The organism is Sphingomonas sp. BLCC-B65 (assembly GCF_028550675.1).
Lineage (GTDB): Bacteria > Actinomycetota > Actinomycetes > Actinomycetales > Microbacteriaceae > Microbacterium.
This window is the reverse complement of the sequence record NZ_JAQQGL010000001.1, coordinates 169,863-226,521: the sequence shown is the minus strand read 5'-3', so window position 1 is coordinate 226,521 and position 56,659 is coordinate 169,863. Positions and strand designations below refer to the sequence as shown.

Annotated in this window: 55 protein-coding genes (2 of these 55 only partly in view); 15 read left to right on the top strand and 40 right to left on the bottom strand. The window is 68.1% G+C overall.

The genetic code is table 11. The features are described from left to right. The 7 genes from gap to PP359_RS01090 all read right to left on the bottom strand — a co-directional run. Nucleotides 1-12, bottom strand: the beginning of a protein-coding gene (gene gap, locus PP359_RS01120) for a type I glyceraldehyde-3-phosphate dehydrogenase (protein WP_036321523.1). 999 nt of this gene lie to the left of the window's left edge; the window shows 12 of its 1,011 coding nt (coding positions 1-12); the start codon lies at nt 10-12; the stop codon falls past the left edge of the window. Between the two features lie 138 nt (nt 13-150). Beyond that, complete coding sequence (locus PP359_RS01115; protein WP_499249731.1) at nt 151-780, bottom strand: superoxide dismutase; 630 nt, start codon at nt 778-780, stop codon at nt 151-153. Nucleotides 781-910: 130 nt separating this feature from the next. Continuing rightward, nucleotides 911-1,888 carry a DNA-binding protein WhiA gene (gene whiA, locus PP359_RS01110; protein ID WP_036287924.1) on the bottom strand — a complete coding sequence of 326 codons (978 nt, stop codon included), beginning with the start codon at nt 1,886-1,888 and terminating at the stop codon, nt 911-913. A gap of 40 nt (nt 1,889-1,928) precedes the next feature. Beyond that, nucleotides 1,929-2,804 carry an RNase adapter RapZ gene (rapZ, locus tag PP359_RS01105; RefSeq protein WP_036321514.1) on the bottom strand — a complete coding sequence of 292 codons (876 nt, stop codon included), beginning with the start codon at nt 2,802-2,804 and terminating at the stop codon, nt 1,929-1,931. 44 nt (nt 2,805-2,848) lie between these two features. Beyond that, the gene (uvrC, locus tag PP359_RS01100; protein WP_499249730.1) at nt 2,849-4,768 is read right to left on the bottom strand and encodes an excinuclease ABC subunit UvrC; all 1,920 of its coding nucleotides are present in this window, start codon (nt 4,766-4,768) and stop codon (nt 2,849-2,851) included. A gap of 2 nt (nt 4,769-4,770) precedes the next feature. Then, complete coding sequence (gene uvrA, locus PP359_RS01095; RefSeq protein WP_112931634.1) at nt 4,771-7,683, bottom strand: excinuclease ABC subunit UvrA; 2,913 nt, start codon at nt 7,681-7,683, stop codon at nt 4,771-4,773. Nucleotides 7,684-7,744: 61 nt separating this feature from the next. After that, nucleotides 7,745-8,182, bottom strand: coding sequence for a MarR family winged helix-turn-helix transcriptional regulator (locus tag PP359_RS01090; RefSeq protein ID WP_036287931.1), 438 nt, complete (start codon nt 8,180-8,182; stop codon nt 7,745-7,747). A gap of 38 nt (nt 8,183-8,220) precedes the next feature. Here PP359_RS01090 and PP359_RS01085 point away from each other — a divergent pair, with 38 nt between their 5' ends. After that, nucleotides 8,221-8,457, top strand: a complete 237-nt coding sequence (locus PP359_RS01085) for a hypothetical protein (RefSeq protein ID WP_378794846.1) — start codon at nt 8,221-8,223, stop codon at nt 8,455-8,457. Between the two features lie 30 nt (nt 8,458-8,487). On the opposite strand, the gene PP359_RS01080 is transcribed toward PP359_RS01085, so the two are convergent. Both PP359_RS01080 and uvrB read right to left on the bottom strand, forming a co-directional pair. Further along, nucleotides 8,488-10,062 (bottom strand): UDP-N-acetylmuramoyl-L-alanyl-D-glutamate--2,6-diaminopimelate ligase, encoded by a 1,575-nt coding sequence (locus tag PP359_RS01080; RefSeq protein WP_499249729.1) that lies wholly within the window; start codon nt 10,060-10,062, stop codon nt 8,488-8,490. Between the two features lie 120 nt (nt 10,063-10,182). After that, complete coding sequence (gene uvrB, locus PP359_RS01075; protein ID WP_036287941.1) at nt 10,183-12,252, bottom strand: excinuclease ABC subunit UvrB; 2,070 nt, start codon at nt 12,250-12,252, stop codon at nt 10,183-10,185. A 113-nt stretch (nt 12,253-12,365) separates the two neighbouring features. On the opposite strand from uvrB, the gene PP359_RS01070 reads away from it, so the two are divergent. After that, nucleotides 12,366-12,974 carry a DUF4126 domain-containing protein gene (locus tag PP359_RS01070; RefSeq protein ID WP_499249728.1) on the top strand — a complete coding sequence of 203 codons (609 nt, stop codon included), beginning with the start codon at nt 12,366-12,368 and terminating at the stop codon, nt 12,972-12,974. Between the two features lie 9 nt (nt 12,975-12,983). Here the strand turns inward: PP359_RS01070 and coaE are convergent, their stop codons facing one another. The 6 genes from coaE to PP359_RS01040 form a co-directional block, all read right to left on the bottom strand. After that, complete coding sequence (gene coaE, locus PP359_RS01065; RefSeq protein WP_061681625.1) at nt 12,984-13,586, bottom strand: dephospho-CoA kinase; 603 nt, start codon at nt 13,584-13,586, stop codon at nt 12,984-12,986. A 2-nt stretch (nt 13,587-13,588) separates the two neighbouring features. Beyond that, nucleotides 13,589-14,788 carry a nucleotidyl cyclase domain-containing protein gene (locus PP359_RS01060; RefSeq protein WP_112931637.1) on the bottom strand — a complete coding sequence of 400 codons (1,200 nt, stop codon included), beginning with the start codon at nt 14,786-14,788 and terminating at the stop codon, nt 13,589-13,591. After that, nucleotides 14,785-16,479, bottom strand: coding sequence for a sensor histidine kinase (locus tag PP359_RS01055; RefSeq protein ID WP_499249727.1), 1,695 nt, complete (start codon nt 16,477-16,479; stop codon nt 14,785-14,787). The genes PP359_RS01060 and PP359_RS01055 overlap by 4 nt, the downstream gene beginning before the upstream one ends. Before the next feature lie 104 nt (nt 16,480-16,583). Further along, nucleotides 16,584-18,035, bottom strand: coding sequence for a 30S ribosomal protein S1 (gene rpsA, locus PP359_RS01050; RefSeq protein ID WP_036287953.1), 1,452 nt, complete (start codon nt 18,033-18,035; stop codon nt 16,584-16,586). A gap of 216 nt (nt 18,036-18,251) precedes the next feature. Further along, the gene (locus tag PP359_RS01045) at nt 18,252-19,262 is read right to left on the bottom strand and encodes a cation diffusion facilitator family transporter (RefSeq protein WP_499249726.1); all 1,011 of its coding nucleotides are present in this window, start codon (nt 19,260-19,262) and stop codon (nt 18,252-18,254) included. Between the two features lie 9 nt (nt 19,263-19,271). Further along, nucleotides 19,272-19,703 carry a YchJ family protein gene (locus PP359_RS01040; RefSeq protein ID WP_112931639.1) on the bottom strand — a complete coding sequence of 144 codons (432 nt, stop codon included), beginning with the start codon at nt 19,701-19,703 and terminating at the stop codon, nt 19,272-19,274. A 114-nt stretch (nt 19,704-19,817) separates the two neighbouring features. Here PP359_RS01040 and PP359_RS01035 point away from each other — a divergent pair, with 114 nt between their 5' ends. From PP359_RS01035 to PP359_RS01025, 3 genes are read left to right on the top strand one after another with little or no spacing between them, the layout of a single operon-like run. Continuing rightward, the gene (locus PP359_RS01035) at nt 19,818-20,348 is read left to right on the top strand and encodes a hypothetical protein (protein WP_499249725.1); all 531 of its coding nucleotides are present in this window, start codon (nt 19,818-19,820) and stop codon (nt 20,346-20,348) included. Nucleotides 20,349-20,383: 35 nt separating this feature from the next. Continuing rightward, the gene (locus tag PP359_RS01030) at nt 20,384-21,094 is read left to right on the top strand and encodes a hypothetical protein (RefSeq protein WP_499249724.1); all 711 of its coding nucleotides are present in this window, start codon (nt 20,384-20,386) and stop codon (nt 21,092-21,094) included. Nucleotides 21,095-21,130: 36 nt separating this feature from the next. Further along, nucleotides 21,131-22,045: a 5'-3' exonuclease gene (locus tag PP359_RS01025; RefSeq protein ID WP_112931642.1), complete on the top strand. Its 915-nt coding sequence runs from the start codon at nt 21,131-21,133 to the stop codon at nt 22,043-22,045. Between the two features lie 3 nt (nt 22,046-22,048). Here PP359_RS01025 and PP359_RS01020 read toward each other — a convergent pair whose 3' ends face one another. From PP359_RS01020 to trpD, 3 genes are all read right to left on the bottom strand, one after another. Continuing rightward, nucleotides 22,049-23,035 carry a PHP domain-containing protein gene (locus PP359_RS01020; RefSeq protein ID WP_499249723.1) on the bottom strand — a complete coding sequence of 329 codons (987 nt, stop codon included), beginning with the start codon at nt 23,033-23,035 and terminating at the stop codon, nt 22,049-22,051. A gap of 75 nt (nt 23,036-23,110) precedes the next feature. Further along, the gene (locus PP359_RS01015; RefSeq protein WP_135949299.1) at nt 23,111-23,602 is read right to left on the bottom strand and encodes an aromatic ring-opening dioxygenase LigA; all 492 of its coding nucleotides are present in this window, start codon (nt 23,600-23,602) and stop codon (nt 23,111-23,113) included. A 93-nt stretch (nt 23,603-23,695) separates the two neighbouring features. Then, nucleotides 23,696-24,757 (bottom strand): anthranilate phosphoribosyltransferase, encoded by a 1,062-nt coding sequence (trpD, locus tag PP359_RS01010; RefSeq protein ID WP_112931645.1) that lies wholly within the window; start codon nt 24,755-24,757, stop codon nt 23,696-23,698. 130 nt (nt 24,758-24,887) lie between these two features. Here trpD and ctaE point away from each other — a divergent pair, with 130 nt between their 5' ends. From ctaE to PP359_RS00985, 5 genes are all read left to right on the top strand, one after another. Beyond that, nucleotides 24,888-25,523: an aa3-type cytochrome oxidase subunit III gene (gene ctaE, locus PP359_RS01005; protein WP_499249722.1), complete on the top strand. Its 636-nt coding sequence runs from the start codon at nt 24,888-24,890 to the stop codon at nt 25,521-25,523. Nucleotides 25,524-25,544: 21 nt separating this feature from the next. Then, nucleotides 25,545-26,348 (top strand): cytochrome bc1 complex diheme cytochrome c subunit, encoded by an 804-nt coding sequence (qcrC, locus tag PP359_RS01000; protein ID WP_005049203.1) that lies wholly within the window; start codon nt 25,545-25,547, stop codon nt 26,346-26,348. Nucleotides 26,349-26,394: 46 nt separating this feature from the next. Next, nucleotides 26,395-27,474 carry a cytochrome bc1 complex Rieske iron-sulfur subunit gene (gene qcrA / locus PP359_RS00995; protein ID WP_036287972.1) on the top strand — a complete coding sequence of 360 codons (1,080 nt, stop codon included), beginning with the start codon at nt 26,395-26,397 and terminating at the stop codon, nt 27,472-27,474. Then, nucleotides 27,471-29,297, top strand: coding sequence for a cytochrome bc1 complex cytochrome b subunit (gene qcrB / locus PP359_RS00990; protein WP_295820325.1), 1,827 nt, complete (start codon nt 27,471-27,473; stop codon nt 29,295-29,297). The genes qcrA and qcrB overlap by 4 nt, the downstream gene beginning before the upstream one ends. An 85-nt stretch (nt 29,298-29,382) precedes the next feature. Further along, entirely contained in the window at nt 29,383-29,790 is a 408-nt protein-coding gene (locus PP359_RS00985) for a rhodanese-like domain-containing protein (RefSeq protein ID WP_005049195.1), read from the top strand. Nucleotides 29,791-29,825: 35 nt separating this feature from the next. Here PP359_RS00985 and PP359_RS00980 read toward each other — a convergent pair whose 3' ends face one another. From PP359_RS00980 to PP359_RS00955, 6 genes are all read right to left on the bottom strand, one after another. Further along, on the bottom strand, nt 29,826-30,620 hold the full coding sequence (locus tag PP359_RS00980) for a PP2C family protein-serine/threonine phosphatase (protein ID WP_295778765.1): 795 nt from the start codon (nt 30,618-30,620) through the stop codon (nt 29,826-29,828). A gap of 20 nt (nt 30,621-30,640) precedes the next feature. Continuing rightward, nucleotides 30,641-31,075, bottom strand: coding sequence for a cytochrome c oxidase subunit 4 (locus PP359_RS00975; RefSeq protein WP_005049192.1), 435 nt, complete (start codon nt 31,073-31,075; stop codon nt 30,641-30,643). Next, nucleotides 31,076-32,764 carry an aa3-type cytochrome oxidase subunit I gene (gene ctaD / locus PP359_RS00970; protein ID WP_499249721.1) on the bottom strand — a complete coding sequence of 563 codons (1,689 nt, stop codon included), beginning with the start codon at nt 32,762-32,764 and terminating at the stop codon, nt 31,076-31,078. Between the two features lie 74 nt (nt 32,765-32,838). Continuing rightward, nucleotides 32,839-33,744, bottom strand: coding sequence for an aa3-type cytochrome oxidase subunit II (ctaC, locus tag PP359_RS00965; RefSeq protein ID WP_039416190.1), 906 nt, complete (start codon nt 33,742-33,744; stop codon nt 32,839-32,841). 133 nt (nt 33,745-33,877) lie between these two features. Next, the gene (gene erpA / locus PP359_RS00960) at nt 33,878-34,249 is read right to left on the bottom strand and encodes an iron-sulfur cluster insertion protein ErpA (protein ID WP_036287992.1); all 372 of its coding nucleotides are present in this window, start codon (nt 34,247-34,249) and stop codon (nt 33,878-33,880) included. A gap of 123 nt (nt 34,250-34,372) precedes the next feature. Next, nucleotides 34,373-35,761 (bottom strand): dipeptidase, encoded by a 1,389-nt coding sequence (locus PP359_RS00955; protein ID WP_112931647.1) that lies wholly within the window; start codon nt 35,759-35,761, stop codon nt 34,373-34,375. A gap of 77 nt (nt 35,762-35,838) precedes the next feature. On the opposite strand from PP359_RS00955, the gene PP359_RS00950 reads away from it, so the two are divergent. Both PP359_RS00950 and PP359_RS00945 read left to right on the top strand, forming a co-directional pair. Then, complete coding sequence (locus PP359_RS00950; protein WP_112931648.1) at nt 35,839-36,399, top strand: DUF3043 domain-containing protein; 561 nt, start codon at nt 35,839-35,841, stop codon at nt 36,397-36,399. A gap of 13 nt (nt 36,400-36,412) precedes the next feature. Next, nucleotides 36,413-37,498, top strand: coding sequence for a hypothetical protein (locus PP359_RS00945; protein ID WP_112931649.1), 1,086 nt, complete (start codon nt 36,413-36,415; stop codon nt 37,496-37,498). Here the strand turns inward: PP359_RS00945 and PP359_RS00940 are convergent. Genes PP359_RS00940 through dnaE form a run of 5 tightly spaced genes read right to left on the bottom strand, consistent with a single transcriptional unit; the run spans nt 37,461 to nt 45,012 of the window. After that, nucleotides 37,461-38,495, bottom strand: a complete 1,035-nt coding sequence (locus tag PP359_RS00940) for a quinone-dependent dihydroorotate dehydrogenase (RefSeq protein ID WP_112931650.1) — start codon at nt 38,493-38,495, stop codon at nt 37,461-37,463. The genes PP359_RS00945 and PP359_RS00940 overlap by 38 nt on opposite strands. Nucleotides 38,496-38,547: 52 nt before the next feature. Beyond that, the gene (gene nrdR / locus PP359_RS00935; protein WP_036288013.1) at nt 38,548-39,012 is read right to left on the bottom strand and encodes a transcriptional regulator NrdR; all 465 of its coding nucleotides are present in this window, start codon (nt 39,010-39,012) and stop codon (nt 38,548-38,550) included. 3 nt (nt 39,013-39,015) lie between these two features. Beyond that, nucleotides 39,016-40,332 (bottom strand): histidinol dehydrogenase, encoded by a 1,317-nt coding sequence (hisD, locus tag PP359_RS00930; RefSeq protein ID WP_499249720.1) that lies wholly within the window; start codon nt 40,330-40,332, stop codon nt 39,016-39,018. Nucleotides 40,333-40,341: 9 nt separating this feature from the next. Then, on the bottom strand, nt 40,342-41,436 hold the full coding sequence (locus PP359_RS00925) for a hypothetical protein (protein ID WP_499249719.1): 1,095 nt from the start codon (nt 41,434-41,436) through the stop codon (nt 40,342-40,344). A 57-nt stretch (nt 41,437-41,493) separates the two neighbouring features. Beyond that, nucleotides 41,494-45,012, bottom strand: a complete 3,519-nt coding sequence (dnaE, locus tag PP359_RS00920) for a DNA polymerase III subunit alpha (RefSeq protein WP_112931652.1) — start codon at nt 45,010-45,012, stop codon at nt 41,494-41,496. Nucleotides 45,013-45,117: 105 nt separating this feature from the next. On the opposite strand from dnaE, the gene PP359_RS00915 reads away from it, so the two are divergent. Beyond that, nucleotides 45,118-45,591 carry an NUDIX hydrolase gene (locus tag PP359_RS00915; protein ID WP_499249718.1) on the top strand — a complete coding sequence of 158 codons (474 nt, stop codon included), beginning with the start codon at nt 45,118-45,120 and terminating at the stop codon, nt 45,589-45,591. 4 nt (nt 45,592-45,595) lie between these two features. Here PP359_RS00915 and PP359_RS00910 read toward each other — a convergent pair whose 3' ends face one another. From PP359_RS00910 to murC, 10 genes are all read right to left on the bottom strand, one after another. Next, on the bottom strand, nt 45,596-47,293 hold the full coding sequence (locus PP359_RS00910; protein ID WP_295820340.1) for a long-chain-fatty-acid--CoA ligase: 1,698 nt from the start codon (nt 47,291-47,293) through the stop codon (nt 45,596-45,598). 49 nt (nt 47,294-47,342) lie between these two features. Continuing rightward, nucleotides 47,343-48,260: an RluA family pseudouridine synthase gene (locus PP359_RS00905; RefSeq protein ID WP_499249717.1), complete on the bottom strand. Its 918-nt coding sequence runs from the start codon at nt 48,258-48,260 to the stop codon at nt 47,343-47,345. After that, the gene (locus tag PP359_RS00900; protein ID WP_039416136.1) at nt 48,260-48,889 is read right to left on the bottom strand and encodes a signal peptidase II; all 630 of its coding nucleotides are present in this window, start codon (nt 48,887-48,889) and stop codon (nt 48,260-48,262) included. The genes PP359_RS00905 and PP359_RS00900 overlap by 1 nt, the downstream gene beginning before the upstream one ends. Before the next feature lie 5 nt (nt 48,890-48,894). After that, the gene (locus PP359_RS00895; RefSeq protein WP_036318276.1) at nt 48,895-49,497 is read right to left on the bottom strand and encodes a DivIVA domain-containing protein; all 603 of its coding nucleotides are present in this window, start codon (nt 49,495-49,497) and stop codon (nt 48,895-48,897) included. 108 nt (nt 49,498-49,605) lie between these two features. Further along, entirely contained in the window at nt 49,606-49,908 is a 303-nt protein-coding gene (locus tag PP359_RS00890) for a YggT family protein (RefSeq protein ID WP_112931656.1), read from the bottom strand. Between the two features lie 2 nt (nt 49,909-49,910). Continuing rightward, on the bottom strand, nt 49,911-50,378 hold the full coding sequence (locus PP359_RS00885) for a cell division protein SepF (RefSeq protein WP_036318274.1): 468 nt from the start codon (nt 50,376-50,378) through the stop codon (nt 49,911-49,913). Between the two features lie 32 nt (nt 50,379-50,410). Then, complete coding sequence (locus tag PP359_RS00880; RefSeq protein WP_112931657.1) at nt 50,411-51,100, bottom strand: YggS family pyridoxal phosphate-dependent enzyme; 690 nt, start codon at nt 51,098-51,100, stop codon at nt 50,411-50,413. Then, on the bottom strand, nt 51,097-52,242 hold the full coding sequence (gene ftsZ, locus PP359_RS00875) for a cell division protein FtsZ (protein ID WP_036288033.1): 1,146 nt from the start codon (nt 52,240-52,242) through the stop codon (nt 51,097-51,099). The genes PP359_RS00880 and ftsZ overlap by 4 nt, the downstream gene beginning before the upstream one ends. A 162-nt stretch (nt 52,243-52,404) precedes the next feature. Continuing rightward, complete coding sequence (locus tag PP359_RS00870) at nt 52,405-53,409, bottom strand: FtsQ-type POTRA domain-containing protein (protein WP_499249716.1); 1,005 nt, start codon at nt 53,407-53,409, stop codon at nt 52,405-52,407. 3 nt (nt 53,410-53,412) lie between these two features. After that, the gene (murC, locus tag PP359_RS00865) at nt 53,413-54,819 is read right to left on the bottom strand and encodes a UDP-N-acetylmuramate--L-alanine ligase (RefSeq protein ID WP_499249715.1); all 1,407 of its coding nucleotides are present in this window, start codon (nt 54,817-54,819) and stop codon (nt 53,413-53,415) included. 128 nt (nt 54,820-54,947) lie between these two features. Here murC and PP359_RS00860 point away from each other — a divergent pair, with 128 nt between their 5' ends. Both PP359_RS00860 and PP359_RS00855 read left to right on the top strand, forming a co-directional pair. Beyond that, nucleotides 54,948-55,850 carry a hypothetical protein gene (locus tag PP359_RS00860; RefSeq protein ID WP_499249714.1) on the top strand — a complete coding sequence of 301 codons (903 nt, stop codon included), beginning with the start codon at nt 54,948-54,950 and terminating at the stop codon, nt 55,848-55,850. Continuing rightward, nucleotides 55,847-56,215, top strand: a complete 369-nt coding sequence (locus PP359_RS00855) for a GntR family transcriptional regulator (RefSeq protein WP_039416142.1) — start codon at nt 55,847-55,849, stop codon at nt 56,213-56,215. Before PP359_RS00860 ends, PP359_RS00855 begins: the two co-directional genes overlap by 4 nt. An 89-nt stretch (nt 56,216-56,304) precedes the next feature. Here the strand turns inward: PP359_RS00855 and PP359_RS00850 are convergent, their stop codons facing one another. Beyond that, nucleotides 56,305-56,659, bottom strand: partial view of a UDP-N-acetylglucosamine--N-acetylmuramyl-(pentapeptide) pyrophosphoryl-undecaprenol N-acetylglucosamine transferase gene (locus PP359_RS00850; protein WP_112931661.1) — the 3' end only. It continues 743 nt past the right edge of the window; only the last 355 of its 1,098 coding nucleotides appear in the window; its start codon lies beyond the right edge, outside the window; the stop codon is at nt 56,305-56,307.

Genomic DNA, 56,659 nt, shown 5'->3' with positions numbered 1-56,659 from the left:
CTTGACAGACACGTTGTCTCCCGGTTCATGTCGCGACGGCGACGGCGTTTCACCGCGCCACTCGCGAACTTGGTGTGTGAAGGAAAAAGGATGCCGGGTCACCGCCCGTCGCCGGGAGGGACCCGGCATCCTCACCTGGTCTTGAGACTACTACTTGAGCAGTCCGGCCGTCTTCTCGCGCGCCGTCGAAAAGCGCTCGGCGACGTTGCCCCAGTTGGCGATGTTCCAGACCGCCTTCACGTAGTCCGCCTTGACGTTGAGGTAGTCGAGGTAGAACGCGTGCTCCCACATGTCGAGCTGGAAGATCGGAACGGTGCCCTGAGCGGTGTTCGCCTGCTGGTCGAACAGCTGCTGGATGATGAGCTGCTCGCCGATCGGGTCCCAGCTCAGCACGGCCCAGCCCGAGCCCTGGATGCCGGTCGCGGCAGCCGTGAAGTGCGCCTGGAACTTGTCGAAGCCGCCGAAGAACTCGTCGATGGCCGCCTTCAGCTCGCCCTCGGGCTGTCCGCCGCCGCCGTCGGTGGCCGGCGCGAGGTTGGTCCAGAAGATCGAGTGGTTGACGTGCCCGCCGAGGTTGAAGGCGAGGTCCTTCTCGAGCTTGTTGACATTGGCGAGGTTGCCGCTCTCGCGGGCCTCGGCGAGCTGCTCGAGCGCGGTGTTCGCGCCGGTCACGTAAGCCTGGTGGTGCTTGTCGTGATGAAGCTCCATGATCTTGCCGCTGATGTGCGGCTCAAGAGCTGCGAAGTCGTAGGGGAGGTCGGGCAGCGTGTAGATCGCCATGTTCTCTTCTTCCTGTCGTCGGCGCCGCAACTGCGCTGCGGCGATGGGACATTGCCATCCTATTGAGGTGCAACGCGAGGGCGAGGGGGTTGTTCCCTCTGAGAACGAGATGTAACGGCCTCCGACGACCTCAGTCCTCGAGACCCTCCGGTACCGCCGCGTCGGTGCCGGGGATGCCGTCGGCGACGGCCTTCTTGTCGGCCATGGCGAGCAGCCGTCGGATGCGGCCGGCGACGGCATCCTTGGTCAACGGCGGATCGGCGTGGTGGCCGAGCTCGTCGAGGCTGGCGTCGCGGTGCGAGAGGCGCAGTTCGCCGGCTTCGCGCAGGTGATCGGGAACCTCCTCGCCGAGGATCTCCAGGGCGCGTTCGACGCGCGCGCATGCCGCGACGGCCGCCTGGGCCGAGCGACGCAGGTTGGCGTCGTCGAAGTTGACGAGGCGGTTGACGCCGGCGCGCACCTCACGACGCTGCCGCATCTCCTCCCAGGCCTGAGCCGTGCGCACCGCACCCATCTCGGCGAGGGCGACGCGGATGGCCTCGCCATCGCGAACGACGACCCGGGGCACCCCGCGCACCTCGCGGGCCTTGGCGGCGATGCCGATCCGATGGCCGGCGCCCACGAGCGCCATGGCCGCCTCGCCGGACGGGCAGGAGATCTCCAGCGCCGCCGACCGACCGGGGTCGGACAGCGTACCGCTCGCAAGGAACGCACCGCGCCAGACCGCGGCGAGATCGTGGCGGGCGCCGGTGGTGAGCTTGTTGGGGAGCCCACGCACCGGACGGCGACGCGCATCGAGCAGACCGGTCTGACGCGCGAGCGTCTCGCCGCCTTCGATGACGCGGACGGCGAAGTGGCCGCCGGCGCGTCCGCCGGACGCCTGGACGCGGTGCAGCTCCGGGCGCACCCCGTAGATCTCCATGATGTCGCGGGCGACACGACGCGCAAGCGGGTCGGTCTCCAGTTCGGCCTCGACGGCGACGCGCCCGGCGATCGAGTGCAATCCACCGGAGAAGCGGAGGATGGCGGTGAGTTCGGCCACCCGCGCCGTGGGACGAGGGTCGCGCACCGCGGCCAGCTCTGACTTCACGTCAACGGTTGGCGACACAGCGATCCTTCGTTCGGGGGGTGCGGGACAAAGGGATAGCCTACTCGCGACCGAGGTCGCGATGCTTCACACGAACGGCGACACCGGGGATCTCTGCCAGCCGGTCGGCGAGTTCCCGCGCGGTGACCACCGAACGGTGCTTGCCCCCGGTGCAGCCGACCGCCAGCACGGAATGACGCTTGTTCTCACGCTGATAGCCCGCCAGCACGGGGTGCAGAGCCTGGGCGTACGCGTCGATGAACTCGCGCGCGCCCTCTTGAGCCAGGACGAAGTCGCGCACGGGTTCTTCTTCACCCGTGTGTCCCTTCAACTCGGGGATCCAATACGGGTTCGGCAGAAAACGCATGTCGGCGACGAGATCGACGTCGGTCGGCAGACCGTATTTGAAGCCGAAGCTCATCACCGTGAGGGTGTGGCGCGCCTCTCCCGCGTCGCTGAAGAGGTCGACGACGCGCGAGGCGAGCTGATGGATGTTCATCTCACTCGTGTCGATGATGACGTCGGCGCTCTCGCGGATCACCCGGAGGCGATCGCGCTCGCGCAGGATGCCATCGAGGATCGTGCCCTCGCCCTGCAACGGATGCGGCCGCCGCACAGACTCGAACCGTCGCACGAGCACATCGTCTCCGGCGTCGAGGAACAGCACGCGCAGCTGGCGTCCCGCCCGCAGCGCATTGGTGACCGCCGGCAGCGCCTGAAAGAGATCGCGGCCGCGGACATCGACGACTGCGGCGAGCTTGGGAAGCGCTCCCCCGGCCATCTCGGTGAGTTCGAGGAGATGCCCGAGCATCTGCGGCGGCAGATTGTCGACGACGTACCACCCCAGGTCCTCGAGGGCGTTGGCCGCCGTGGTGCGCCCCGCTCCCGACATCCCCGTGACGATGAGCACCTCGCCGGCGCGCTGCTCGTCGGTCACGTGCTCTCCCTGGGTGTTCGGAAGCCGGTGCGGATGACCACAGCCTAGCGATGTGCGAGGCGCTGCTCGATCGCGGCCGCCAGTTTGGGGCCGATTCCGGGCAGCGCCGTCATCTCGTCCGCGGACGCATTGCTGAGCGCGGCGACGGAGCCGAAGTGTCGTAGCAGGGCCTTGATCCGTGCATCACCGAGACCCGGGACCTCACCCAGCACGGTGGAGATGTCGCGCTTGCGGCGCTTTCGTTGATGGGTGATCGCGAAGCGGTGCGCTTCGTCGCGCAGGCGCTGGATCAGGTAGAGCGCCTCGGAGGTGCGGGGAAGGATCACCGGGAAGTCCTCCCCCGGCAGCCAGATCTCCTCCAAGCGCTTGGCGATGCCGCACAGTGCGATCTCGGCGTGCCCGGCATCCTCGAGGGCGCGTGCGGCAGCCGCGACCTGTGGCGCACCGCCGTCGACGACCAGCAGCTGCGGACGGTATGCGAACCGCGGTCGTTTGCGCTCGGTGACCACCGGCGACTCGCCATCGGCGGGATCGACCGCCGCCACCGCCGTTTCCGCAGCGGCGGCAGCGGCCTCGTCGCGGTCGACGTGGGCCAGGCGACGCGTCAGCACCTGATAGAGCGAGTCGGTGTCGTCGGTCGTCTCCGCGATGCTGAAGGAGCGGTACTGATCCTTGCGCGGCAGCCCGTCTTCGAAGACCACCATGGAGGCCACGACGTTGGTTCCCGACAGATGCGACACGTCGTAGCATTCGATCCGCAGCGGCGCCTCGTCCATGCCGAGGGCGAGTTGCAGGTCGGTGAGAGCTTTCGTGCGCGACGTGTAGTCGGACGTGCGGCGCGTCTTGTGCAGCAAGAGCGCCTGCTGCGCGTTGACGGTGGCGGTGCGCATCAGGTCGGCCTTGCGCCCGCGTTGGGCGACCTGCAGGCTCACGCGCTTGCCGCGCCGCTCCTGCAGCCACTGCTCCAGCTCCGCGGCATCATCCGGCAGGCGCGGCACCAGGACCTGGCGAGGGATGTCGGAGGACTCAGCGTCACCGTACGTGCGCTGGAGCACCTGATCCACCAAGTCGGCGGAGGAGATGTCGAGCTCCTTGTCGATGGTCGTCGCACGGACACCGCGTACGCGACCGCCCCGGACGACGAAATGCTGCACCGCCGCCGAGAGTTCGTCCTCCGCGATGCCGAACAGATCGGCATCCGTGTCCTCGGCCAGCACCAGAGAACTGCGACTGAGCACCGCATCGATCGCCTGCAGCCTGTCGCGGTAGACCGCGGCCGATTCGTAGTCCATCGCCGCCGCCGCCTCGCGCATGCGCGCGGTGAGGTCACGCGCGAAGCGGTGGTCTCCGCCCGCCATGAAAGCGACGAAGTCGTCGACGATGGCGCGGTGCTCCTCGATCGTGACCTTCATCGAACACGGTCCGCCGCATCGACCGATCTGTCCCGGAAAGCACGGCCGTCCGGTCGCCATGGCCTTCTTGTACGACGCGTCGGAGCAGGTGCGGATGGGGAAGACCTTGATCATCAGGTCGATCGTGTCGTGCACCGCCCACACCTTCGGGTACGGGCCGAAATAGCGCGCTCCGGGAATGCGCCGATTGCGGGTCACGATGACGCGCGGCGCCTCGTCGGCCAAGGTGATCGCCATGTAGGGGTAGGACTTGTCGTCCTTATAGCGCACGTTGAACGGCGGCGAGAACTCTTGGATCCACATGTACTCCAGCTGCAGCGACTCGACATCGCTGCCGACCACCGTCCACTCCACGGATGCCGCCGTGAGCACCATCCGGCGGGTGCGCTCGTGCAGGGTGTGCAGCGGCGCGAAGTAGTTGGACAACCGGGCGCGCAGATTCTTGGCCTTGCCGACGTAGAGGACGCGGCCGTCCGCGTCGCGGAAGCGGTAGACCCCGGGCTGCGTGGGGATCTCCCCCGGCTTCGGCTTGTAAGGAAGCGCGTCGGCCATCGTCAGCCGGCCTTCCGCACCGGCCCCCGCGCCGTCGCTGTCGCGTCAGACGGCCCTGCCGCGAGGATCTCGGCCAGGAAGGCGCCGGTGTGGCTCTCTTCGACGCGCGCCACCTGCTCGGGCGTCCCCGTCGCGACGATGCGGCCGCCGCCCGAACCACCCTCGGGCCCCAGGTCGATGATCCAGTCGGCCGACTTGATCACGTCGAGATTGTGCTCGATGACAACGACCGTGTTCCCCTTGTCGACGAGGCCGCCCAGCACTTTCAGCAGCAGAGACACGTCTTCGAAGTGCAGCCCGGTCGTGGGCTCGTCGAGCACGTAGATGCTGCGCCCATTCGAGCGGCGCTGCAGCTCGGTCGCGAGCTTGACGCGCTGAGCCTCGCCGCCGGAGAGCGTCGTCGCCGACTGTCCGAGTCGGACATACCCGAGCCCGACGTCGACGAGGGTCTTCAGGAAGCGGTGGATCGCTTGGATCGGCTCGAAGAAGTCGGCCGCCTCGGAGATCGGCATCTCCAGCACCTCGGCGATGTTCTTGCCCTTGTAGTGCACGGCGAGCGTGTCACGGTTGTAGCGCTTGCCGTGACAGACCTCGCAGTCGACGTAGACGTCGGGCAGGAAGTTCATCTCGATCTTGATCGTGCCGTCGCCCGAGCAGGCCTCGCAACGGCCGCCCTTGACGTTGAAGCTGAACCGACCCGGCTGATAGCCGCGCACCTTCGCCTCGGGCGTCTCGCTGAACAGGGTGCGGATGCGATCGAACACGCCCGTGTAGGTCGCGGGGTTGGATCGCGGCGTCCGCCCGATCGGGGCCTGATCGACGTGCACGACCTTGTCGAGGTTGTCGAGTCCGGTGATCCGGGTGTGCTTGCCCGCCACGCGGCGCGCTCCGTTGAGCTTGGTCGCGAGGACTTCGTAGAGGATGCCGTTGACCAGAGTCGACTTGCCCGAGCCGCTGACGCCCGTCACGGCGGTGAGCACCCCGAGGGGGAATTCGGCGGTGACGTTCTGCAGGTTGTTCTCGCGGGCGCCGACGACGGTCAGCATGCGCTTCTTGTCGATCTTGCGCCGCTTCTTGGGTGCCTCGATCGACCGCCGCCCGCTGAGGTAGGCGCCCGTCAACGAGCGCTCTTCCTCGAGCAGCGACGACAGCGGACCCGAATGCACGACCTCGCCTCCGTCGACACCCGCGCGGGGCCCGATGTCGACGATCCAGTCCGACGCCTGCACGGTCTCCTCGTCGTGCTCGACGACGATGAGGGTGTTGCCCAGATCCTTCAGCCGGACGAGGGTCTCGATCAGCCGGCGGTTGTCTCGTTGGTGCAGCCCGATGGAGGGTTCGTCGAGCACGTACAGCACGCCCGTCAGCCCGGAGCCGATCTGCGTCGCGAGCCGGATGCGCTGGGCCTCCCCGCCGGAGAGCGAGCCCGCGGAGCGTCCGAGGCTCAGATAGTTGAGTCCGACCTGCACGAGGAAGTCCAAGCGCGCGCGGATCTCCCTGAGGACGGCAGCGGCGATCTTGGCTTCGCGGTCGGTCAGCTCGAGCTGCGCGAAGTACTGCTGCGCATCGGCCAGACTCATGCGCGACGCATCGGCGATCGAATGGTCGTGCACCAGGACGGCCAGCACCTCTGGCTTCAGACGGTCGCCGTGACACACGGGACACGGGACCTCACGAAGGTATTCCGCCCATCGCTGGCGCTGCGCGTCGGTCTCGGCCTGGGTGTACTGACGCTCGATGTAGGGCACCACTCCCTCGAACCCGGACGAGTAGCGCATCTCCCGGCCGTAGCGGTTGCGCCACTTCACCGTGACCTTGTAGTTCTCGCCGCGAAGGATCGCATCCTGGACGTCGGTGGACAGGTCTCGCCACGGTGTGTCGAGCGAGAAGTCGAGGTCATCGGCCAGGCCCACCAGGAGGCGCTCGTAATACTGGTACAGCCCCTTGCCCTGTGTCGTCCATGGGATGATGACGCCGTCGTTGATCGACAGCTCTTCATCGCCCAGCATCAGCTCGACATCGACCGACATCCGCGTGCCCAGACCGGAACAGGTGGGGCACGCGCCGAAGGGAGCGTTGAACGAGAAGGTACGCGGCTCGATTTCGGTCAGCTGCAGCGGATGCCCGTTCGGACAGGCGAGCTTCTCGCTGAAACTCACCCACGCGTCGTCGCCTTCTTCGTCGACGAAGTTGATCTGCACGATGCCGTCGGCGAGGCCGAGCGCGGTCTCGACCGAATCGGTGACGCGGCCGAGGATGTCGCCACTTGCCACGAGCCGGTCGACCACGACCGCGATGTCATGCTTGTAGCTCTTCTTGAGCGTCGGGGGCTCCGCGAGCTGAATCAGGTCGCCGTCCACGACCGCGCGGGCGTATCCCTTGGCCGACAGCTCCTTGAAGAGGTCGACGAACTCGCCCTTCTTCTGCGTCACGACCGGGGCCACGATCTGATAGCGCGTGCGCTCGGGCAGTTCCATGAGCTGATCGGCGATCTGCTGCACGGTCTGCCGCTGGATCTGGGCGCCGCACTCGGGACAGTGCGGAACACCGATACGCGCCCACAGCAGACGCATGTAGTCGTGGATCTCGGTGATCGTGCCGACCGTCGAACGCGGGTTGCGGTTCGTCGACTTCTGATCGATCGAGACGGCGGGACTCAATCCCTCGATGAAGTCGACGTCCGGGCGGTCGACCTGACCGAGGAACTGCCGCGCGTACGCGCTCAGCGACTCCACGTAACGACGCTGACCTTCGGCGAAGATCGTGTCGAAAGCGAGGCTGGACTTGCCCGAACCGGAGAGGCCGGTGAAGACGACGAGGGAGTCGCGCGGGATGTCAAGATCCACGTTCTTGAGGTTGTGGACGCGGGCTCCGCGCACGCTGAGTTTCGACGAGGCAACAGGGACGATGGGCACCGGACAAGTCTAGGTGTGGCCTCCGACACCGGATCCGAGGTGCGCTCTGGGCGTAGCCTCCTCAGTCCGGCCGACGGCCGGCGAAGGGGGCGAGACCGTCGCGCAGTGCCGCAAGTTGGTCGGCATCCATCCCGACTCTCGCCATGATCTGCGCCGGCACGTCGAGAGCCCGGGCCCGCAGAGACGTGCCGTCGGCGGTGAGCGCGATATCCAGCACCCGCTCGTCGTCAGTGCGGCGCGTGCGACTGACCCGCCCCTGCGCCTCGAGGCGCTTGACGAGCGGCGACAGGGTGGCCGGTTCCATCGCAAGCTCCTCCGCGAGCTCACCCAGCGAGCGCGGCGAGTGCTCCCAGAGGGCGAGCATCACGAGGTACTGCGGGTGCGTCAGGCCGAGGGGATCGAGGACAGGACGATAGATGGAGACGACGTTGCGTGCGGCCGTCACGAGAGCGAAGCACAGCTGGTTCTCGAGCTTCAGCAGATCGTCGCGCGCATCCATGCCTCTACTGTACTCATTTCGTTAGTACACTAATGTTCATGACACGAAACGATGCCGAGCGGCCGCCGCTGCGTCAACGGGTGCGCGACGCCGGCGGGTGGTACACGTACCTCAACACGCGGCTCATCCGCCTGGCCGGTCCCGCGTCGGTCGGGCCGTACGAGAGCGAGCCCGAGCCGGCGCGCGCCGAACGGGCCTGCCCGCTCTGCGGCCACGCGATGTCCCAGCACACGTTCGACCGCAGCGGCCCGAAGCCGCTCATGCACTGCCCCTGATCAGGACCGCCCGTCAGGCGCGGTCGAACGTCATGATCGCGTGCGCTGCCGCAGCGCCCACTCCACCTCGTCGGGGTCGCTGTGCGGAACGATCACGCCGTCTCGCATGATCTGGTGACGCTCGTCGCCCTTACCCACGATGGCGATGAGGTCACCCTCCCGGGCGAGTTCGACGGCCTTGTGGATCGCCTCGGCTCGGCCGCCCACGTCGAAGACCTCTGCGCGCGAGCCGCGCGTACCAGCGACGACGGCTCGCCTGATGGTCGCGGGGTCCTCGTCGGCGGGATTGTCGTCGGTGACGATCACGATGTCCGAGGCCATCGCGGAGAAGCGGCCCATGAGCGGGCGCTTGTGCGCATCGCGATTGCCGTTGGATCCGATCACCGTGATGATGCGCCCCGGCGTCAGAGGCCGCATCGCGCGCAGCAGCGCGTTGATCGCCTCGGGCTTGTGGCCGGCGTCAATGACGACCTGGAACTCGGCATCCACGGGGACGAACTGGACCCGCCCCTCGACGCCCGCGAAGTTCGCAATCCCCTCCACGGATGCCGAGAGCGGATGACCCACGATGTCGAGGGCCGCGACCGCGGCCAAGATGTTGCTGACGTTGAACTCTCCCACCAGGGGTGTGGTGAAACGCTCCGTCTGGCCATCGGGTCCGATCACCGTGAACGAGGAGCCGTCCAGCCGCAGGTCGATGTCGACGGCGCGCCAGTGCGCGTCGCGACCCGTCACCGAGAACGACTGCGTGTTCAGGTCGGCATCGGCATGCAGGCGCCGCCCGGCCCGGTCGTCGACGTTCACCAGCGCGACACAGGACATCGTCGGCGTCAGCAGCTCGCGCTTGGCCAGCAGATAGGCCTCCTGCGTGCCGTGGAAGTCGCGATGGTCGTGGCCGAGGTTGAGGAAGATGCCGACGTCGAAGCGGAGGCCTTCCACGCGACCCATCGTGATGGCATGGCTCGACACCTCGGAAGAGACAACCTCGACACCGCGCTCGCGCATGAGCGCCAGCAGCGCGTGCATCTGGGGGGCTTCCGGAGTGGTGAGAGTGGACGGAACGGCGACACCGTCGATGCGCGTTCCCATCGAGCCGATCACCCCGGTGTGCCGGGACTGACGCGCTGCATCGACGAGATAGGTCGTCGAGGTCTTGCCCTGCGTGCCCGTGATGCCGATCGTCTTCAGCGCACGCGCAGGCTGGTCGTAGAACCAGGCGGCGAGCCCACCCAACACCCGACGGGGGTGCCCATCGACGACGATCCGTGGGAGTGCGGAGAGTCCTGTCGTGGCGTCGATGATGTCGGCGCCGGCGGCGTCGGTGAGCACCGCGACCGCCCCGGCCTCCACGGCGTCGGCAAGATAGCGCGCGCCGTGAGTCCGGGCCCCCGGCTGGGCGAAGAACAGATCACCCGGCTGCGTCGAGGCCGCGCTGAGAGCGATACCCGTGACGAACGCGTCACCGGCGACGAGAGACGCACCGACCTGATCGGCGATGTCGGCGAGTGAGCGAGCAACGACGTTCTGCGGACGGTTCGCGGCGGGCTGCGCAACCCCCATTCCGGCCTCCGAAGGAACCGACGGGGAGGACTGCTCGATGCTCACTCGGCGACGATAGCAAAACAGTGCGAACCCGGCTGTCAGCATCGCCGTGCGAAGCCCGAGTCCACCCTGCCGGCGACACCGCCTGCACGTCGTTCAGGTGGTGCGGCGCGCTGGACCTGCTTACGCGTGGCCGGCATTCACCATGGCCCGCAGCTCCTTCTTGAGATCCTGCACCTCGTCGCGGAGCCGCGCGGCCAGCTCGAACTTCAGCTCACCGGCCGCGGCGAGCATCTGCTGCGAGAGATCCTCGATGGTCGCCTCGAGCTGCATGGCACCCTCTGCCGCGATGCCCTCCCGCCGCAGGCGCGGCGTCGGCGAGCCTGCGCGACCCGAGCCGCCGCCACGAGCCAGAAGCGCCTTGGTATCGGACGCCTCGCGTGCCAGCACGTCGGTGATGTCGGCGATCTTCTTGCGCAGGGGCTGCGGATCGATGCCGTGCGCCGTGTTGTACGCGATCTGCTTCTCCCGGCGACGCTCGGTCTCCTCGATCGCCGATCGCATCGAGTCGGTCATGTTGTCGGCGTACATGTGGACTTCACCGGAGACGTTTCGCGCCGCTCGACCGATCGTCTGAATCAGTGACGTCCCGCTGCGCAGGAACCCTTCCTTGTCGGCGTCGAGAATGGCGACGAGCGAGACCTCGGGCAGGTCGAGCCCCTCACGCAGCAGGTTGATTCCAACCAGCACGTCGTAGACACCCTGTCGAAGCTCGGTGAGCAGCTCGACGCGACGCAGCGTGTCGACGTCGGAGTGCAGGTATCGCACGCGCACACCGTGCTCGCCGAGGAAGTCCGTCAGCTCTTCGGCCATCTTCTTGGTCAGGGTGGTGACGAGCACGCGCTCGTCTCGCTCGACCCGCACCCGGATCTCCTCCAGCAGGTCGTCGATCTGCCCCTTGGAAGGCTTGATCACGATCTGCGGATCGACCAGACCCGTCGGTCGGATGATCTGCTCGACGACGCCGTCGGCGATACCCATCTCGTAGCGGCCCGGCGTCGCGGACAGATACACCGTCTGACCGATGCGGTTCTTGAACTCGTCGAAACGCAGCGGGCGGTTGTCGAGCGCGCTCGGAAGCCGGAAGCCGTGGTCGACCAGCGTGCGCTTGCGCGACGCGTCGCCTTCGTACATGGCGCCGATCTGCGGCACCGTGACGTGCGACTCGTCGATGACGAGCAGGAAGTCGTCGGGGAAGAAGTCGAGCAGCGTGTGCGGCGGCTCGCCGGGCTCGCGACCGTCCATGTGTCGGGAGTAGTTCTCGATGCCGGAGCAGAAACCGAGCTGCTGCAGCATCTCGAGATCGAACGTCGTGCGCATCCGCAGGCGCTGTGCCTCCAGCAGCTTGCCCTGGCCCTCCAGCTCCGCCAGCCTCTCGGCCAGCTCGGTCTCGATCGTGCCAATGGCGCGATGAACGGTGTCGGTGCCCGCGACGTAGTGCGACGCCGGGAAGATCGGCACACTGTCGAGCTTCTGGACGACGTCTCCGGTGAGGGGATGGAGCATGTAGAGCGCTTCGATCTCGTCGCCGAACAGCTCGATGCGGACGGCGTACTCCTCGTAGACGGGAATGATCTCGATCGTGTCGCCGCGCACACGGAAGTTGCCGCGCGAGAAGTCGACGTCGTTGCGGTTGTACTGCATCGCGATGAACTTGCGGATGAGGGCATCGCGGTCGTACCGCTCGCCCACCTGCAGGGCGACCATCGCGCGGAGGTACTCTTCGGGCGCACCGAGACCGTAGATGCACGACACCGTGCTGACCACGACCACATCGCGACGGCTCAGCAGCGAGTTCGTCGTCGAGTGACGCAAGCGTTCGACCTCGGCGTTGACGGACGAGTCCTTCTCGATGAAGGTGTCCGTCTGCGGCACATAAGCCTCGGGCTGGTAGTAGTCGTAGTAGCTGACGAAGTACTCGACGGCGTTGTGCGGCATCAGCTCACGGAACTCGTTGGCCAGCTGCGCCGCGAGGGTCTTGTTGTGGGCCAGCACCAGCGTGGGACGCTGTACCTGTTCGATCAGCCACGCCGTCGTCGCCGACTTGCCGGTACCGGTCGCGCCGAGCAGGACGACGTCGGTCTCACCCGCGTTGATTCGAGCCGCGAGCTCGGAGATCGCCTGCGGCTGATCACCGCTGGGCGCATACTCGCTGACGACCTCGAACGGCCGGACGGATCGCGTGGTCTGCATGCCTCCAGCGTAGGCTCGGCCTCCGACATCGGCCGCGTCGTTCGCCCTCGGCGTCCTCGTTCGCCCAGGCCCTCCCGAGGCGCTCGGCCCGCTCGGCCCCGTACTGTGGAACCATGCTGGAGTTCCTCGTCGGGTCCGGCCTCGCCGCGGCCGCGGGGCTGAACGCGTGGATGCCGCTGTTCGCACTGGGGCTGTTGGACCGTTTCGTGCCGGTGATCGATCTGCCCGCCTCCTGGTCGTGGCTTTCCAGCGACGTCGCCCTCTGGATCACCGGTGTGCTGCTGGTCGTGGAGATCGTGGCCGACAAGATCCCCGCGGTCGATTCCGTGAACGACGTCCTGCAGACCGTGGTGCGCCCGGCATCCGGGGGCATCGCCTTCGGCGCCGGTGCGAGCGCGCAGACGGTGCGCGTCGACGACCCGAGCCTCTTCGCGGGCGCCGCATGGGTGCCGATCGTCGTCGGCGTCGTGATCGCCCTCGCGCTGCATGCCCTCAAAGCGTCGGTGCGCCCTCTCGCCAATGTCGCCACCGCGGGCGTCGCCGCCCCCGTCCTGTCGGCGGCGGAGGATGTATCGGCGGGAGCACTCATCGTGGCCGCGATCTTCGCGCCCGTTCTGGCCGGAGCGCTCGTGGTCGCCCTCATCGTGTCGGCCGTGCTTCTGCTGCGTCGTCGACGCCGCCACCGCTCATGGACGTCCGTCGCCTCCGTGCCGCGACCGTGAGCGCGTATCTCAGCGCGAGGGGTGCAAGCGCCTCCACAGCGCCTCGACCTGCGCACTGGTCTCGGCCAGCGACCCGGCTGTGTCGATGATGACGTCGGCGACGGCCAACCGCGTGTCATCGTCGACCTGCGACGCCAGCCGCGCGCGGGCATCGGCGAGGGTGAGCCCGCGCAGCGCGACGAGGCGCTCCTCGCGCAGGGATGCCGGGGCGTGCGCCACGACGATCAGATCCCACGGGTCGTCGGCCCGCGCCTCGACCAGCAGCGGCACGTCGTAGACGACGACCGCATCGGGATCGGCGGCGAAGGCCGCGGCGAAGCGCCGGCCCGACTCTGCCGCCACGGCCGGATGGATGAGGGCGTTGAGGCGGCGACGGGCGTCGTCGTCGGAGAAGACGACCGCTCCCAGCGCTGCGCGGTCGAGGTTGCCGTCACCGGCGATCACCCCCGGACCGAACGCGGCGGCGATCTGGTCGAGCACCGGAGACCCGGGAGCCTGCAGCTCGCGGACGATGGCGTCGGCATCGACGATGACCGCACCGTGCTGGGCGAGGAGGCGCGCGATGGTCGATTTGCCGGAGGCGATGCCACCGGTGAGCGCGAGAAGGGGCATGCCTACGAGGATGCCACGTCGGCGTCGGCCGGAGCCGTCGACGGCGGCGCCACGAAGACGGAGGCCTCTGCGATACGCGCCGCGCGCAGAGCCGCCGAGCGCGCAGCACTCATGAGGATTCCCGGGTCGTACCCGAGCGACGAGGTGAGTCCCACTCCGACGCCCACCGACGCGAGACGGCCGTGAGCGACCGCGGTGAGCTCGTCGATGGCGCCCCGGAACAGCGCGCTGCCGACGCGGCGAGCATCGGCGGTCGATTCGGCGAGAGTGCAGATGACGAGCTGTCCGTCCCCGTCCTCGCCGACCAGAGCCGCGGCCGGCGCGAAGGATCGAGCCGCATGACGGCAGGCGGCCGAGATCGTATCGACCACGTCACCGCCGAAGGCGTCGCCGATCTCGTCGAGCCCATCTGCACGAAGCACGATGACGGCGATGCCCTCCTGCCGCCACGAGGCTCGCTCCACGATGTCGGCGAGGGCTCCGGCGAAGGTACGCGGCAGCATGACACCGTCGGCGGCGACACCATTGGAGGTCAGCCACTCGTAGCGCTGCCGCGTCGTGCGCTGCGAGCGCAGCACCGACATGACGATCGCCGCCACCATCGTCAGGATCACCGTGACGATGTTCGCACTGATGGAGCCGAGCCACCGCGAGAACAGCTCGCTCTGCGGCCCGAGCGTCACGAAGACGACAAGGCGCACGGCGTAGAACACCCCCGCGGCCGCGAGCACGGTCGACAAGGCCCAGGCGCTGCGCAGTCCGCGCATCGGGCTGCGCAGCGATTCGGCGGCACCGGCTCCGAAGAACACCACGAGCGATGCCGCCATCGCCCACCATCCACCCCAGCTGCCCCGCGTCGGGTACTCGATGAGCGCGGCGACGAAGGTGATGACCGCAAGCGTCCCGACCGCCACCGACGAGACGAGGACGGAGCGGTCGTTGAACCGTCGGCATCCCAGAAGCATGAATCCCGGCACCGAGACGAACAGGGCGTTGCCGACCGCGACCGAGACCGCACCGCCTACACCCGCAGACCACGCCATGTAGGCGAGCGTTGTCGCCAGTCCGCAGAAGAACGCCACCGCCCACAGCCGTCCGGGGCCGGTATCGCGGCGCAGCAGGGTGTCGATGATGAAGGTCAGACTGGCGACTGACGCCACGATGGCCGTCATGACCGTGACGCTGAACAGATCGAGATTCATGCCCCGTCCTTGTCGGTGAGCTCGGCCGATCCGGGCGGGAGTCCGGTGGATGCCTCCCGGTCGAAGACCTCGCGGGTCGCCGGCAGCACGACGGTGAAGACGCTGCCCTCCCCCGCGGTCGATTCGACGGCGATGGATCCGCCATGAGCGGCGACCAGATCACGTGTGATCGTCAACCCCAAACCGTTGCCCGGCACAGACGGCACGGCTCGGAAGAACCGCTCGAACACTCTCGCGGCCGCATCGGGGGCCATGCCGATACCGGTGTCGGCGACCCGAACCGTCGTGTGAACGCCGTCGGTCGAGGTGGATGCCGTCACCCGGCCACCGTCGCGATTGAACTTCACCGCGTTCGCCACCAGATTGTCGACCACCTGTCGGATGCGGGCCGGATCGGCGTACGCCTCGGCCGCGCCCGACTCCTCCACGCGAAGGTCGACGAAGCGCCCCTCTGCGACCGGCTCGAGCCCTGCCGCTGCAGCGCGCACGATCTCGGTCATGTCGACGACGCGAGGGTGTAGGCGCGTATCGATCGACGACCCCGACCGCGACGACGCCGACAGGATGTCGGTGACGATCCCCAGCAGCCGCTCGCTGTTGCGGTACGCGGTGTCGACCTGTCTGCGAGCGTCATCCGAGAGCCCACCGCCGTCGAGCGCCAGCTCAAGATACCCGAGGATCGACGTCAGCGGGGTGCGAAGCTCGTGGGAGATCGAGGCGACGAGGTCGTCGCGCACCCGCTGCGCGTCCCGCTCCGCCGTGATGTCGCGGACGATCAGCAGCGCTCCGGCCGGGGCTCCGTTGTGATCGGTGAGATGGCGCCCGGCGAAGGCGAACGCGCGTCGGCGGCCGTCCGCGAGCGCGAACCACAGGACGACGTCGTCGAACGACTCGTGGCGCTGCAGACGCACCAGCGGATGCTGCTGAGGATCGAGCGGTACCAGCTTCTCGTCGGTGACGGCATCCTCACCGCCGCTGCCGGGAAGGAATCCGGGGATGCGGCCGAAGCGGAGGAGCGCATCGTTCTCGAGGACGACCTCACCCGCGGCGGAGAGGCGGATGACTCCGAAGTCGACCGTGTCGAGCACCTCGCTGACCAGCTGCTCCTGACGCAGCGCCTCGCGGTGCGCCGCCGACACGCGCACCGCCTGACGGTCCAGCAGCATCCGTTGCGCGCGGAAGCGACGGGAGGACGTGTGGCTGGCAGCGCCGACGGCGATGATGACCACCGGAAGGAGGACCACCGCGTACGTCCCCGCCGGCGACGCGCCGGTCGCGAGGATGAACCAGTATGTGAGCGGGATGCCGACCACCGAGATCGCGAACCCCGCCCGCCCGATGGCCGACAGCCACATCGCCGGAAACACCCACAGCAACCCGAACGCGGCGTTCGGCTCGGCGATGCGCATCAGGGCGATCGCCACGATGTCGACAATCGGGATGACGGTCACCGCGTACAGCGGCAAGCGGGACCAGGGCACTGCGAGGCCCGCCACTCCCCCGAGGACGACGAGCAGCACCGCGATGCCGAAGAGGCCGCCGTCGGTGAGGGATGCCGTGGCGATGCCGATGAAGAACAGCACGCCGACCACGGCGCACAGCACGAGCTGATTGCTGGCCGCGGCGCGGTCGCGCAGCTGGCCGCGGATGCGGCCGTCTGCGGGCGCGGTGGGGCTCGGGGGGCTCGCCATGGGACGACGTTACAGCCGGGGAGCCCGCGACGGCAGGAGGTGACGGCACAGGGCCGCCGCCCGGACGGATCCGGGGCGACGGCCCTGTGCGAACGCGGTGCGGCTCAGCGGCCCGACAGCTTCTCGCGGAGAGCCGCGAGAGCCTCGTCGTCGGCGAGGGTTCCGCCGCCGTTCGAGGAGTCGGACGAGAACGACGACGCGCCGGTCTCGATCGGAGCGGCGGCCTCGGCCTCGAGCGTCTTGGCGACGGCGAGCTTGTGCGCCTCCCAGCGAGCCTGGGCAGCGGCGTACTCCTGCTCCCACTTCTCGCGCTGAGCGTCGAAGCCCTCGAGCCAGGCACCCGACTCGGGGTCGAAGCCCTCGGGGTACTTGTACTCGCCGTTCTCGTCGTACTCGGTCGCCATGCCGTACAGCGCCGGGTCGAACTCGGTGCCGTTGGGGTCGACCGACTCGTTCGCCTGCTTGAGCGAGAGCGAGATGCGACGACGCTCGAGGTCGATGTCGATGATCTTGACGAAGACTTCCTCGCCGACCGACACGACCTGCTCGGCGAGCTCGACGTGCTTACCCGACAGCTCGGAGATGTGCACGAGACCCTCGATGCCGTCCGCGACGCGGACGAAGGCACCGAACGGAACCAGCTTGGTGACCTTGCCCGGCGCGACCTGACCGATCGCGTGCGTGCGGGCGAAGACCTGCCACGGGTCCTCCTGCGTCGCCTTCAGCGACAGGGAGACGCGCTCGCGGTCGAGGTCGACCTCGAGGATCTCGACGGTGACCTCCTGGCCCACCTCGACGACCTCGGAGGCGTGCTCGATGTGCTTCCAGGACAGCTCCGAGACGTGGACGAGACCGTCGACGCCGCCGAGGTCGACGAACGCACCGAAGTTGACGATCGACGAGACGACGCCCTTGCGGACCTGGCCCTTGTGCAGGTTGTTGAGGAACGTGGTGCGCGACTCGGACTGCGTCTGCTCGAGCAGGGCGCGGCGCGAGAGAACGACGTTGTTGCGGTTCTTGTCGAGCTCGAGGATCTTGGCCTCGATCTCCTGGCCGAGGTACGGCGTGAGGTCGCGGACGCGGCGCAGCTCGATGAGCGATGCGGGCAGGAAGCCACGCAGGCCGATGTCGACGATGAGACCACCCTTGACGACCTCGATCACGGAACCGGTGACGACACCGTCGTTCTCCTTGATCTTCTCGACGTCACCCCAGGCACGCTCGTACTGCGCGCGCTTCTTGGAGAGGATGAGGCGTCCTTCCTTGTCCTCCTTCTGGAGAACGAGGGCTTCGACCTCGTCGCCGACCTTGACGACCTCGTTGGGGTCGACGTCGTGCTTGATGGAGAGCTCGCGCGAGGGGATGACGCCCTCGGTCTTGTACCCGACGTCGAGGAGGACCTCGTCGCGGTCGATCTTCACCACGGTGCCTTCGATGAGGTCGCCGTCGTTGAAGAACTTGAGGGTCTTCTCGACCGCGGCCAGGAAGTCCTCAGCAGATCCGATGTCGTTGATGGCGACCTGCTTGGTGGCCGGGGCGGTCGTTGCGGTAGTCATGTAGTGGGTTGTCCTTGTTGGGTTGGATATCGGGCTCCGGCGCGAGATGATCGCGCAGCGGCAGACGGACGAAGACGAACGAATGCCCCGCCGGAGCGGTCGGTCAGGGATTGCGTGCCATGAGCGCGCGGCGTGGCGCCACACGAATGACACTCCAGGGTATCAGAATCACCGGCTCGTCGTCGGGGGCATCCCGCGCGGCGGCGGGCCCGTCGCCTACCCCCGCAGCGGATCGGCGGGGTCGGCCGGATCCAACGCCGGAGCCCCCGGCCGTGAGAGCGTGAGCACCGCCCACGCGACGCGGGGGCTCGCGGCGAGTCGGTCTTCGACGGCGTTCAGCTGAGCGGCGACCGCATGCTCGGGGATGTCGCCAACGAGATCGACGGCGGCGACCACGAACACCCGCCCCGGTCCGACATACTCGATGTGCAGATACGTGATCTGTGCGATCTCGGTCTGCTCGAGGAGGCGCTGCAGCGCGGCGGCCCGCACGCGGGGCTCGACCGCGACGCCCACCAGGAAGCGGCGGTTCTGGCGGATCAACACGATCGCGACGACGGCCAAGAGCACGCCGACGAGAATCGATCCGATCGCGTCCGGGGCCGCAGATCCGGTGAGCTGATGCAGCAGGATGCCGAGGAAGGCGATCGCCAGACCGATAAGCGCCGCGGCATCCTCGAAGAAGACCGCACGCAGCGTGGGGTCGGACGTGTCCATGACGTACTCGAGCACGTCCTTCGCGCTCTCCCGTGCGCGACGACGCGACTGGCGCAGCGCTTGGAGGAACGAGACGCCCTCTAGGACGAACGCGACACCCAGGACGGCGTAGGAGACGCCGAACAGACCGGCCGGCTCAGGCGCGAACAGCTCCTGCACCCCGTGCATGATCGAGACGCCGGCGCCGACGGCGAACAGACCGAACGCCGCGAAGAGCGACCACACGTACGCTTCCCGTCCGTACCCGGTGGGATGCCGCGCATCGCGCGGACGCGCCGACCGGCGGGTCGCGACGAAGAGGAAGATCTCGTTGCCGGTGTCCGCCCACGAGTGCGCGGCCTCGGCGAGCATGCTCGCCGCACCGGTGAGCATCGCCGCGACGGTCTTCGCGACGGCGATGAGGAGGTTCGCGCCGAGCGCGACGAGAACCGTCAGCAGCGACTCCGCATCGCCGGCTGCGCCGTCCGGCGCAGGGAGCGCCGCGCGGCGGGACGATCGGGAGGGCGCCATGCTCACACGCTACGCGGGGTCGACGACGCCGTCGACGTACAGCCAGCGACCGTCGAGACGACGGAAGCGGCTCCGTTCGGCGAGGACGCCGCGTGCGCCCGTGCCGCGCTCCCGCCACGCGGCCCGGAACGCGACGGTGGCGCGGACGTCGTCCGCCCCTCCGTGGGTCTCATCGATATCGAGGCGCTCCCAGCACAGGTCGTCGTCGAGCTCCAGTCGATCGGGGCGGGTGGCCGGGTGCCACGACGCCAGAAGATGAGAGGCGTCGCCCAGCGCGAACGCCGTGAACCGTGAGCGCATGAGCTTCTCCGCCGTCGCGGCCGCGACACCGTCGAGAACAGGACCGCAGCATGCGGCGAACGCGCCGCCGCTCCCGCACGGGCACGGCGATGCCGCAGCCGGACGGCGGCCTCGTGGTGGGGAGGCGGCGCCGAAGGACATTCCCCGACTCTACGTCGCGCCCACGCTCGCGCGCGCCGAGTGTGCGACTGTGGAGAACCGCGGTGAGCGCACGGCGCGGTGGCTACCGTGAGGGACATGACGAGGCGAAGACACGTGCTGTCGGCAGTGGTGGCGTTCGCGCTGGCCGGGAGCATCGTCGGATGCACACCGCAGAGCACGCCGTCGCCCGCGCCGAGCTCCAGCTCCTCGACGTTCTCCTCGGATGCCGAGGCCTTCGCCGCCGCCGAGGCGACCTACCGCGCCTACGTCGACGCCCTAAACAAAGTGTCCTTCTCCGATCCCGCAACTTTTGAAGACGTCTATGCGTGGACCGCCGGCGCACTCCGAGAAGCCGACCAGAGGAGTTTCGAGGAGAACAGCAGAGCTGGCCTGGCGATCGAGGGCAGTTTCCGGGTGGTGAAGCTAAGTGCTTTCACGCAGGATGCGGAAAGTGGGACGATGACGCTTGACGCCTGCCTCGACGTCTCGAGCGTAAGAGTCACGGATGTCACGGGCACGCCGCAGGGCGACACGACTATGGCTGACATTGTGCCCCTGAGACTCACATTTGAACCGCGCGCGCAGACCCCCACCGCACTGGTGATCACAGATACTCAACCACGCAGCGAGGGGGACGCATGTTAGGCGTGGCGACCTTTGCAACGCTTCTCCTTATAGACATGATCGTTGCTCCCCAGGCGCGGACGTGCTCAGCAATTGATCAAGCACTCGGCAACTGCTCGATCTCCAACACCGGGTCATCGGTCGAGATCGGCGCGACGCGGCCGGGCGGATCTGGCGGTTCCGGGGGTTCCCGCGGCGATGGCGGCGATGCCGAGGCCGCGCCGGCGCCACCGCCGCCCGCGTGCACCGACAGCCTGTGCCGGGGCAATTACTCGGTCGTGGTGCTGCAGCCGACCCTCAGCGACGTGGCGTCGTTCGCTCCGGCATCCGCACCCTTCGTCGACGAACCCGATGGGGTCGGCATCGTCGGCATGCCGATGAACTTCGTCGCGACGGCCGGAGTCCATGAACAGGCGGGGACGCTCTTCGATCTTCCGGTCACGGTCCGCTTCACGCCGACGTCGTACCGCTTCATCTACGGCGACGGCACGTCGCGCGACAGCCCCACGGGCGGCCGGACCTGGGCCGCGCTCGGACGCGCGCAGTTCAGCGCCACCGACACCAGCCACGCCTATGCCGCACGCGGCACCTACACGGCGTCGGCGACCGTGCGCTATGCGGCGCAGGCCAACTTCGGCAACGGATGGATCGATGTGCCCGGCCTCCTCGACATCCCCGCCGGCACGACGACGCTGCAGATCGTCGACGTCAAGACCGCCCTGGTCGACAAGACCTGTCTCGAGAATCCGCGCGGGCCCGGCTGCTGACCCCGCGCCGTCGCACCGTCGTGACAGGATGAGCGCGTGGCCGATCGCCTGATGCTCCTCGACACCGCGTCCCTCTATTTCCGTGCGTTCTACGGCGTGCCGGACACGGTCACAGCGCCCGACGGCACCTCGGTCAACGCAGCACGCGGACTGCTCGACATGATCGCCAAGCTCGTGTCGACCTACGAGCCGACCCACGTGATCGCCTGTTGGGATGACGACTGGCGTCCGCAGTGGCGGGTCGATCTCATCCCCACGTACAAGACCCACCGCGTCGCCGAGGTCGTCGCCGACGACACCGACATCGAAGAGGTCCCCGATCCGCTTACGGCCCAGATCCCTGTCATCCGCGACGAGTTGGCAGTTCTCGGCATCCCCGTGGTCGGTCGAGCCGATCACGAAGCCGACGATGTCATCGCCAGCTACGCGACTCAGCACGCCGGTGCCGTCGATGTCGTGACGGGCGACCGCGACCTGTTCCAACTCGTCGACGACGCCCGGTCGGTGCGCGTGATCTACACCGGACGCGGCATGAGCAAGCTCGAAGTCCTCGACGAAGCTGCCGTCATCGAGAAGTACGGAGTGCGGGCCAGCCAGTACTCCGACTTCGCCGTCCTGCGCGGTGACGCCTCGGACGGGCTGCCCGGCGTCGCCGGGATCGGCGAGAAGACGGCTGCGGCCCTGCTCGCCAGTCACGGCGACCTCGCCGGCATCATCGCCGAGGCAGCCCGCGGGGGCCTCGCGGCGGGCGTTCGGGCGAAGATCGTCGCCGCAACCGACTACCTCGCCGTCGCCCCGCGGGTCGTCGAGGTCGTCCGCACGCTCGACCTTCCCGCCCTCGGCGCACCGCTGCGTTCCCCCGACCCCGACGCGGCCGCCCGGCTGGATGCCGAGTGGAACCTCGGGGCACCGCTCGCCCGCGCGATCGCCGCCATCACCGCCCGCGCCTGACGATCAGCGCGCGAGCCAATCGCGCAAGCGGTCCAGCGGCCACGTGGTGATGATCCGCTCCGGCGGAACGCCGGTTCGATCCGCACGCGCCGCCCCCTCATCGATCAGACCGAGTTGACCGGGCGCGTGCGCATCGGAGTCGAGGGAGAAGAGGCACCCCTCCGCCAGCGCGAGAGCGATGAGCCCCGACGGCGGATCCTCACGCTCGGGTCGTGCGTTGATCTCGACGGCCACGTCATGAGCCGCGCAGGCCGCGAACACGGCGCGCGCATCGAAGGTGGAAGCCGGCCGGGTGCCCCGCTCGCCCCGCACGAGCCGGCCCGTCACGTGGCCGAGCACGTGCGCTTGGCCCGAAGAGACCGCCGCCACCAGACGGCGTGTCATCGCCGAGGATTCCATTCGCAGCTTCGAGTGCACCGAGGCGACGACCACGTCCAGCCGCGCCAGCAGCATCCGCTCCTGATCGAGACGCCCGTCGTCGAGGATGTCCACCTCGATACCGCTGAGCAGTGTGAAGCGATCGTCGCTGAACGACGGTACTTCGTCGAGCTGCGCACGCAGTCGTTGCGCGCTCAGACCGTTGGCCACGCGCAGACGCGGCGAGTGATCCGTCAGCGCGAGGTATTCGTGACCGAGGGCGCGCCCCGCGTCGACCATCTCGCCGATCGAGGTCGTGCCGTCCGACCAGTTCGAGTGACAGTGCAGGTCGCCGCGAAGCTTCGCTCGCAGCGTCGAACGTGCAGGGGCGAATCGGTCACGCAGCTCCGCGAGATAGGCGGGCACCTCGCCAGCCAGCGCCTCCTGGATCACTCGGAACGACGAGTCCCCGATGCCCGCGCGCCTGCGGAGGCTCGCGTCATCCCGCAGCTCGTCGTCCGAGAGATCCTCGATCGCTGCCGCCGCCCTGCGGAAGGCGGCAGAGCGGTATCGCGACGCCCGCTCGCGCTCGAGCAGCGTCGCGATCTCCCGCAGCGCGTCGATCGGCTTCATCTGCACGCCATCATGACAGCGAAACGGGCCCGCGCGGCGCGCGAGCCCGTTTCCGGGGGGACGAGGTGCGGGACGTCAGGACCGGATCACGGCCGACCGTCGCACGACGACCGGCACCGAGGCCAGCCGCGTGAGAGCCGCGCCGAAGAGGATGGACAGAATTCCCATGCCCATCGCGAAGGCAGCGACCCCGAAGGAGACGACGGAGGTGAACAGCGAGGCGCGCAGGAACGACGCGTTCATCATCGTCGCGCGCACCGGGTCGTCCTTGTCGAGCTCGGCGTAGGTCTTGCCGCCCGACGCCTTCAGCGCGTGGTGCTGGATGATGTCGGCCTGCACGTACGCGGTGAACGGGCCCTGGACGGTCTGTCCCTGGAACGCCATCGCATCGTCGGGCACGGTGATGTTCTCCGCACGCAGCTGGCTGGAGACCGTGAGCCAGACGACCAGACCCACCACGATGAGCGCGATGCCGCCGAGGATGCCGAGAATGCCGGCGATCTTGACGAAGCCGACCTTCTTCTGCGGGGGTTCAAGGGTGTCGGCGGTGGCGATGTTCTCTGACATGGCGGGTCCTCTCTTCGGTGCCGTGCTGTTGCCTCACGGTATCGCTCTCACGAGAGCCGGGACCAGGGGAACGGGCCGGAGAAAACCCTGTGGTCAGTCCACAGTGCGAGTCGTTGCCTCGACCCAACGGTCGAGGACACCGCGAGCCGAGCCGTCGTCGATCGCCGCCGCTGCCCTGTCGCGGGCGTCGGCGAGACGCTCGACGATCGGCAGCTGCACCTGCGTGGCATCGCGGAACAGGTCATACGAGACGATCCCCGCGGCCGCGTTGAGCAGGACGATGTCGCGTACGGCGCCCTTTTCGCCGTCGAGCACCCGTCGCACGACCTCGGCGTTGTGCTGCGCATCGCCGCCGAGCAGGTCGTCGATCTCCGCCAGAGGGATGCCGAGGTCTCGCGGATCGAGGTCGTGCTCGTGGATGTCGCCGCGGCTGATCTCCCAGACACGGCTGTGGCCGGTGGTCGTGAGCTCGTCCAGGCCGTCATCGCCGCGGAACACCAACGCCGTGGCTCCGCGTGTCTGGAAGACGCCGGTGATCAGAGGAACGCGATCGAGAGCGGCGACCCCCACGGCGTTGGCTTCTGCGCGAGCAGGATTGCAGAGCGGCCCGAGGAAGTTGAAGACGGTGGGCACACCCAGTTCCGCTCGCGTCGGCCCCGCATGACGGAAGCCCGGATGGAACGCGGACGCGAAGGCGAAGGTGATGCCGGCCTCGGCGAGCACCTCGGCGACCCGCTCCGGCGGCAGCGCCAGATCGATGCCGAGCGCACCGAGCACGTCGGAGGATCCTGAGGCGGAGCTGGCGGCGCGGTTGCCGTGCTTGACGACCGGGATTCCGGTCGCCGCGGCCACGATCGCCGACATCGTCGAGATATTGACGGTGCCGAAGCGGTCTCCCCCGGTGCCGACGATGTCGAGCACATCGGCGGACACGGGCAGCGGCAGCGCGGCCTCGAGGATCGCGTCGCGGAAGCCCACGATCTCGTCGACGGTCTCGCCTTTCGCGCGCAGTGCGAGGAGGAATCCGCCGAGCTGCGACGGCGTTGCCGTGCCCCGCATCACCTGCCGCATGGCCCAGGTCGACTCGGACACGCTGAGGTCGCGCCGCTCGAGCACCGCAGTGAGGATTTCGGGCCAGGAATAGAGCTCCGCCATGAGCCCCGATCCTATCGGCACTCTGCCAGCCAACTCCCGGCGCGCCCGAAGGGCCCTCCAATCCCCCCGAAAGTCGAACGCACCTTCAGTGATGCGAAAACCGGCTGTGAAATCAGCCATAATGGGGAGCGTGACGACCACTCCAGCGACCTATTCCCAAGCCTTGCGTTCCGTCAAGCGGCCGGATCCGGTCGCCGTCGGCACCATCGTGTGGCTCGGCAGCGAGGTCATGTTCTTCGCGGGTCTCTTCGCGATCTACTTCACGCTGCGCAACGCCTCCCCCGACCTGTGGGCTGCCAGCACCGGCGACCTGAACGTGCCGTTCGCGGCCGTGAACACCGGCATCCTGGTGCTCTCCTCGTTCACCGCCCAGGCCGGTGTGTTCGCCGCCGAGCGCTTCCAGCCGTATCGTCGCGGCTCCATCTGGCAGTTCCGTCAGTGGGGAATGGTGGAGTGGTTCTTCCTCACGTTCGTGATGGGCGCCGTCTTCGTCTCCGGCCAGGTGTGGGAGTACGCGACGCTGGTCGCAGAGGGCATGCCGATCAGCGCGAGCTCGTACGCGTCGGCCTTCTACATCACCACCGGTTTCCACGCGCTGCACGTGACGGGCGGCCTCCTGGCCTTCCTTCTCGTGATCGGCCGCGCCTACGCCGTCAAGAACTTCGGACGCAAGGAGATGACGTCCGCGATCGTCGTCTCGTACTACTGGCACTTCGTCGACGTGGTGTGGATCGTCCTGTTCTTCGTCATCTACGTCGTCAAGTAAGAAGCGGAGCTGAGTTCCTCCATGGCAACCAAGACCACCCGGCAGAAGACCGGTCGTCGCAGCAAGTGGGCTGCCGCCGCGCTCATCGGCATCGGCCTTCTCGTCACCGGCGGCGTCTACGCCGGCGCGTCGGCGGCAATGGCCGCGACGGAGCCCGCGTCCGCGTCGTCCACCACGCTCACCGTCGAAGACGGCAAGAAGCTCTTCCAGGCCAACTGCGCCACGTGCCACGGCCTCAACATGGAGGGCACCGCTGACGGGCCCTCGCTCTACGGGGTCGGAGAGCTGGCCGTCGAGTTCCAGATGTCGACGGGACGCATGCCACTGCAGATGCAGGGGCCGCAGGCACCTCAGAAGCCGGTGCAGTTCACCGAGGACCAGATCCGTGCGATCGCGGCCTGGGCACAGTCGGTCGCGCCCGGCCCGACCTACCCGGATGCGCGCATCCTCGACGGCAAGGGCGATGTCGCCAACGGCGCCGAGCTCTTCCGCGTCAACTGCGCCATGTGCCACAACGTCGCCGCCGCCGGTGGTGCACTCACCGAGGGCAAGTACGCCCCGGCACTGACCAAGACCAGCCCGCTGCACATCTACGCGGCGATGGTCACCGGCCCGCAGAACATGCCGGTCTTCAACAACATGACCATCACTCCGGACGAGAAGCGCGACATCATCTCGTCGCTGATGTACCTGCAGGAGAACGAGTCCGCCGGCGGTTTCAACCTCGGCTCGCTCGGCCCGGTCTCGGAGGGTCTGTTCATCTGGATCTTCGGCATCGGCGCGCTCATCGGCATCACCGTGTGGATCACGGCGAAGTCGAACTGATCGGGCACACGTGGACAACGGCACTGACGTAGGGAACGGACGAGACATGGCACACGAGGAAGACGCACTCGAGCACGAGAGGGCTTCATGGAAGCCCTCCCCCGGGCTCGCCGTCGCCGTCCCCGACCCCGTGCAGAACCCGGGCCTCCCGCCCCACCGGGAGCGCATCACCGACAAGGACCCGGCGGCCATGCAGCGCGCCGTTCGCACGGTCTACACGCTGTTCTACCTCTCCCTCGCGGGCAGCATCTGGGCCGTCGCCGCCTACATGCTCTTCCCGATCGAGAGCGGTCAGATCGTCGACATCCGCCACAACAACCTGTTCATCGGGTTGGGCATCGCGCTCGCGCTCCTCGCAATCGGCATCGGTGCGATCCACTGGTCCAAGGCCGTGATGAGCGACAAGGAGCACATCGAGCCGCGTCACGCCACGCGCGGACGCGACGTGACGCGAGAGGGCGCCGTCGCCGTCTTCCGCGAGGCGAACGAGGAGTCCGGGTTCGGACGCCGCACCGCCATCCGCGGATCGCTGATCGCCGCTCTTGTCGCCTCGGTGCTTCCCGGCATCACCCTGTTCCGCGGTCTGGCGCCCGAGTCCAGCCCCGAGAACCCGATCGCCGGCGACCCGGTCGCCCTCCTCAGCCACACGATGTGGAAGAAGGGTGAGCGTCTCGCGCACGACCCCACCGGCGAGCCGATCCGTGCCGCCGACCTCACTCTGGGCTCCGCGGTGCACGTGATCCCCCAGTCTCTCGCCGAGCTCAGCCACAGCGATGGCTACCTCGAGGAGAAGGCGAAGGCGATCGTCCTGCTGATGAGGATGCTGCCCGAGCAGATCGTCGAAGCCGAAGACCGCAAGAGCTGGTCGTACAACGGCATCGTGGCGTACTCGAAGGTCTGCACGCACGTCGGCTGCCCGGTCGCGCTGTACGAGCAGCAGACCCACCACCTGCTCTGCCCCTGCCACCAGTCGCAGTTCGACGTGACCCACGGTGCCGCGGTGATCTTCGGACCGGCCGCTCGTCCGCTGCCGCAGCTGCCGATCACCGTTGACTCCGAGGGGTACCTCATCGCGCAGAGCGACTTCACCGAACCCGTCGGCCCGAGCTTCTGGGAGCGCCATTGAGCACCGCGACTGTCACCGAGACAGGCCCTGACACCACGCCTCAGACCTCCCGCGACGAGAAGCCGCTGGGCGGCCGCTTCGTCGCCGGCGCGGCGAACTACCTCGACGAGCGCACCAGCATCTCCGGTCTGGTCAAGGAGCTCGGTCGCAAGATCTTCCCGGACCACTGGTCCTTCATGCTCGGCGAGATCGCGCTGTGGAGTTTCGTCGTCGTCCTGCTGTCGGGAACGTTCCTGACGTTCTTCTTCCAGGCATCCATGGTCGAAACGCACTACGACGGGGCGTTCGTCCCGCTGCGCGGCGTCGAGATGTCTGCGGCTCTCGACTCGGCGCTGCGCCTGTCGTTCGACATCCGCGGCGGCCTGCTGGTGCGTCAGATCCACCACTGGGCTGCGCTGGTGTTCGTTGCCGGCATCGGCGTGCACATGCTCCGCGTGTTCTTCACGGGTGCGTTCCGCAAGCCGCGCGAGCTCAACTGGGTGATCGGCTTCATCCTCTTCATCCTCGCCATGGCCGAAGGCTTCACCGGCTACTCGCTGCCGGACGACCTGCTCTCGGGCAACGGCCTGCGCATCATCGACGGCATGGTCAAGGGCATTCCGGTGATCGGAACGTGGACCTCCTTCCTGCTGTTCGGCGGCGAGTTCCCGGGGACTCAGATCGTCGGGCGCCTCTACACGCTGCACATCCTGCTGCTGCCGGCCATCCTGGTGGCGCTGCTCGCCGTGCACCTCATGCTCATGATCGTGAACAAGCACACCCAGTTCGCCGGTCCCGGCCGCACGAACAGCAATGTCGTGGGCTTCCCCATGGTCCCGGTCTACATGTCGAAGATGGGCGGCTTCTTCTTCATCACGTTCGGCGTGATCGTCCTGATCGCCTCCCTGTTCACGATCAACCCGATCTGGAACTACGGTCCGTACGACCCGTCGCCGGTCTCGGCCGGTACGCAGCCCGACTGGTACATCGGGTTCGCCGACGGCGCGCTGCGTCTCGTGCCGCCGCACCTCGAGTTCGTTCTGTGGGACCGCACGTGGTCGTTCAACATCCTCATCCCGCTGACGGCTCTGGGCCTGTTCATCGTGATCGTGATGCTGTACCCGTTCATCGAGGCCTGGATCACGGGCGACAAGCGCGAGCACCACATCGCCCAGCGTCCGCGCAACGCCGCGACGCGCACCGCGATCGGTGCCGCCGGTGTGACGTTCTACGCGGTGCTGTGGGCCGCGGCATCCTCGGACATCATCGCCACCCACTTCTGGCTCACGATGGAAGGCGTCATCCACACGCTGCAGGCGCTGTTGTTCGTCGGACCGGTTCTCGCGTACTTCATCACGAAGCGTCTGTGCATCGCGCTCCAGAAGAAGGACCGCGAGATCGCCCTGCACGGCTACGAGTCCGGCCGCATCGTCCGTCTTCCGGGCGGCGAGTACATCGAGGTCCATCAGCCGGTCGACCAGTACGAGATCGTCAAGCTCGTCGACTTCGAGACCAACCAGCCTCTCGTGGTGCGTCCGAACGATCAGGGTCGCATCCCCTGGCACGAGAACTTCCGCGCCTCGCTGTCGCGCTGGTTCTTCGAGGACCGCCTCGCTCCGGTCACTCAGGCGGAGCTGGAGGAAGCGCGTGCCCACCAGCATCACACGCTGGATCACATCGCCGCTGAGGAAGATGCCGAGATCCAGGGCATGCACGAGCGGGCGGGAGTCGGCGACGCGCCGCACCACCCGATCGACGATGGTCACCAGAGCGAGACCGCCGTCCGCCCGTCGAATGTGATCGTCCCGGATGGCGACACGAAGGACGCGAAAGACAAGGACTGACAACCCGCTCAGGCTGGCAGTCAAGCGGCGAGGAGTGACCGTCCCGGTCCTCCTCGCCGCTTCGTCGTTCGCGTAGCGTCGAGCCATGACTGACGCCCTCTCCTACTTCACCGGCAAACTCGCACACGAGACCGACGCCTCAGACGTGTACGCGGCTCAGCGCGACGGACAAGCCTTCGTACTCGTCGACGTGCGCGGCGCCGACGCCTGGGCCCAGGGCCACCCGGTGGGCGCCGTCCACATCCCCTACCGCGAGATCGCTGAGCGGGCTCCGACGGAGATCCCCCTGACGACGCCGGTGGTCGTTTACTGCTGGAGCCCCGGCTGCAATGCCGGCGCGAAGGGCGCCGTAGAGTTCGCTCGCCTGGGCTACTCCGTGAAGGAGATGATCGGAGGATACGAGTACTGGGTGCGCGAAGGGCTGCCCACCGAGAACGCTCAGGGTGCGCTCCCCCGCGTGTTCGACCCTCAGGTCATGTATGTGCGCCCGTGATCACTCCGCCTGCGCGGCAGCGTGACACCGGGGCTTCAGCCGGCGATCGGTTGCGCGCCTTCGCTGAAGCGCTCGGTGGCCGCTCCCGCGAAGACAACCCCACCGGCCGACGGAACCCCCGCGGCGACGTCTGCGACGACGGCGGTCACATTGTCGCGTGAGCCGGCCTGCAGGGCCGCCGCGACGATGATCTCCGCGGCATCCTGTTGCCCGTCGACGTCTCGCAGGATCTCACCGATCGCGTCGTCCGGCAGGTAGTCGCTGACACCGTCGCTGCACAGCAGCCAGCGATCCCCGGCCACCGGCGTGTGCGCGGTCACGCTGACCGTATCGGACGGCTCGCCGCGAAGCGAGGCGGTGATGATGTTGCGGCGTGGATGCGTCATCGCGTCGGATTCCGTCACCAGCCCCTGATCGACGAGCACCTGGACGAACGAGTCGTCACGGGTCTGACGCAGCAGTCGTCCCGAACGAAGAAGATAGCCTCGAGAGTCTCCGGTGTGCGCAAGAAGCACGGTCCCGCCATCACCGAACCAGATCCCCGTGAACGTGGTCGCCATACCCGCCAGCGAAGGATCCCGCCGTACGTGCGCGCCCAGATCCCAGTTGGCCACCCGCAGCCGAGTGGTCAGCTCTGCGGCATCGCCCGCTCGCCAGCCTCCTGCGACCAGCCGATGGACGAGAGCCGCCGATGCGAGATCGCCGGCCGGGCCGCCGCCGACACCGTCCGCGACGCCCGCGCCCCACGATGCGATGAACGCCGCATCCTGATTGACATCGCGAAACGGGCCGACGTCGCTGGAGACGCCGGCCCGAATCGAATGAGCCATCACCGCAGAACCGGCACCGCTCAGCGTGCGAAGTACCCGCGGTAGTACTCGAAGACCCACCCGACGATGGCGACGACGAACACGCCGAGGCCGATCGGCAGCAGGAAGGTGCCGACCGCGAGACCCAGGATGCCGAGAGCCGCGGAGAACGCGAGCACCAGCGGCCACCACGACCACGGGCTGAACTCGCCCATCTCGGGATCGCCGTCATCGATGTCGGCCGTCAGGGAGTCCTCCGGCAGCTCGCCGCCCTGGGCGCGGTGCACGCGGTCGACGTAGAAGCCGATCATCGCGGCCATGAACACCGTGAACAGCAGCGCGACGCTGCCGACCCACTCGATCGCGTGGAACCACTGCCGGTCGGAGTGCTCGATGATGTTCCACCCCGTGTACAGGGCGAAGCAGAGGAAGAAGAACCCGGACAGGATCCACCAGAGGTTGACGTTGGTCTTCACTTACTTGACCTTCCCCTCGGCCGTGTCCATGACGGGAGCATCGGGAGCGTCCTTCGCCGGACCGACACCGACCGGGAGCGCTGCTTCGGGGTGGTTGAGGTCGAAGGCAGGGCGCTCACTGCGAATGCGCGGAATCGAGGTGAAGTTGTGACGCGGGGGCGGGCAGCTGGTGGCCCACTCGAGCGATCCGCCATAGCCCCAGGGATCGTTGACCGTGACCCGCGGCGCCTTGCGCGAGGTGATCCAGACGTTCAGGAAGAACGGGATCATCGAGGCACCCAGGATCATCGCTCCGATCGTGGACACCTGGTTCTGCCAGGTCCAGCCGTCCGCGGCCGAGTAGTCGGCGTAGCGGCGCACCATGCCGTCGACGCCCAGCCAGTGCTGGATGAGGAAGGTCATGTGGAAACCGATGAACAGCATCCAGAAATGGACCATGCCGAGTCGCTCGTTCAGCATGCGCCCCGTCCACTTGGGCCACCAGAAATAGAACCCGGCGAACATCGCGAACACGACCGTGCCGAACACCACGTAGTGGAAGTGGGCGACGACGAAGTACGAGTCGGAGAGGTGGAAGTCCAGCGGCGGGGAGGCGAGGATGACACCGGTCAGACCACCGAAGACGAACGAGACGAGGAAGCCGAGCGAGAACACCATCGGCGTCTCGAAGGTCACCGAGCCGCGCCAGAGAGTTCCGATCCAGTTGAAGATCTTCACGCCCGTCGGCACCGCGATGAGCATGGTCATGAGCGCGAAGAACGGCAGCAGCACCGAGCCGGTGACGTACATGTGGTGAGCCCACACCGACACCGACAGCGCGGCGATGGCGATCGTGGCGTAGACCAGGGTCTTGTACCCGAAGATCGGCTTACGGCTGAACACCGGGAAGATCTCCGAGACGATGCCGAAGAACGGCAGCGCGATGATGTAGACCTCGGGGTGGCCGAAGAACCAGAACAGGTGCTGCCACAGCAGAACGCCACCGTTCGCCGGGTCGTAGATGTGGGCGCCGAGCACGCGGTCGGCTGCCGCCGCGAGGATCGCCGCGGCGAGCACGGGGAACGCCATCAGAATGAGGATGCTCGTGACGAGGGTGTTCCACGAGAAGATCGGCAGACGCCACATCGTCATACCGGGCGCGCGCATGGTGATGATCGTGGTGATGAAGTTCACCGCGCCGAGGATGGTGCCGAAGCCGGACATGCCGAGTCCCAGCATCCAGAGGTTGCCACCGGCGCCGGGCGAGAACGACGCTCCCGCCAGGGGCTGATAGGCGAACCAACCGAACGCGGCCGCGCCCTGAGGAGTCAGGAAGCCGGCGACCGCGATCACCGATCCGAAGATGAACAGCCACAGCGCGAACGCGTTCAGACGCGGGAACGCGACGTCCGGCGCGCCGATCTGCAACGGAAGGATCGCGTTGGCGAAGCCGGCGAACAGCGGCGTCGCGAACATCAGCAGCATGATCGTGCCGTGCATCGTGAAGAGCTGGTTGTACTGCTCCTTCGTCGGAAGGATCTGCATTCCCGGCTCGAACAGCTCGGCGCGAATGATCAGCGCCATGACGCCGCCGAGCAGGAAGAAGATCACCGACGCGATGAGGTACATGTACCCGATCGTCTTGTGGTCCGTGGAGGTGATCCACTTGACGATGATGTTGCCCTTCTGTCCCACGCGCGTCGAGCTCATGAGAGCCGCCTGACGCGGGGGCAGCGTGGTCGGGCGCGCGGAAGTCTCGCCCTGGAGAGGAAGCGTGGTCGCCATCAGTGTTGTCCCTCAGATTCGACGGGGGCTCCCGTGCCCGGGAAGTTCTGCAGCCGGTCGTAGGCCTTGTTGATGTCACCGGTCTGACCGGCGGCGCGCAGGCCTGCGAGGTACTGCTGGTACTCGGCCGGCTCGACGACCTTGACCTTGAAGAGCATCATCGAGTGGTACTGGCCGCAGAGCTCGGCGCACTTGCCGTCGTATTCACCCACGCGTGTCGGGATGAACGACCAGTAGTTGTCCTTCCCGATGTACATGTCCTTCTTGTAGAGGAAGTCGACGATCCAGAAGGAGTGGATGACATCGCGGGAGGTCAGCTTGATCTTGACCTTCTCGTTGACCGGCAGAACAAGCGTCGGCAGGTCGCTTGTGATGTTTCCCTGGGCGTCGGTCTGGGCCTGAACACCCATGGTCCAGACGGCGTTGTCGCCGGCCTGGCAGTCGGCCTGGTCGTCGTTGTACTGGAAGTCCCAAGCCCACTGCTTGCCGATCGCCGTCACACAGACGTCGGGGTTGTCGTACTGGGTCTCGAGCACCGCCTGATCGCGCGCCGTGAAGGCGAAGAAACCGAGCACCAGGATCAACGGGACAACCGTGTAGAAGATCTCGACGGGCATGTTGTAACGAAGCTGCACCGGCAGGCCGCGCTGGCCGCGACGACGACGGTAGGCGATGGCAGCCCAGCCCATGAGCGCCCACGTGATCACACCGACGGCGAGCAGGACGATCCAGGAGTTGACCCAGAGACCCGACACCATCTCGGTGTGGTTGGTAGCCTGCGTGCCGTCGTCGGTGAAGCCCGGCAAGAAGCCGTTCAGCTCGGTGGGAGTGCATCCCGCGAGGGTGATCGCCGAGGCGATCCCGATCGGGATGACGGCGAGCCGGAGTCGGCGTTTGACGCGCACGGTGCACCTTTCGGGGTCATGAAGGTCGAACACCGTTCAGTCTAAGGCAAGCTCCCACCCGATTCAGGCCATCCGCCCAGGATGTCTGCCACTATCGGAGGGGTTTTTCCCGCCTGATCAGCGACGCCCCGTCTCAGTGGAAGCTGTCGCCGCACGCGCAGCTGCCCGCGGCGTTCGGGTTGTCGATCGTGAAGCCCTGCTCGGAGATCGTGTCCTTGAAGTCGATCGTCGCGCCATCCAGGTACGGCACCGACATGTCGTCGACGATGACCTCGACGCCGTCGAAGTCCACGGCCTGATCGCCGTCGAGGAAGCGCTCGTCGAAGTACAGCTGGTAGATCAGGCCCGAGCACCCACCGGGCTGCACCGCGACCCGGAGGCGCAGGTCGTCGCGCCCCTCCTGCTGGAGCAGGTTCTTCACCTTCTCGGCCGCAGCGTCCGTGAGGAGAACGCCGTGCGCAGCCGTGGTGGCCTCGACGGGGGTGTTGGTGGCGATGTCGGTCATGGCACTCTCCGGAACCTCGTTGCGATCGAAGCCGTTATCAGACGGCGGGTCGTGCTCGATTCTACGCGGCAGCGGGCGCCCCGGGCCGATGACGCCCGCGCGCCGACACAGCGGCGAGCCGTGTCACCCGCGATCGAGCTCCTCGAGCAGCAGAGCTTCGGACACGAGTGCGCGGCGGAACGTGTCCAGGTGGAGCGACTCGTTCGGGCTGTGCGCCCGCGCATGCGGATCCTCCACGCCGGTCACCAGGATCTGCGCCCCCGGGAACTCGCGCACGAGATCCGCGATGAATGGGATCGATCCTCCGACGCCGATGTCGACCGGTTCGACGCCGTATCCCTCGCGCAGCGCGTCGCGCGCCGACGTCACCGCGGCCCCGGTGGTGTCGACCAGGAACGCATCGCCGCAGTCGACATCGCGGAAAGTCAGCTCCGCGCCGAACGGGGCGTGTGCGCGAAGGTGGGCCTCCAGCGCGGCGTAGGCCTCGCGGGCGGGCTGGCCGGGGGCCACCCGCATGCTGATCACGACGGAGACCTCGGGAGAGAGCGTGTTCGAGGCGTTCTTCACGCTTGGCGCATCGATGCCGGTGACGGTGATGGAGGGCTTGTTCCAGATGCGGCTGAGGATCGAGCCGCGTCCGATCGGGCTCACACCCTCGGGGAGCCCGGCCTCATCACGCAGGGTCTCCTCGGAGTAGTCGGGAGTCGATGCCTCGCGCTCGGTGAGCCCGGCGACGCAGACCGCACCATCGTCGTCCCACATCGTGGCGAGCAGCTTCACGGTCGCCAGCATCGCATCGGGCACGGCACCGCCGAACATGCCGGAGTGGGAGGCGTGCTCCAGTGTGCGCACGGTCATCGTGAAGCGTGCGTTGCCACGCAGCGACACCGTGAGGGCCGGAGTTGTCGCATCCCAGTTGCCGGAATCGGCGACGACGATGACGTCCGCGCGCAGCGCGTCGGCGTTGTCGCTGAGAAACTGCGCGAAGGATGCCGAACCGGCTTCCTCTTCACCCTCGATGAAGAGGTTCACACCGAGGTCGACGTCGCCGCCGCACGCGTGGACGAGAGCGCGGAGGGCGCCGATGTGCGCCATGATCCCGGCCTTGTCGTCGGCGGCTCCGCGTCCGTAGAGGCGTCCACCGCGCACCGTCGGCTCGAAGGGCGGCGTCTCCCAGAGCGACTCGTCACCGACGGGCTGAACGTCGTGGTGGGCGTACAGCAGAATCGTCGGACGCCCGTTGCGCGCTGCGCGCGTGGCGAGCACCGCGGGCATCCCCTCCGCTCCCGTCTCGGGCACGATCGCGGTCTTCACCTCGACGCGCTCGAAGATGCCGAGCTGCTCGAGAAGCTCAGCCACCGTATCGGCGCTGCGTGCGACCTCGGCCCGATCGAAGCCGGGGAACGCCACCGACGGAATGCGCACGAGTCGCCCCAGATCGGCGAGGGCGGCGGGGACGGCCGCTTCGGCGGCATCGCGGACGGCGGTACGACGGGACAGCTCCGAGCTCATGCGGGTAATCTTAGAGCGCAGCTGCCGCGCGTTCCCGCGCGTGCGCACCACCCGTGATGACAACGAGGATCCACACCGTGGCCAAGAACCCCGCCGCTCCCGACGCCGACGCCACCGTCCCGACCGGACCCGGCAAGCACCGTCCGACGCCGTCGCGAGCCGAGCAGGAGGCCGCCCGCAAGCGTCCTCTCGTCGCCGACACGAAGGAGGCGCGGGCCCGCGCGAAAGCCGAGCTGGCCTCGCAGCGCGAGCGTGCCCGCATCGGCATGGCGAACGGCGAGGAGAAGTACCTGCCGGTTCGCGACCGTGGCCCGCAGCGCCGGTTCGTCCGCGACGTCGTCGACGGTGGGTGGCACCCGGGCGAGCTGCTCATGCCGCTCATGCTGATCGTGATCCTGCTGAGCCTCATTCCGAACACCGCCATCGTCTACTACGGGTTCGCCGCACTCTGGCTCTACATCCTCGTGGTCGTCGTCGACATGGTCATCACGAGCGTGCGGGTGAAGAAGCTCGCGCGCGAGAAGTTCGCGGACCGCACGGAGAAGGGCCTCGGCTGGTACGCCGGCATGCGCACGATCCAGATGCGTTTCATGAGGCTGCCCAAGCCGCAGGTCAAGCGCGGCGGCCGACCCGTCTGAGGTCATCGTTCCGATGGGCGGCGCCGATGCCGCGGACACCGACGGCGCGACGACGAGTCGGAGGCCGACGGAGCAGTCCACTCCTCGCGCCGCGCACCAGTGGCGGATCTGGTTCGTCGTCGTGCCCGCACTCATGGGCGTCGTGCTCTGCGCCGCGGGCGCACTGCTCGTCACTCCGACGAGCGACGGCGGATTCCCGGCCTACCTCTGCGTCATCATCGGCGGCTGGGCAATCGGTTTCGCCCTCGTCAATGCGCTGAGCGCCTGGCCAGAGCGGTGGCAGTGGGGAGGGCACGTCGCACTCGCCCTCGGGGCCATCGCGCTGCTGGCATCGACCACTCCCCTCATCCGGGCCCTCGGATCGCTGCCGGAACCGTGGCCTCGCTCACTTTCCGTCGTCGCGCTCGGCATCCCACCGGCCGGTGGATGGGTGCTGATCACCCTCCTCGGTCGAATCTCCGGACGGTTCGACCGCGCCGCTGAGCGACGCGCGGCGGCCCTGGCGGAGCCCACGTGGAGCGGGGCGGATCGTCGTCCCGAAGTCACGGTGAACGCCGCGCGCTTCACGACAGCGGCGCTGACGGCTCTCGCCGTCGGAGCGGTGGTCGTCGTCGGCGCGCTCAGCGCGGTGGTCGTGATCGTCACCGAACGCTGGCTCCTCCGCCTGCCCCCGCTCATGATCGTCGTCGCTTTGGGCCTCTTCGTCGGGATGCCGGTGTACGCGGCGATCTGGGGAGTCGTCAACAGTCGGCGCCTCCCCGTGACGCTTCGGTGGCACACCGGAGCGCTCGTTGTGGATGCCGAAGACCGCTGGACCGTTCCGTACCCGATGATCCAGAGCGTGATCTGGCGCTCGCAAGGCGATACTGCGCGTTTCGAGGTGCACACCGCGACCCGCAGCGAGACATTCCTCGTGGGCATGGTGCGCCAGCAGAACGGTAAAGCTTCGCAGCTGCCGCCGCTCATGCACCGGATGCGACGGGTACTCGAGGAGGCTGGACTGCGCCCCCACGAGCGGCGCGGCACTCTGCGCTACACGCGGAGCGCGCCAACGAACACGGTCAGCGGGTCCGGCGCGCCGCCACCAGCCCTCGGTTGATCTGACGCGCCCAGAGGGGCCCGCGGTAGATGAAGCCGGTGTATCCCTGCACGAGAGTGGCCCCGGCATCCAGCCGCTGCTGCACGTCGTCGGCGTCTTCCACGCCTCCGGCGGAGATGACGCAGAACCCCTCAGGCACGACCGCGCGCACGATCTTCAACACCTCCAGCGCCCGACCGCGCAGCGGGGCACCGGAGAGGCCGCCCGCCCCCATCGCCGCAACCGCGGAGGCGTCCGCCGTGAGGCCTTCGCGTGAGATCGTCGTATTGGTCGCGACGAGCCCGGCCAGGCCGAGGTCGACCGCCAGGCGCGCCACCGCCTCGACCTCGTCGTCCGGGAGGTCAGGGGCGATCTTCACGAGCAGGGGGGTGGCGCCTGCGGCATCCCGAACCGCCTCCAGGAGGGGGCGCAACGTCTCTACGGCCTGCAGTCCGCGCAGCCCGGGAGTGTTGGGCGAGGAGACGTTGACGACGAGGTAGTCCGCCACCGGAGCGACCAGCTTCGTGCTGGTGACGTAGTCGGCCGTGGCGTGCTCGACATCGACGATGCGACTCTTGCCGATGTTCGCACCGAGCACGGCGCGGCGGGCTCGACGGCGCGATCGGCTGAGCCTGCGGGCAGCCGCCGAGGCGCCCGCGTTGTTGAAGCCCATGCGATTGATCAGGCCTCTGTCGGCGATGAGGCGGAACAGCCGTGGACGCGGGTTTCCCTCCTGCGGCACCGCCGTCACGGTGCCCACTTCGACATGACCGAAGCCGAGCGCGAACAGGCCCTCACTCATCACGGCGTTCTTGTCGAAGCCGGCGGCGACACCGAACGGCGAGTCGAAGTCGATCCCGAGGGCGCGCGTGCGCAGGGACGGGTCCGGCGCCGTCAGCGCCCGCACGATCGGACGCAGCGGCCAGATGCCGAATGCACGGATGACGGGGATGACGAGGTGGTGGGCCCGCTCGGGGTCCATGTGCGCGAAGACGGTGCGGAAGATGAAGGCGTACATCGGATCTCAGCCTAGGGCGCGCCCAGGGTCGTCCCGCGCGCGACGGCCGTGACTACTCCGTCGCCTCCGCCGCGTGGTCGGCACGCAGCTGCGCGATCGACGCCTCGAAGTCCTCCAGCGAGTCGAAAGCCTGGTACACGCTGGCGAAGCGCAGATAGGCCACCTCGTCGAGGTCGCGCAGCGGGCCGAGGATGGTCAGACCGATCTCGTTCGTGTCGATCTGCGACGCGCCGGTCTGGCGCACCGCTTCCTCCACCGCTTGAGCGAGCATCGCCAGATCGCCTTCGGTCACCGGGCGCCCCTGGCAGGCTTTGCGAACGCCGGACATCACCTTCTCGCGACTGAACGGCTCGATGACGCCGGAGCGCTTGATGACGTTGAGACTGGCGGTCTCGACGGTCGTGAACCGGCCTCCGCACTGCGGGCATTGGCGGCGACGGCGGATGCTGAGACCGTCATCGCTGGTACGGGAATCGATCACGCGCGAATCGGCGTGACGGCAGAACGGGCAATGCACGCGTCACTCCCCCGCCGAAAGGTCCGCGAACCGCGCAGTGACCGCTTCGCCGTGCGCCGGCAGCGCCTCGGCGACCGCCAGCGCGACGATGTCGTCGTGGGCCGCCCGCAGCGCTTCGCGGTCGTACACGATGACCTGCTGCGGACGCAGAAACGTCGCCGCCGACAGGCCCGCCGCGTACCGCGGCTGCCCGCCCGTCGGGAGCACGTGGTTGCTACCGGCCAGGTAGTCCCCGAGACTCACGGGCGAGTACGCACCGACGAACACCGCACCGGCATTGACGAAGTCCTCCGGACGAGGGTCGCGCAGGTGCAGTTCGAGATGCTCCGGTGCGTACGCGTTGCTGAAGGCCGTGGCTGCCGCGAGATCATCGACCAGGACGACCGCCGACTGCGGACCGTTGAGCGCTTCGGTCGCGCGGGCCGCGTTGCGGGTGCGTGAGACCCGCTCCACGACCTCAGCACGCACACGATCCGCCAACTCCTGCGACCAGGTGACGAGCACCGCCGATGCCTGCTCATCGTGCTCGGCCTGACTGATGAGATCGACGGCGACCAGTGCAGCATCGGCGTGCTCATCGGCGACGATCAGGATCTCCGTCGCGCCGGCTTCGGAATCCGTTCCGACGAGCCCGCCGACGGCGCGCTTGGCCGCTGCGACGAAGTTGTTGCCAGGGCCGGTGACGACGTCGACGGGCTGCAGGCCGATGCTGTCCACGCCGTACGCGTAGGCGCCGACCGCGCCGGCCCCGCCCATGGCGTAGACCTCCGTCACACCGAGAAGTCGCGCGGCGGCGAGGATGTCGGGATGCACCCTGCCGCCCGCATCGGCTTGGGGCGGCGACGCGAGCGCGACCTCGCCGACGCCGGCGACCTGAGCGGGCACGACGTTCATGACGACGCTCGACGGATACACCGCCTTGCCGCCGGGCACGTAGACACCCGCGCGGCGAACGGGCTGCCAGCGCTGTTCGACGCGGCCGCCGGGGACGATCTCGGTCATCGCCGCAGCGGGAACCTGGGCGGCAGAGGCCAGCCGCACGCGGCGGATCATCTCCTCGATCGCTCGCCGTACCCCCGGGTCGAGACGCTCGAGCGCGTCGTCGAGGTGCGCGGCGGGCACGCGAATGGCGTGATCCTCGACGCGATCGAAGCGCGCCGCCTGCTCCCGCAACGCCGCTTCTCCGCGCAGGCGCACGTCGTCGACGATCTCGAAGGCCGCCTGAAGGGCTTCGGCGCGGGCGGCTTGAGCACGGGGCACAGCAGCAATCCACTGCGCGGTCGTCAACTCGCGACCGCGCACATCAATGGTGCGGAGCATCGTTCCAGGCTACCCGCGTGTGACGCCGGAGACGTCCGTGAGGTAGCCGATGCGGCCGTCTTCGTGACGGACGACGAAGCGATCACCGCGATCCTCGATGACCAATGCCCATGCCGTCGGTCCGATGCGGAACAGCGGTGTGCCGTGTTCATCGACGACGTCGCGCTCGACGGGAACGAGGGCCCAGAAGGCCTGCGACGGGCTGGGGGCGAGCACCGTCTCGTCCAAGACGGTGGTCTCCGACGTCGGCTCCGCGACGGGTGCGGCGCCATCGCTCTGGGCCCCGTCAGCGTGGGCGTCGGTCAGCGGCGTCGCGACGGGGCCCGAGTACGGCGCCCGCTGCGTCGCAGGACGGGCTACGACGGGGCGAGCGGGGCTCGCATACCGGTGGGCGGGCACCTCCGAGCGATGTTGGAAGTCCTCGCCGATCGTCGGCAGAAGCGGCGCGAAGACGGTGAGCACGACACCGGCCAGCATGAGGATGAACTCCACCCAGACGACCCAGGTCGCGAGGAAGACGCTTCCTCCGCCCACCGAGACGAACGAGCTCCAGAGGATGCCGAGCCAGATGATCGACGAGACCGAGAAGGCGACCGAGGCGAACTGATCGATTCCGAGCGAGCCGACGCGGCGGATGCCCTGCGGCGAGAGTCGACGCAGGCCGATCAGGAACACGGCGACTGTCGGCACGCCGATCGTGAGCAGCCAGTCGATGCCCGTCCAGACCGACGTCCCCCAACCGCGGTTGCCGTAGCTGTAGATCGGGAAGAACGAGACGACGAATGCGACGAGCCAGACCGCGCCGAGCGAGACCTCGCGAATCGAGAACGGGCCCACCCCGTACTGCGCGGGAGCGGACTCATCGACGCCGTCCGGTCCGTCGGTCATCGCCTCGAACGCCTCGGCGAAGGTGACGGTCGAGACGTCCGGCGCGGAGGTCGCGGCGGGCTCATCGACCTCGGCAGCGCCGGCGGCGGCATCCGAAACCGGAGTCTCGTCGGCGGCATGCTCTCGACCGCTCGATGACTCTGCGGCAACGGCGACGTCGTGCTCCTCGCCGGTGCTCTCATCGGCGCTGTCGGGGGTGGGCTTCTCGTCGGTCACGTCACGCATCCTTCCGGAACAGAACTCGACTGGGATCCTACCTGGCCGATCACAGGCTCAGCCCAGACACTGCGGACCGAGCAGGCCTTTCAACTCGCCGTAGAGGTCGACCGTGACACGCACCTGGGCCGGCACTTCGAACACCTTCGCGACGCCGCTCTTATGCAGCTTGAGGGTGACCTCTGTGTCGCCGGGGTGACGGGAGAACACCTGAGCCAACTGCGTGACCGTCGACTCGGTGGCGCGATGCTCGGGCATGAGGAGCACCAAGGAGCCGGTGGCATCGACCGAACCGAGGTCGGGCGAGAACGCCGACTGCCCGTGCAGGTTCAGCCCGTCATCGCGCCGGGAGACACGACCGCGCACCACCAGGATGCTGTCGGCGACGAGCATCGACTGGAACTCCGTGTAGGTCTTGCCCATGAACATCACGGTCACTTCTCCGTCGAAGTCTTCGACCGTGATCATGCCGTAGGGGTTGCCGCTCTGTTTTGCGACGCGGTGCTGCACGCTCGTGACGAGGCCGGCCACCGTGACGATGTCGCCGTCGTTGACGTCATCCGAGGCCAGGAGGTCGTGGATGGACGTGGACGCGTGTTTGGCCAAGGGGATCTCGAGCCCGGCCAGCGGGTGATCGGATACGTACAACCCGAGCATCTCCCGCTCGAAGGCGAGCTTGTCCTTCTTGGTCCACTCCGGCCGGGGCGGCACCTTGGGGGGCACCGCTTCCTCGGCGGCGTCGTAGAGGGAGTCGAAATCGAAGCCGATCGCGCCTTGAGCCTCGTTGCGCTTGCGGTCCACCGCCGCCTCGACCGCGTCTTCGTGCACCTCCAGCAGGGCCCGCCGAGTGTCGCCCATCGAGTCGAACGCGCCGGCCTTGATGAGCGACTCGACGGTGCGCTTGTTGGCGACGTGCATCGGCACCGTGTCGAGGAAGTGGTGGAAGCTGGAGAATCCCTCATCGCCGCGGGCCTCGACGATGCCGTCGACGACGTTCGCCCCGACGTTGCGGACGGCGCCCAGCCCGAAGCGGATATCTTCGCCCACGGCCGCGAAGTAGCGGATCGACTCGCTGACATCGGGCGGGAGCACCCGGATACCCATTCGCCGACACTCGTTGAGGTACACGGCCATCTTGTCCTTGGAGTCTCCGACGCTCGTGAGCAGCGCCGCCATGTACTCGGCGGGATAGTGGGCCTTCAGGTACGCCGTCCAGTAGGAGACCAGACCGTAGGCGGCGGAGTGGGCCTTGTTGAAGGCGTAGTCGGAGAAGGGCAGCAGGATGTCCCAGAGCGCCTGAACGGCGCCTTCGCCATAACCGCGTTCCTTCATGCCGCCGGAGAAGCCCTCGTACTGCTTGTCGAGCTCGGACTTCTTCTTCTTCCCCATCGCGCGACGCAGGATGTCGGCCTGTCCGAGGGAGAACCCGGCGACCTTCTGTGCGATCGCCATGACCTGCTCCTGATAGATGATCAGGCCGTAGGTGGTGTCGAGGATGTCGCGCAGCGGCTCTTCGAGCTCGGGATGGATGGGAGTGATCGGCTGCTGACCGTTCTTGCGCAGCGCGTAGTTGGTGTGCGAGTTCGCGCCCATCGGGCCGGGACGGTAGAGGGCGATGACGGCGGAGATGTCCTCGAAGTTGTCCGGTTTCATCAACCGCAGCAGGGCACGCATGGGGCCGCCGTCGAGCTGGAAGACACCGAGGGTGTCTCCTCGCGTGAGCAGGTCGTACGCCGCGCGATCGTCGAGCGTCAGGTGCTCCAGGTCGAGTTCCTCCCCACGGTTCATCCGGATGTTGTCGAGCGCGTCCGAGATGATGGTGAGGTTGCGAAGCCCGAGGAAGTCCATCTTGATGAGGCCGAGCGCCTCGCACGACGGATAGTCGAACTGGGTGACGATCTGGCCGTCCTGCTCGCGGCGCATGATCGGGATGATGTCCAACAGCGGCTCGCTGGACATGATCACGCCGGCAGCATGCACGCCCCACTGTCTCTTCAGGCCTTCCAGGCCCAGCGCGCGGTCGAAAACGGTCTTGGCGTCGGGGTCGGTCTCGATGAGCGAGCGGAACTCGCTCGCTTCCTTGAAGCGCGGATGAGCGGTGTCGAACATGCCCGACAGCGGCATGTCCTTGCCCATCACGGCGGGCGGCATCGCCTTGGTCAGACGCTCCCCCATGCTGAACGGGAAGCCGAGCACGCGACCGGCATCCTTGAGCGCCTGCTTCGACTTGATCGTGCCGTAGGTCACGATCTGCGCGACCCGCTCGGACCCGTACTTTTCGGTGACGTAGTCGATCACCTCGCCACGGCGACGGTCATCGAAGTCGACGTCGAAGTCGGGCATGGACACGCGGTCGGGATTGAGGAAGCGCTCGAAGATGAGACCGTGCTCGAGCGGGTCGAGGTCGGTGATGCGCATGGCGTACGCCACCATCGAGCCGGCTCCCGATCCGCGCCCCGGACCGACACGGATGCCGTTGTCCTTCGCCCAGTTGATGAAGTCGGCGACGACGAGGAAGTACCCCGGAAAGCCCATCTGAAGGATGATGCCGGTCTCGTACTCGGCCTGCGTGCGGACCTTGTCGGGGATGCCTCCCGGGTAGCGGTAGTGCAGGCCCGCCTCGACCTCTTTGATCAGCCAGCTGTCCTCGGTCTCGCCCTGGGGCACCGGGAAACGCGGCATGTAGTTCGCCGAGGTGTTGAACTCCACCTCGCACCGCTCCGCGATGAGCAACGTGTTGTCGCAGGCCTCGGGGTGGTCGCGGAAGAGCTGGCGCATCTCCGCAGCGGTCTTGATGTAGTAGCCGTCGCCATCGAACTTGAACCGGTTGGGATCGTCGAGCGTGGACCCGGACTGCACACACAGGAGCGCCTCGTGGGCGTCGGCCTCGTGCTGGTGGGTGTAATGCGAGTCGTTGGTGGCAACGAGCGGAATGTCGAGATCCTTCGCGAGGCGGATCAGATCGGTCATCACTCGTCGCTCGATCGACAGACCGTGGTCCATGATCTCGGCGAAGTAGTTCTCCTTGCCGAAGATGTCCTGGAACTCTGCAGCGGCCGCACGGGCGGCGTCGTACTGCCCCAGCCGCAGACGCGTCTGCACCTCTCCCGACGGGCAGCCGGTCGTCGCGATGAGACCCCTCCCATAGGTTTGCAGAAGCTCCCGGTCCATTCGTGGCTTGAAGTAGTACCCCTCCATGCTCGACAGCGAGCTCAGCCGGAAGAGGTTGTGCATCCCTTCCGTGCTCTGGCTCCACATCGTCATGTGGGTGTACGCGCCCGATCCCGAGACGTCATCGCTCTTCTGATCGGGCGACCCCCAGGCGACCCGCGACTTGTCGCTGCGGTGCGTGCCCGGCGTCACGTAGGCCTCCAGGCCGATGATGGGCTTGACGCCGGCGGCCTTCGCCGCGTTGTAGAACTCGAACGCCGCGAAGGTGTTGCCGTGGTCGGTGACGGCGATCGCCGGCATCCCGTACTCGGCCGCGGCCTGGGTCATCGCCCCGATCTTGGCCGCTCCGTCGAGCATCGAGTACTCGCTGTGCACGTGCAGATGAACGAAGGAGTCGGTTGCCACGTATCGAGTCTACGAAGGCCTCCGACATCGTCGGGCAGACGCCCCGTCGCGCGCACGGAGGTCGTTTCACCTTCAACCTGAGGGTGAAACACCTAGGCTGGAGCCATGTCGACACCCGAGTTCGTCCTGTCGCTGCGCGAGAAGATCGGCACCGCGCCGCTTCCGCTCGTTGGGGTCACCGCCGTCGTGTTCAAGGACGAGAAGGTGCTCCTCGGCAGGCGTGCCGACAACGGGGCCTGGCAGTGCGTGTCCGGCATCGTCGATCCGGGTGAAGAGCCCGCCGACGCGGCCGTGCGCGAGTGCCGGGAGGAAGCGGGCATCGACGTGCGCGCCGTGCGGCTCGCTCTCATCCAGCAGCTGCCTCGGACGACGTACGCCAACGGCGACCAGGTCGACTACCTCGACCTGGTCTTTCGCTGCGACTGGGTGGCGGGCAACCCGTTCCCCGCCGACGGCGAACTGGCCGAGGTGGGCTGGTACGGGCTCGGGGAGCTGACCGAGCTCGCTCAGTCCGACGTGCGCAAGATTGCGTTGGCCATCGCCGAGGACGATCCGGCCTCCTTCTCCGGCGGCCGCTGACGCGTCATCGTCCGCGGGTGGCGAGGATGTCCGCGCGCACCTGACGGCGGATGACTTTGCCGACCAGCGAGCGCGGCATCGCCGGCACGCGCACGACCGATCGTGGAACCTTGTACGCCGCCAGATGGATCCGTGCGAACGAGCGCAGCTCCTCGGCATCGAAGACCGCTCCGTCGCGCATCACCACGGCCGCCGTCACCGTCTCCGATCCGTCCGAGCGCGGGATGCCGACGACAGCCGCATCCGCGACGTCGGGATGCAGCAGCAGCGCGTTCTCGACCTCACTCGGACTGATGTTGAACCCGCCGCTGATGATCAGCTCCTTGAGGCGGTCCACGACGGTCACGAAGCCTTCGGCATCCACCGTCACGATGTCGCCGGTGCGCAGCCATCCGCCCGCCAGCAGCGTGCTTGCGGTCTCTTCCGGTCGGTTCCAGTAACCCTGGAAGACCTGCGGTCCGCGCACGAGAAGCTCGCCCTCGGCGCCGTCGACGACGTCACGGGTCGGATCCGCGGGGTCCACCACGCGGATCTCGGTGCTGGGGAACGGCACACCGACCGTACCCGGCCTGCGCAGCGGCCCCATCGGATTGCCGACGCTGATCGGCGACGACTCGGTCATGCCGTAGCCCTCGACGATGATGCCGTGGGTCGCCTCCTCCCACCGCAGCACGGTCGACGGCGGCAGCGCCATGGCACCGGAGATCGCATTGCGCAGGCTCGAGAGGTCGATGCCCGCGCGCACGGCGGCCCGTGCCAGGGCGTCGTAGATGGGCGGTACGGCGGCGAGGAAGGTCGGCGGCGTACGGCGTATCGCGTCGAGGGTGAGGGTGACGTCGAACGTCGGAAACAGCACGATGCGGGCTCCGAGCGACAGTGCCGTGGTCAGGCAGAGCGTCAGTCCGTAGGCGTGGAAGAGCGGGAGGACGGCGTAGAAGACCTCGCGTCCGGGTACCAGATCGGGCACCCAGGCGGCCGACTGCGCCGCGTTCGAGCGGAGGTTGCGGTGCGTGAGCATGGCCGCTTTGGGCGTACCCGTGGTGCCGCTCGTCAGCTGCAGCGCGGCGAGATCGTCGAGGTGGGGACGGGGCGTGCGTCTGCGCACCGGGCGATGCGACGCCACCCGTGACCACGAGAGCACGTCCTTCGCGTCGGGTGTCACCGTCAGCGCCGCCCGCGACGCACGCGCCTTCGCGAGCGGAAGGCGCAGCGCGGCCCGCATGCGGGCCGGCATCGCGTCGGTCATTCGCACCGCGATGACGTGGCGGGGACGGATGTCGGAGGGAAACTCCGCGATGGTGTCGGCGACGGCATCCCACACGATCGCCACCCGGGCGTGATGCACCTCGAACTGATGTCGAAGCTCCGGTGCCGTGTATCTCGGATTGTGCTCGACGACGATCGCACCGAGCCGCAGCACGGCATAGAAGGCGACGACATGCTGCGGGCAGTTCGGGAGGATCAGCGCGACGCGATCGCCGGGCGCGACGCCCAGGCGTCTCAAGCCCTCGGCTGCCCTGGCGACCCGGTCCCCGAGCTCGCGATACGTGGTGACGGCGCCGAAGAATTCGAGAGCGGGTCGACGAGGATAGCGCCGTACGGACTCGTCGAGCATGTCGACCAGGGTCTGTGTTACCGGTTCGATCTCGGCGGGCACCCCGGGCGCGTAGGACGTGAGCCACGGGCGGTCGATGAGCGGCATGCTTCCAGGCTAGGCACCCTCATGTACGTGCGCCGGCATGGGTCTCGGGTCAGGTCCGGAGCACCTCGAGCGCGTGTGCGAGATCGGCCGGATAGGCGCTCGTGAACGTGACCCACGCGGTCGTGGTCGGGTGCGCGAACGAGAGTTCGTGCGCGTGCAACCATTGCCGGGTCAGCCCCAGACGTGCCGACAGGGTCGGATCGGCACCGTACAGCGGGTCGCCCACGCACGGGTGGCGATGGGCGGCCATGTGGACGCGGATCTGGTGGGTGCGTCCGGTCTCCAGATGGATCTCGAGGAGGGATGCCGAGGGGAACGCCTCGAGCGCTTCGTAGTGGGTGACCGAGTCCTTGCCGTCAGGCGTGACGGCGAACTTCCACGAATGCGAGGGGTGGCGTCCGATGGGAGCATCGATCGTTCCGGCCAACGGATCGGGATGCCCCTGCACGACCGCGTGGTAGATCTTCTCGACCTCGCGCTCCTTGAATGCCCGCTTGAGTGCGGTGTACGCACGCTCCGATTTGGCGACGACCATGAGGCCGCTGGTACCGACATCCAGTCGATGGACGACGCCCTGGCGCTCGGCTGCTCCCGTGGTGGCGATGCGGAAGCCGGCGGCGGCCAGCGCGCCGAGCACCGTCGGGCCTTCCCATCCGAGCGACGGGTGCGCGGCGACGCCCGCGGGCTTGTCGACGACCACGATGTCGTCGTCGTCGTAGACGATGGCGAGGTCCGGAACGGCGACCGGCACGATCTCCGGTTCGCGCCGCTCCTCCCACTCCACCTCGAGCCAGCCGGCTGCACGCAGGCGGTCGGACTTTCCCAGCGCACGGCCGTCCATCCGCACGCCGCCGGCTTCGGCGACCTCCGCGGCGAACGAGCGCGAGAACCCCAGCATCTTGGCCAGAGCGGCATCCACACGGGCACCGTCGAGGCCGTCGGGCACGGGGAGGACGCGGGACGGCATCAGGACTCGCGCGTCGTGGTCGTCGTGTCGTCCTCGCCGGGCGCAGCCGAGGCCGTCACGGTGGATTCGCCGGCTGACCCGCGCTCGCGGCTGCCGTCGAGGCGAACGCCGATCAGCACCAGCAGGGCGACGCCGATCATCATCGTCACGATGAACATGTCGGCGACGTTGTAGATCGCCGGATTCATGCCCAGCCACATCCAGGGCGTGTTGATGAAGTCGACGACGTGGCCGACCAGGAAGCCGGGGTCGCGGAAGAGCCGGTCGCTGAGGTTTCCGAGGATTCCGCCGAGGAGCAGACCCAGCACGATCGCCCACACGCGCGCACGCACACGCGTCGCGGTCAGAACGACGATGACGACCGCGGCGACCGTCATGACGATCGTGAAGATCCACGTCTGCCCTTCGAGGAGGGAGAACGCGGCGCCGGGGTTGCGTGTCAGATAGAACTGGAGCGCGTCGCCCCAGACCTGCACGGGCTGCTGGAACGGCAGGGTGGTGAGGGCAAGATACTTGGCGAACTGGTCAGCGGCCAGCACCAGCGCCGCGAGAATCGCGACGATGGCACCGGCCGCTGCCCTGTTCAGGCTCCGACGGGGAGCACTGCGCTCTGGGGTGTGGTCCGCCACCGGGCTCAGGAAGCCGACACCGAGGAGGCACCCGAGGTCGCGCCCGCGACGTCGAGGTCGCGGAGCTTCTCCTCGATGAACCCACGCAGCTGCGAACGGTAGTCGCGCTCGAACTGGCGGAGCTCGCTGATGCGTCCCTCGAGCGTCACGCGCTCGCTCTCGAGACGAGCCATCTCGTCGCGTCCCTTGGCCTCGGCCTCGGCGAGGATCGAGGCGGCCTTGGCCTGTGCCTCGGAGATGAGCTTGTCGCGCTGCGCCTGTCCTTCGGCCACGTGCTCGTCGTGCAGACGCTGTGCCAGCTCGATGATGCCGGCGGAAGCGGCCACGCCGCCGGCGGCGGGAGCCTCGACAGCGGGGGCGGGGACGGACTCGACGACGGCCGGGGCGGCCTCCTCGACGACGGCCGCCTCGACGACCTCGGCGGGAGCAGACTCACCGGACTCGTACGCAGCGAGCTTGGCCTTCAGCTCTTCGTTCTCGGCGATCGTCTTGCGCCACTCGACGACGATCTCGTCGAGGAAGTCGTCGACCTCATCCGGGTCGAAACCCTCCTTGAACCGCACGTGCTGGAACTGCTTCGTGACGACGTCTTCCGGGGTCAAAGCCATGGTGTTTCCTCTTTCGGGGCTCACGACGCGGGCCGATTCGGTCGGCCCGCCACCGGCGAGCCGTACTGACCAAGCATAGTCGCGGCTGGTGGGACGTGCGACGGGGGGCTAGAGGCGCTCGATGACGCGGACGATCGTCAGAACAACGAAACAGGCCAACATCGTGATCGGAAAGCCCAGGTCGAGCGCGATGGGGCCGATCCGCAACGGAGGAATCAGCCGGCGGAAGAAGCGCAGCGGCGGATCGGTGAGGGTGAAGACGGCCTCGGCGAAGACGAGGCCGAATCCCCGCGGACGCCACTGACGATTGAACATCGGGATGTACTCGAGAACGAGTCTCGCCAGCAGCACGAGGATGTAGAGCAGGAGAAGGACGTCGACGACGAATGCCGCCAGGCGCACGAACTCCACGACTACTGGCTGAAGGGCGCGGACTCGGGGTCGGCCTGAGCCACCGTGCCGTCACCGGAGATCGCGACGTTCTCGGGCGAGAGGAGGAAGACCTTGCTCGTCACGCGCTCGATGCGACCGTACAGCCCCAACGACAGGCCGCTCGCGAAGTCGATGAGACGCCGGGCATCGGCGTCGCTCATCTGCGAGAGGTTGATGATGACCGGGATGCCATCGCGGAAGTTCTCCGCGATGATCTGCGCGTCGCGGTACTGCTTGGGGTGCACCGTGAGGATCTCGCTGACGGTGCCCGCGGTCGGCTGACGCACGACGGTGGGACGGTGGAGCGGGGTCACAGGGGCCGCCTTCTCGATCGGGCGCTCGCTCGAGCGCTCACGGCGTGCAGGCGTCTCGGCAGCGGGCTCTTCGTAGACCTCTTCCTCATCGGCGAGGCCCAGGTACACCATGGTCTTCTTGAGCGGGTTCGACATCGCATTCCTCCGTTTGCTCGTCTGTTCTGAGGCTAGCCGCGGTCAGGGCGCGGTCCCGTGATTGCGGTGCCGATCCGCAGGTGTGTCGCGCCGGCGGCGATCGCCTCGGCGAAATCCCCGGACATGCCCGCCGACATCCACGTGGCATCCGGAACGACCCGTCGCACCGTCGCCGCGGCCGCGGCGAGGCGCTCGAACGCCTCCGCAGGCGCCTGCGCGAGCGGGGCGACGGCCATGACACCACGAAGTCGCAGCGACGCGCACCGTGCAGCGATGTGCGTCGCCAGAGCCTCGACGTCGTCGGGCGCCGCTCCCCCGCGCGCGGGGTCGTCCGTGAGATTGACCTGGAGGAAGACGTCGAGCGGACTGCCCTCGGGATCGGCGGCATGCAGGGCGTCGGCGACGCGATCGCGGTCGACGGAATGCACGCAGTCGGATGCCGCGCGCACCGCCTTCGCCTTCTTGCTCTGCAGCTGTCCGATGAAGTGCCATCGCACGTCGTGGACTCTGCCGGCGGTCTCGGCCCGCTTGGCGCTCAACTCCTGCTGCCGACTCTCCCCCACGTCGTGCACGCCGAGCGCGGCGAGATCGTCGATCAGCCGCGCGGGGTGGAACTTGGTGACGACGATGCGCGTCAGCTCACCGGGGTCGCGGCCGACCGCCCTGGCCGCATCCGCGATGCGGGCGTCCAGGGCGGCGAGTCGTTCGGCCAGTGCGGTCACTTCAGGAAGTCGGGAATGTCCAGGTCGTCGTCGCCGTACACCGAGTCGTAGGACTCCGCCACGGGGGCCGACACGGTGACAGCCTGCTTGTCCTCGACCGCCGCACCCTCTCGTGCGGCCTCTTCGGCCGGCACGGCCGGCACCAGGGGCGCCGCCGGGCGCGCCGCGGTGATGGGCTCGATGCGCGCCTGCGGCTCTCCACCGTCGAAGCCCGCGGCGATCACCGTGACCCGCACCTCATCGCCCAGCGTGTCGTCGATGACGGTGCCGAAGATGATGTTGGCCTCGGGGTGCGCAGCCTCCTTGACGAGCTGCGCGGCGTCATTGATCTCGAAGATTCCCAGGTTGGATCCACCCTGGATCGACAGCAGGACGCCGTGCGCGCCTTCGATGGACGCTTCCAGCAGCGGGGACTCGACCGCGAGTTCGGCGGCCTTGATAGCGCGGTCCGCGCCGCGGGCCGAGCCGATGCCCATGAGGGCGGAGCCGGCGCCCTGCATGACGCTCTTGACGTCGGCGAAGTCGAGGTTGATCAGACCCGGCGTGGTGATCAGATCGGTGATGCCCTGCACACCCGCGAGCAGAACCTGGTCGGCGGTCGCGAAGGCCTCGATCATCGAAATGCCGCGGTCGCTGATCTCGAGCAGTCGATCGTTGGGCACGACGATGAGAGTGTCGACCTCTTCCTTGAGCTTCGCGACACCCGCCTCGGCCTGACTCTGCCGACGGCGTCCCTCGAAGCTGAACGGCTTGGTGACGACACCGATGGTCAGCGCGCCGATCGACTTCGCGATGCGCGCGACGACGGGGGCGCCTCCGGTACCCGTGCCACCGCCCTCTCCCGCGGTGACGAAGACCATGTCGGCGCCCGCAAGGGCCTCCTCGATCTCCTCCGCGTGATCCTCGGCAGCCCGACGGCCCACCTCGGGATCGGCGCCGGCGCCGAGGCCGCGCGTCAGCTCGCGGCCCACGTCCAGCTTGACGTCGGCGTCGCTCATCAGCAGAGCCTGGGCGTCGGTGTTCACCGCGATGAACTCGACACCCCGCAGCCCGAGCTCGATCATCCGATTGACGGCGTTCACGCCGCCGCCACCCACACCCACGACTTTGATCACCGCGAGGTAGTTCTGGTTCTGGCTCATGCCGGCCTCCATTGTGTCCCGAACCCTGACTGCTAAACCTTGAACCTCTAGTTGAGGTTTAAAGAATTGCTCAGTATGCAATTCCTTGATTGAAGGTATGCGGCAGCCCTCCCGCCGACCGAGAGGCTCGGGGCGTGTCGCGCAGAAAACCCGTGTCGAGCGCTACCGGACGACGATCGCGCTCGGCGACGACACGTCGTAGCTGCGGGCTCCGGGGCGCGCCGCCATGATCGCCGCGAGGTTCTTGGCCTTCAGCGCGGAATCGTCGGCATTGCCCCAGACCACCGCGGTCCCCCCGGAGCCGAGGGTCAGGGTGACATCGTTCGCAGAGGTCGCCGAGATCGCGGTGACCTGCGCACGGATGTCGTCGGGGAGGGCCCGGAAGACGGTTCCGACCGCGGCGAAGGCGGGCGAGGAGAGTCCGCCGGTCACGGTGAGCACAGGGTGGCCCGCGGCCGGCTGCGGCGCGGTCGACAGGGCGACACCCGCGGCATCCACCAGGGTGAAGCCGGCGGGCGTCTGAATGGATCCGATCGGCGTGCGCTCGACGATGCGCACCACGAGCTCGTGCGGTGGACGGGCCTCGAGTGCGTAGGACTCCACGAGCGGGAACTTCACGAGGGCGGCTTTGACGGCGGAGGAGTCGACCAACGGCAGCGGAGTCCCCAGCTGCCCTTCCAGCGCGGTCTCGACGGACGCCGGGTCCAGCGTGGATGTGCCGACGACGGTGATCTGCTGCACCGCGAAGAGCGGGCTGTACGCGACGCCGAGCGTGCCCAGCACGAGCAGCAGCAGTGCCGAGCCCGCGACGATCCAGGTCATCCGCCGTCGCCGCTGACGCGCGGTGAAACGCCGCACCTCCGCGCGCAACGCGCGTCGTCGCGCACGCGCCGCCGCCCACACTTCGCGCACGCCGACGGGCGCCGCCTCCTCCCCGATCGGGGAGTCCGTCGGCTCGTCGAGGCGCCGTGGCGACGACGACACCCACAGCGGCGTCAACGGGGCGGTGAGCTGGTCATCACGCTCCGCGACCTTCTCCTCGACAGCGGCATCCGCTCGGCGGGGCGGACCCACGTGGCGCACCGGCGGCTCGACACCACGATCCTGCGCCGACTCACGGTCGGGCGCCGCCTGATCCGGCGCCGGGAGGGGCGTCGGCCGCCGCATGGACTATGCCTCCACCGTCGGCGTCGACAGCGCCTCGAGCACCTGCGGGATGATCTGGTACACGTTGCCGCACCCGAGCGTGATGACGTAATCGCCCTCCCGCGCGACGGCCGCGGTGTACTCGGCCGCCGCCTGCCAATCGGCCACGTAATGCACCTTGGAGGGGTCGCGGAAGGCTCCGCTGACCAGCTCACCGGTGACGCCGGGCACGGGGTCTTCGCGCGCACCGTAGACGTCGAGCATGACGGTGTGATCTGCGTACGACTCCAGCACGTCGGCGAACTCGCGGTACATCTCCTGCGTTCGCGAGTACGTGTGCGGCTGCTGGATCGCGATGATGCGACCGTCGCCGACGACGCTGCGCGCCGCGACGAGCGCGGCGGCCACCTCGGTGGGATGGTGCGCGTAGTCGTCGTAGACGCTCACCCCGCGCTCGACGCCGTGGAGCTCGAAGCGCCGTACCGTGCCCCCGAACTCCTCCACCGCACGCAGGGCCGGCTCGAGGGCGTAACCGAGCGTGAGCAGCACCGCCACGGCCCCCGCCGCATTGACCGCGTTGTGGGCTCCCGGAACCGCGAGCCGCCCGGTCACGGTCTCGCCGTCATGCGTGAGCGCGAAGGAGACGGGGCCTTCGGTCACGATGTCGCTCAGACGCACATCGGCGTCGGCGTCCTCGCCGAACGTCACGATCCGCTGATGGCGAAGCGTCGCCGCGACACGCCGCGCCCCGGCGTCGTCGGCGGAGATGACGACAGCCTCTCGAGCGGTGTCGCCGAAGCGGACGAAACCGTCGTAGAAGGCGTCGCGCGACTCCCAGTGGTCGAGGTGGTCGGGGTCGACGTTGGTGATCAATGCGACTGACGTGTCGTACAGCAGGAACGTGCCGTCGGACTCGTCGGCTTCGATGACGAACAGCTCATCTCCGCCCGTGCCGCTGGAGACACCGAGATCGGCGATGACGCCTCCGTTCACGAACGTCGGCGCCGTTCCGAGTGCACGCAGCGCCGTCACGAGCATGCCGGTGGACGTGGTCTTGCCGTGAGCGCCCGCGACGCTCACGAGCCTGCGCCCTCCGATCAGCCAGAACAGCGCCTGGGAGCGGTGGATCACGGGCAGCCCGCGCTCCTTCGCGAGCACGTACTCCGGGTTCTGCGGCCAGATGGCGCCGGTGTGGATCACGGCGTCGACATCGTCGGGGAGATTGGCCGCATCGTGCCCGACATGCACCGTGGCGCCCCGCGCAGCGAGAGCGCGCAGGGCGGCGCTGTCGGCACGGTCGGAGCCCGAGACGCGGATGCCCCGATCGAGGAACATGCCGGCCAGCCCCGACATGCCCGATCCACCGATCCCGATGAAGTGGGCGGCGGTGATGTCGTCGGGGATGGGCAGGCTCAGGTCGGGTCGAATCATGGCTCGTCAAGTCTAGGTCGACGCCGCCTGAGCGGATGCTGCGGCGCGCGGCGCACGAACGCGCCGCCGCCACCGCTATCCAGCTTTTGTTATGACACATTTGGTACGGACGGTGGTACAATTCGAACATGACCGACCCGAATCACCTGAACATCGTGCTCGGGACTCTCGTCGGCGCCATCACGGTGTCCGGCGCGATCGGCGCGTTGAACGCCTGGCGTGGGCGTTCCGTGGGAGAGCGCGCCCTGGCACGCTTCGCGGACCGCGCGGCGCTACCGGTGCCGGCGGCCTCGGCGGCCGCTCTGGAGGCGTACATGCGACGCCGAAAGCTGGTGGACTATCTTGCGCTGTCCGCTGCCGGCGCCGTCGGCGGACTGCTTCTGCTCACCCCGCTCGGGTTGACCACGTTCTCCCCACTCGGCATCCTCATCCCGGCGATGTACGTGACCATGCTCGTCGTCTCCTGCTGGTCGACGCTGCACGAACGCCTCTTCGCTCCGGCGCAGGGTTCGATCCGGATCGCGCGATCGCGTGGAACCACCGTCGGCGACTACCTCGCCGGGCTCCCCCGCGCGCTCACCTGGATCCTCCTGGGAGTCGCGCTGACGTGCGGTGTAGGGGTGGCCTGGAGCCTCGCCGCAGGCAGCGTCGCCCGTATCGATCTGGCTGCGGTCGCGCTCGTGGTCACCGCGGTCGCCCTCGCAACATGCGTCGTTCTCCCGCGCCTCGAGGCCGCGATTGTCCGCCGCCCGCAACCGGCCGGTTCCGAACTCGAACTGGCCTGGGACGATGCGCTCCGCGTCGCGGCACTCAACGGGTGCCGTCAAGGTGCGGCTGCGCTCTGCATCGCCGCGGCGCTGATCGCCGGCGTCGCCGTGTTCTCGGGGCCCGACGGCGATCCCGGGTGGACCGCGAGCGTGTTCGTGATACTCGTGCTGCCTCTCACGTACCTCTACCCCACGCAGGGCGCAGCCGTTCCCCGACGACTCCATCCGGACGGCATCCACGTGACCGCGAGGAGCATCGCATGATCGTCATCGACCCGGCATCCGCAGTCCCTCCGTTCGAGCAGCTGCGGCGACAGCTCATCGACGACGTCTCGACCGGCGCACTCGCACCGGGCACCCGTCTGCCGACCGTGCGCCGACTGGCCGAGGATCTCGGCCTCGCGCCCGGCACCGTCGCTCGCGCGTATCGCGAGCTCGAATCGGCCGGCATCATCGAGACGCGCGGGCGCAACGGCACCTTCGTCTCACCTCAGGGCGACGCCGCGATGCGCGAGGCGCAGCGGGCGGCGACGAGCTTCGCCGAGCAGGTCCGCATGCTGCGCGTCGATCCCGAGCAGGCGCTCGCGCTCGTTCAGGCGGCGTTGCGCAGCGCGCCCACCGCTTCCTGACCACTCATCCGTCCGCACGTGTCGCGAAGGGGCACGCTGAGCGACCGCACGCGACCGACGAACCCGGTCATCGGCTCGGCCGTCCGCGCTCAGCGCGCCAGCGCCCGGTCGAGCATCGCCATCACGGATGCGGTGCCGGTACGCGCCGCAGCGGTTCGCGCCTGCGCGGCGGCACGCATCGCCGACAGCGCCGTCGCGTCGTGCAGCAGCGGGACGATCTGCTCCCGCACGCGGTCGGGCGTGAAGGCAGCATCCTCGATCAGCTGCGCGGCGCCGGCGGCCACGGCGCCGCGCGCGTTGAGCGCCTGCTCGCCGTTGCCGACGGCGTACGGCACGTAGACCGCGGGGATGCCGAGGGCCGACACCTCGCTCACGGTGGCCGCACCCGAGCGCGAGACCACGAGATCCGCCACCGCGAGCGCGAGGTCCATTCGATCGAGGTAG

What these genes read in the sequence shown, in the direction of transcription:
- PP359_RS01030 (WP_499249724.1), top strand. Translation starts at nt 20,384, where the DNA reads ATGATCGTTGCTCCCCAGGCGCGGACGTGCTCAGCAATTGATCAAGCA.
- PP359_RS01070 (WP_499249728.1), top strand. Translation starts at nt 12,366, where the DNA reads ATGCTGGAGTTCCTCGTCGGGTCCGGCCTCGCCGCGGCCGCGGGGCTG.
- PP359_RS00870 (WP_499249716.1), bottom strand. Translation starts at nt 53,409, where the DNA reads ATGCGGCGGCCGACGCCCCTCCCGGCGCCGGATCAGGCGGCGCCCGAC.
- qcrA (WP_036287972.1), top strand. Translation starts at nt 26,395, where the DNA reads ATGGCACACGAGGAAGACGCACTCGAGCACGAGAGGGCTTCATGGAAG.
- PP359_RS00940 (WP_112931650.1), bottom strand. Translation starts at nt 38,495, where the DNA reads ATGTACGCCTTCATCTTCCGCACCGTCTTCGCGCACATGGACCCCGAG.
- PP359_RS00905 (WP_499249717.1), bottom strand. Translation starts at nt 48,260, where the DNA reads ATGCCGTCCCGCGTCCTCCCCGTGCCCGACGGCCTCGACGGTGCCCGT.
- qcrC (WP_005049203.1), top strand. Translation starts at nt 25,545, where the DNA reads ATGGCAACCAAGACCACCCGGCAGAAGACCGGTCGTCGCAGCAAGTGG.
- PP359_RS00885 (WP_036318274.1), bottom strand. Translation starts at nt 50,378, where the DNA reads ATGTCGAACCCGCTCAAGAAGACCATGGTGTACCTGGGCCTCGCCGAT.
- murC (WP_499249715.1), bottom strand. Translation starts at nt 54,819, where the DNA reads ATGATTCGACCCGACCTGAGCCTGCCCATCCCCGACGACATCACCGCC.
- PP359_RS00980 (WP_295778765.1), bottom strand. Translation starts at nt 30,620, where the DNA reads ATGGCTCATTCGATTCGGGCCGGCGTCTCCAGCGACGTCGGCCCGTTT.
- ftsZ (WP_036288033.1), bottom strand. Translation starts at nt 52,242, where the DNA reads ATGAGCCAGAACCAGAACTACCTCGCGGTGATCAAAGTCGTGGGTGTG.
- rpsA (WP_036287953.1), bottom strand. Translation starts at nt 18,035, where the DNA reads ATGACTACCGCAACGACCGCCCCGGCCACCAAGCAGGTCGCCATCAAC.
- PP359_RS01115 (WP_499249731.1), bottom strand. Translation starts at nt 780, where the DNA reads ATGGCGATCTACACGCTGCCCGACCTCCCCTACGACTTCGCAGCTCTT.
- uvrB (WP_036287941.1), bottom strand. Translation starts at nt 12,252, where the DNA reads ATGCAGACCACGCGATCCGTCCGGCCGTTCGAGGTCGTCAGCGAGTAT.
- PP359_RS00945 (WP_112931649.1), top strand. Translation starts at nt 36,413, where the DNA reads ATGGGCGGCGCCGATGCCGCGGACACCGACGGCGCGACGACGAGTCGG.
- PP359_RS00855 (WP_039416142.1), top strand. Translation starts at nt 55,847, where the DNA reads ATGATCGTCATCGACCCGGCATCCGCAGTCCCTCCGTTCGAGCAGCTG.
- PP359_RS01085 (WP_378794846.1), top strand. Translation starts at nt 8,221, where the DNA reads ATGACACGAAACGATGCCGAGCGGCCGCCGCTGCGTCAACGGGTGCGC.
- PP359_RS00955 (WP_112931647.1), bottom strand. Translation starts at nt 35,761, where the DNA reads ATGAGCTCGGAGCTGTCCCGTCGTACCGCCGTCCGCGATGCCGCCGAA.
- PP359_RS00915 (WP_499249718.1), top strand. Translation starts at nt 45,118, where the DNA reads ATGTCGACACCCGAGTTCGTCCTGTCGCTGCGCGAGAAGATCGGCACC.
- hisD (WP_499249720.1), bottom strand. Translation starts at nt 40,332, where the DNA reads ATGCTCCGCACCATTGATGTGCGCGGTCGCGAGTTGACGACCGCGCAG.
- trpD (WP_112931645.1), bottom strand. Translation starts at nt 24,757, where the DNA reads ATGGCGGAGCTCTATTCCTGGCCCGAAATCCTCACTGCGGTGCTCGAG.
- PP359_RS01060 (WP_112931637.1), bottom strand. Translation starts at nt 14,788, where the DNA reads ATGAATCTCGATCTGTTCAGCGTCACGGTCATGACGGCCATCGTGGCG.
- erpA (WP_036287992.1), bottom strand. Translation starts at nt 34,249, where the DNA reads ATGACCGACATCGCCACCAACACCCCCGTCGAGGCCACCACGGCTGCG.
- ctaD (WP_499249721.1), bottom strand. Translation starts at nt 32,764, where the DNA reads ATGAGCTCGACGCGCGTGGGACAGAAGGGCAACATCATCGTCAAGTGG.
- PP359_RS01040 (WP_112931639.1), bottom strand. Translation starts at nt 19,703, where the DNA reads ATGTCCTTCGGCGCCGCCTCCCCACCACGAGGCCGCCGTCCGGCTGCG.
- coaE (WP_061681625.1), bottom strand. Translation starts at nt 13,586, where the DNA reads ATGCCCCTTCTCGCGCTCACCGGTGGCATCGCCTCCGGCAAATCGACC.
- PP359_RS01045 (WP_499249726.1), bottom strand. Translation starts at nt 19,262, where the DNA reads ATGGCGCCCTCCCGATCGTCCCGCCGCGCGGCGCTCCCTGCGCCGGAC.
- PP359_RS01090 (WP_036287931.1), bottom strand. Translation starts at nt 8,182, where the DNA reads ATGGATGCGCGCGACGATCTGCTGAAGCTCGAGAACCAGCTGTGCTTC.
- PP359_RS00895 (WP_036318276.1), bottom strand. Translation starts at nt 49,497, where the DNA reads ATGGCTTTGACCCCGGAAGACGTCGTCACGAAGCAGTTCCAGCACGTG.
- PP359_RS01055 (WP_499249727.1), bottom strand. Translation starts at nt 16,479, where the DNA reads ATGGCGAGCCCCCCGAGCCCCACCGCGCCCGCAGACGGCCGCATCCGC.
- PP359_RS01015 (WP_135949299.1), bottom strand. Translation starts at nt 23,602, where the DNA reads ATGTCAGAGAACATCGCCACCGCCGACACCCTTGAACCCCCGCAGAAG.
- PP359_RS00985 (WP_005049195.1), top strand. Translation starts at nt 29,383, where the DNA reads ATGACTGACGCCCTCTCCTACTTCACCGGCAAACTCGCACACGAGACC.
- PP359_RS01020 (WP_499249723.1), bottom strand. Translation starts at nt 23,035, where the DNA reads ATGAAGCCGATCGACGCGCTGCGGGAGATCGCGACGCTGCTCGAGCGC.
- PP359_RS00910 (WP_295820340.1), bottom strand. Translation starts at nt 47,293, where the DNA reads ATGCCGCTCATCGACCGCCCGTGGCTCACGTCCTACGCGCCCGGGGTG.
- PP359_RS00860 (WP_499249714.1), top strand. Translation starts at nt 54,948, where the DNA reads ATGACCGACCCGAATCACCTGAACATCGTGCTCGGGACTCTCGTCGGC.
- uvrC (WP_499249730.1), bottom strand. Translation starts at nt 4,768, where the DNA reads ATGGCCGACGCGCTTCCTTACAAGCCGAAGCCGGGGGAGATCCCCACG.